Here is a 48,208-nt window from a genome sequence, read left to right on the forward strand (position 1 = left end):
AAAAGCAGCCTTGAATCTGATTTGCTCCTAAAAGGGAATCCTTAGAGTCCACACGACCTACGGTCCCTCCGATTTTTTGCTTCGCCTCCGCCTACTCCGCGCCATCAATGATCACAAAATCACCATCCGAGTATTTCTGCCGGATCGCCTTCGCCGCCCGATAGTCCGGGCAGGTGTAGCATTCCATCGCGGTGGCGCGGTCCTTGAACTCGATGACGAAGATACGCTTGCGGGCTGCGCCTTCCACCACCTCGTAGGGGCCGTTGCGCACGATGAAATTGGCGCCGTATTTCTCGAACACCGGCATCGCGGCGGCGAGATATTCCGGGTAGCGCGCTTCGTCGTGGACCGTGACGCCCACGATCCAGTAGGCCTTTGGCATGATCTTCTCCTGCGAGAGCAATTTCGGTTCTGATTGAATCAGAACCGAAGCTCTCGATTCTTGTTTTGACGCGTTTTCTTCACGCGAACCGGTATCCACTCCGCTCGAAAACGCTCTGATGGCATTCGCAAGACGCCGCACATCATGCAACATGCGGCGCGGCATCGATAGATTTGCCGGCTTCGCGTTCAAGTCACAATCTCGCGCACTTGCCTCACGTGCTTGTCAGTCGCCCGCGAGCCTGGCCTTGCCGGAGGTTGCCGCGACGACGTCGCGGATGAGATCGAACACGCCGTCACCCTCCGGCGGCATGTTCGGTGAGCGGCCGAGACGGACGATGACGAGACGCTCCGACGGCACGATAATCGCATATTGCCCGATCGAGCCCTTGGCGAAGAACGCATCGCGCGGCCAGCCGTGTTCGACGCGATAATTGGCGCCAAAGCTGTCGCCGTGATTGGTCCAGAAGCCTGCGCCATAGCCGACCCAGGCATTCGGCGTAGCCGCCGCCGAATACGCCGCCCAGCCCTCGGGCAATATCCGCTTGCCACCGGCCATGCCGTCGTTGAGATAGAGCTGACCGAAACGCGCCCAGTCGCGTGCGCTTGCAAGCATCTGGCTCGATCCCTCCGGCGTTCCCGCGGTATCGAACTCCACGACGACGTTGCGCATGCCGAGCGGATCGAACAGCTCCGTGCGCGCGAAGCGCATGACATCGGCGGCGCGGCCGCCGGCTGCGTTGCGGATCAGGTGCGAGAGGATGATGGTGTTTCCGTCGTGGTAGTTCCAGACACGGCCCGGCATGGTCTCCAGCGCAATGCTTTCCGCGTAGGCCGCCATGTCCGATTCCATGAACTTCATCCGGTTGACCGGCTCGAGCGCGGAGGCAAGCGAGGCCTGCAACGAGCTGCCGAGCGCCAGCCCTGCGGTGTGGCGCAGCAAGTGATCGACCGTGATCGCGTGGCGCGGATCGTCCGGCCGCTGCCAGGCGGCGACCGGCACCGGCTGATCGAGCGCGAGCACACCTTTGCGCACGAGAATGCCTGTCAGCGCCGAGATCACCGACTTGGTCATGGAGAAGCCGAGCAGCGGCGTGTCGAGGCCGATGCCGTCGGCGTAGCGCTCCGCGACGATACGGCCGTCCTTCATCACGACGACCGCGTGGGTGTGGCGGAACGGCGACTCCGCGGGCTCCGCAAACGCGTGATCGAGCGCTGCGGCAAGCTGTGGGTTCAGCGGTGCGACCACCGCCGCGCCGGCGGTGTCGGGCAGCAGCATCGCTTGCGGCCTTGCAGCCGGCACCGCCGTGTCGACCGGCGCGGTGCCATGATCGAGATAGCAGCCGAGCCCTTCGCGATAGACGGCGTGGCTGCGGCCGAGACCGAACAATGTGACCGTGACATCCTTGCGCGCGCGGTCGACCTGGTAGTCCATCGCCCAGGTGATCAGGCTGGTGCCCGGCATCGCATCCATCGTCTCGGCGAAGATCTTCGCCGGCGCGAACCCGGAGACGAAGGTTTCCGAGCACAGGGTGTTGGCGACAAAGCCGGTCGCGACCTTCGGCACGTCGCGGGCACGGGCTACCGAGAACGCCAGCGCACTGAGCGCGGTGGTGGCGGCAAGGATGAGAATGAGCTTTCGACGGGTCATGGGGGTCCTCCGGCAAGGCGCGAATGGCGCGTGCCGGGGATCAAGCCGCGGCGGCGGCCTCACTGCTCGCCGGATTTGGAAATCGGGTGACCGGAAGTTGGAGGGACCTTGCCGATTCTGAAATTATATAGTGATTACAATGGCTAGAGCCGTAGGCGCGCTTTCCTTCTCCCCTTGTGGGAGAAGGTGGCGCGGACGAAGTCCGCGACGGATGAGGGGTCTCTATCCGCGAAAGCAGACTTTCCAATCTGGCAGTTCGACCCGCCGAGAGATACCCCTCACCCGGTTCAATCGCGCTTCGCCCGATTGAACCACCCTCTCCCACAAGGGGAGAGGGTGCAGCGGTGCTCGCCGCGAAGGATCACGCCGCGCTGGCCTTGAGGCGGCGGTACTCTGTCGGAGTCACGCCTGTCGTCGCCTTGAAGGCGCGGTTGAAGGGGCCGAGGGACTGGAAGCCCGCGTCCATCGCGATGGTGATGACGGGGACTTCGGCCTGGGCGGGATCGGCGAGTGCCGCCTTGGCTTCCTCGATGCGATGGTTATTGAGGAAGACGTTGAAGTTGCGGTAGCCGAGCCGCTGGTTGATCAGCCGCCGCAGGCGGTATTCGGGGATCTTCAGCCGGCTCGCCAAGGTGCCGATGGTGATGTTGTCCTGGCGATAGATGCGCTCGTCCGCCATCAGGCGCATCAGCGCGTCGACCAGCTTCTGGTCGGCCGTGTCCTCGGCGATGGTGGCCTGCGCGGTTTGACCAACCACGATGTCGGGCCGGGCCGGGAACAACTCGGAGCCATCGACCCGCATCATGGCAAAGGCGATCGCCGCGACGACGGCGGCGAGCACGACGGCGTTGATCGTGTTGGCGATGTCGGCCGTGCCGCTGTCGGCAATGGCGATTTGCAGCACGGCATTCAACCCGCCATAGAGCGCCGCAGCACAGACGATGAAGACGCGGACGCGGCGGCGCCGCTCGACCAGATCAGCCGACCACGAGGTGATGGTCTGCGCGACCGCCAGGATGATGAAGGCCAGCGCCAGCAGATTGACGGCGACGATCGCGACGCGCGCACTCACGGCCGGCGCGATCCATACGCAATTGACGAAGCTGAAGGCCGTGACCGCCGCCCAGACCAGACCGTGCCACCAGCGCAGCTTGAAGTCTTCGTCAAACAGCGCGCGCGTGAACAGCCAGAACACGACGACCGTACCGGTCGAGAGCGCAATCAAGGGGACGTGCCAGATCGATGCCAGCCTGACCGCACCGATTGAAAAGCTCGCGGCATGGGCCGCCGCGCCAAGTGCGAAAGCTGCCGCGAGCCGCCCGGCGATGACCGCCCTGAAATCGGCCAGCAAGGTCGCCGCCAGCACCAACAGCAGCGCAATCGCGGCCGCGCGCAGACAGAGTTCGAGGACGGCGAGAGTCATCGGCGGGTGCGGTCTCCAGGCTCAGCCGAACATCGTCCGTCAGACAGTGCTTTTCAAGGCGCATCGCGCCGCCAGCGGCTGCGCAGCGTGACCCAGATATCGACGGTGTCCTCGCCGAGCTTGCCTTCGCCCTCGTTCTCGGCGCCGAGCCGCCGCGCCACGCCCTGGGAGGCCGCGTTGGCCGGATCGATGCAATGGATGATGCGGTCGAGGGTGAAATTGGCGAACACAAAGTCGATCGCGGCGCGCGCCGCCTCGACCGCATAGCCCTGGCCCCGGCACTCCCTGGCGATGCCCCAGCCGACTTCAAATCCCGGCCAGCCTGGCGGATACCAGGGGCCGACGCGGCCGACATAGCGGCCGGAGGACTTCTCCTCGACCGCGAACATGCCGAAGCCGTAGAGCGCCCAGTGGCCGGAGATCACCGCCGCGTTGCGCCAGCCGTTGATGTCAGACGTCACCGGCTTGCGATCCGGCGTGATGAACCGCGCGGTCTCGGGATCGGACAGCATCCGTGTGTTGTCAGGGATATCGGACGCACGCCACGGCCGCAGGATGAGGCGCGCGGTTTCGATGACGGGACCATCGACCCGGAGCAGCTTCGCGCCCGGCTTGACCAAAGAAACCATCGCTCGCTCCAGTTTCCAAGATTGCTCTCGCGGATATCGCACGGCAGCCGCAAACATACCATCGCACCCCTGCCCCCGATCGGCACGACGCGGCGATCAAATCCTGTTACGATCGCCGCAGCAAAGAAGGAGTTTCCGATGAGCTGGTTTCCCGACAACGATCCCGTGCTCGGCGATCCCAAGACCTGCGACGCGCTGGACCTCGTCATCGTGCCGCGCACCCGCGATCTCGGCGACGGCTTTGCGGTGCGCCGCGCGCTGCCGCACGGCAAGCGGCAGATGGTCGGCCCCTTCATCTTCTTCGACCATTTCGGCCCGGTGCAATACCTCGCCGGCAAGGGCATGGACGTGCGGCCGCATCCGCATATCGGGCTCGCCACCGTCACCTATCTGTTCGACGGCAGCATCATGCACCGCGACAGCGAGGGCAACGTCCAGGAGATCCAGCCCGGCGCGATGAACCTGATGACCGCCGGCCGCGGCATCGCGCATTCCGAGCGCACCCCGGCCGTGCAGCGCCGCGACGGCCAGAAGATGCTCGGCCTGCAAAGCTGGATCGCGCTGCCGGCGGGTAAGGAAGAGATCGCGCCGTCGTTCCAGCATTATGCGGCGGGGGACCTGCCCATGATCTCGGAACGCGACTTCACCGCGCGCGTGATCGCCGGCTCGTCGTTCGGCATCGCCTCGCCGGTCAGCATGGTCTCGCCCTGGTTCTACACCGAGGTGACGGCGAAGGCCGGGACCAGCGTGCCGCTCGACCCCGACCATGAGGAGCGCGCGATCTATCTCGTCGACGGCGAGGTCGAGATCGCCAATGAGCGCTACGAGGGGCCGCGGCTCCTGATCTTCCGCCCCGGCGACCGCATCACCGTGAAGACGGTGCAGCCGACGCGGATGATGTTTTTGGGCGGCGACGCGCTGGAGGGGCCGCGGCACATCTGGTGGAATTTCGTCTCCTCCTCGCAGGAGCGGATCGAGCAGGCCAAACAGGACTGGAAAACCGGCCGGTTCACGCCGGTTCCGCAGGAACACGAGTTCATTCCGCTGCCGGAGTGAGTTATCTCCTGAGATAGTCCCTTGCCGCCCGCGCGACGCGCGCGGGCGCGCCGCTTTTCGATGACCACGCCGAGAGAGACCACGCCCATGACCGCGATGCTATCCAGCGATTTGCCCCTGCCCCGGATCGGCCGCGGCAAGGTGCGCGATATCTATGCCGTCGGCGACGACCGGGTGCTGCTGCTGACCACCGACCGTATCTCGGCGTTCGACGTCGTGATGGCCGAGACCATCCCGATGAAGGGAGCGGTGCTGACCCAGATCAGCGCCTGGTGGTTCCGCCAGCTCGAAAGCACCGTGCCGCACCACATGATCAGCGCCGATGCCGACGAGATCATCCGCGCGGTGCCCGCGCTGAAGGACCACCGCGCCGATATCCTGGGCCGCGCGATGCTGTGCAGGCGCACCACCGTCTTCCCGGTCGAATGCGTGATCCGCGGCTATATCTCCGGCTCGGCCTGGAAGGAATATGCCGCATCCGGCACGCTGGCCGGCGAAAAGCTGAAGCCGGGGCTGGTCGAGAGCGAGAAGCTCGAGCCCGCGATCTTCAGCCCGGCGACCAAGGCCGAGACCGGCCATGACGAAAACATCACCGTGGCGCGCGTGCGCGAGATCGTGGGCAACGACGTCGCCGCGACGCTGGAAAAGATGGCGCGCGACGTCTACGGCTATGGCGAGACGACGAGCCGCGCCCGCGGCATCATCATCGCGGATACCAAATTCGAGTTCGGCCGCGACAAGGATGGCCGCATCATCCTGATCGACGAGGTGATGACGCCGGACAGTTCACGCTTCTGGGCGGTCGACGCCTACAAACCGGGCCAGCCGCAGCCGAGCTTCGACAAGCAACCGCTGCGCGACTATCTCGACGCCGAGCGTCGCGCCGGCCGCTGGAACGGCGATGCGCCGGCCCCGCCGCTGCCGGCGAGCGTCGTGGATGCGACCAGCAAGCGCTACCTCGAGGCTTACAGGCGCGTGACGGGGAGCGAGCTGAAGATTTAGCTCGGTCGTCGTTGCGAAGCTGTAGGGTGGGCAAAGCGACAGCGTGCCCACCATTCAGAGCCGATCGTGGATGGTGGGCACGTCGCTGCGCTCCTTTGCCTACCCTGCGGCGCTACTCCGCCGTCATTGCGAGGAGCGGAGCGACGAAGCAATCCATCTCGCCGCGTGCGTGGATGGATGGATTGCTTCGCTTCGCTCGCAATGACGGCGGAGTGGGTTTCAGGTGAATCCGATTCACCACAGTTGAAGACATACCTTTTGTCGCCGCATCCCGCCCCCTGCACTCTCCGCGCAAACGGAGGTGCTTACGATGCGTCAATTGACCTATGTCGGCGACCGCAAGGTCGAATGGTGGGACGTGCCGGCGCCGCGGCTCGCAGACGATCGCGACGCGCTGGTGCAGCCGCTCGCGGTGACGCGGTGCGATCTCGACCTTGCCATCGTCCACGGCAAGTCCGGCCTGCCGGGTCCGTTTGCACTGGGACATGAGACCGCGGGCCGCGTGGTCGACGTCGGCGATGGCGTGACAAATTTTGCGCCGGGCGATCTCGTCATCGTGCCGTTCCAGATCAGTTGCGGCATATGCGATCGCTGCCGGCGCGGCCACACCAATGCCTGTACGGCGGTGCCGTTTCGCTCCTCCTACGGGCTCAAGCCGGTGTGCGGCGTGGAGTATGGCGGCGGGCTGTCCGACCTGATCCGCGTGCCGTTCGCCGATCACATGCTAGTGCGCCAGCCGGATGGTCACGCGCTGTCGCAGACGGCCGGGCTCGCCGACGGCGCGACCGACGGCTTCAGCGCGGTGGCGCGCTGGCTCAAGCAATGGCCGGGCGCGGACGTGCTCGTGATCGGCGGCTTCGCGCAATCGCTCGGCATGTTCGCGGTCCAGGCCGCGGTGGCGCGTGGCGCCGGCCGCGTCGTCTATCTCGACGACCACGCGCCGCGACTGGCAAAAGCGAAGTCGCTCGGCGCCGATGTCATCGAAGCCCCCGCGGGCCTGGCGATGGAGCCGCCCGGTCTGTTCCCGATCGTGATCGATGCGGCCGCGACCGATGCCAGCATGCTGTTGGCGATGCGCGCGACGGAGCCCAACGGGATCTGCCAGCGCATGTATGGTGACTTCGCCGAGACCTCGCCGGTGCCGCTGCGGCACATGTATGGCGTCGGCGTCACGCTGAAGGTCTCGCGCGTCAATGTCCGCGCCGATTTGCCCGACTGCGTTGCCCATGTCGCGGCCGGGCACTACCACCCTGAGCACGCGATCACCCGCCGCGTGCGTTTCGAGGACGCGCATGAGGCGATCGGCGATCCGACCGTGCGCGTCGCCTTTGTGCGCGATGGCGTTGCGTGATGCGGTATATCGTAGGGTGGGCAAAGGAGCGAAAGCGACGTGCCCACCATCGAGAGCAGTGCAAGGAATGGTGGGCACGCTTCCGCCCTCGCTCGTTGAGATACCGCGGACGGGGTCGCTTTGCCCACCCTACGGAATTCGAAATCGTCATTGCGAGGAGCGCAGCGACGACACCGTGATTGCCTAAGCCTCGCTCCTGATGTCACTCTCCGGGGCAGAAGAAGAACATCAGGGAGCGCCCCATGACCGAAGCCAACGCCGTCCTCGTCGAGCGCGATGGTCCCGTGACCATCGTCTCCATCAACCGTCCGCATTGCCGCAACGCCGTCGATGGCGCCACCGCGCGCAAGCTGTATGACGCATTCCTGGCGTTCGACGCGGACGAGAGTGCCTCGGTCGCGGTCTTCACCGGCAGCGGCGGTTATTTCTGCGCCGGCGCGGATTTGAAAGCGGTGGCGGCGGGCGATCCCAACAAGAAGCGCGAGATCGGCGGACATGATTCCATCGCGCCGATGGGGCCGAGCCGGCTCAGGCTGTCAAAGCCGGTGATCGCGGCGGTCGAGGGCTTTGCGGTCGCCGGCGGCATGGAGCTCGCGCTGTGGGCCGACATGCGCGTCGTCGCCGAGGACGCGACCTTCGGCATCTTCTGCCGCCGCTTCGGCGTGCCGCTGATCGATCTCGGCACCATCCGCCTGCCGCGGCTGATCGGACATTCGCAGGCGATCGATTTGATCCTGACCGGACGCCCGGTCGGCGGGCCGGAGGCCCACCGCATGGGGCTTGCGAACCGGCTGGTACAGAAGGGCGAGGCCCGCGCGCACGCGATCGCGCTCGCCAAGGACATCGCGCGCTTCCCGCAGAACTGCATGCGCGCCGACCGCCTGTCGGCGCTGCGACAATGGGACCTCGAGGAGGAAGAGGCGATCAAGAATGAGATGCGCGGCGGGCTCGAGGTGATCGCCTCGGGCGAGACGCTATCCGGCGCGACGCGGTTTGCGTCCGGCGTCGGCCGCCACGGCGCATTCGGCGGCGAGGGCGGAAACGGCTGACGATCGCCTCCGCGTTGGCTACAGCAGGCCGCGGCTGGCGGTCGCTTCGAGCTGGTCCATCAACGCCTTGTCGTGATAGCGCGCGAGCGACAGGCTGCGCGCGAACGACGGGACGGGCGCGCCGACGACGGCGCGCGCGCAGAGATCACCGGCGGCGCAGGCGCCCATGGTGCCGTATCCCGAGAGGGCGGCCGCCAGGAAGACGCCTGGCGTTGCCGCGGCGCCGATCAGCGGCCAGTTCTCCCGCGTCATCGGATAGTAGCCGCCGTAATGCACGCGATCGCGCGGCAATGCGCCCAGATATTGCGCGAGCGCGGGCTGCAGCCGGCTCGCCGCGCGCAGCACGACTTCGGGGAAATAGGGATTGAGCTCAGGCTCGCGCACCGGATCGCTCGGCGTGGCGTTGAAGGCCCAGCCGAGCTTGATCCACTCGCCGTGATCGCCGCCATCCGGCCGGCAATGGATGCTGCCGGGCATCGGTGCCAACAAAGCGGAGAATTCGGGAGCGGCCGCGAGTGCATCACGTTCGTCCGCCGACCAGGCCAGCGTCTGGCCGTCGAGATCGATCGCGAACGGCATCCGCCGATCGACGGCGCGGTGGCGATCGGCAAAGGCGATCTTCTGCTGCAGCACGTTGAAGATCGGCAGCTGTTCGCCGTGCATCGCCGCCACATGCGCCGCGAAGGGTCCCGCCGCATTGACGATGATGTCGGCCTTGATGGTCTGGCGCGCGACGTCCGCCAGCACATCGACGACAAAGCGGTCGGCTTTCGCGATGCCGAGCACCCTGGCCTGTTGGAACTGCGCGCCTGACAGCCGCATGGTCTCCAGCATGTACTGGCCGAGCTGCTGGCCTGAGATGTCGCCCGCCCTGCGGATATGCAGGCCGGTGGCGACCTCGCGATCGAACGTCGGATAGTATTTCTGGATGAGATCGCGCCCCTGCAGCACGTCGACGCCATCGGGCGCGATTTGCCAATCCGCTGACAGCGGCGGCACGTAGCCATTGCCGGCGCCTTCATGGATGCGGATCAGTCTCGACGCGGATTCGCCATAGCCCTCGAACAATTGCTGCAACAACGCGTCCGGCCTCTCCTCGCGCGTCGCGAGGAAGTAGCCGCGCCGCGTCATGTGGATGCGATTGTCGGTCGCCCGCGCGATCGCTTCCATCAGATCGGTAGAGTGGTTGGTGAAATCGGCCATCGTCGGGTGCGGCCACCAGTTACGGTAATTCTCGCCTGACTGCGCCGAGGTCAGCGCCATCGGCTGGCCCTCGTCGACAATCAGAAGGCGCGCGCGCTTGTGTTCGACGGCGAGATAATACGCCGTGGCGATGCCGACGATGCCGGCACCGATCACCAGGATTTCAACGTCATTGGCCTTCACGCGCACTCTCCTGCGGCCCGCTGCGGGGCCTGCGATGGTTCAATTCTCGAATCGACGATCAGACGGAGCCTTGCGGGTTCGCATCCCGCAACGCCTGACGCCGCGCCGATCGCAGCGTCTTCTGCGTCTCTTCGATGTGCTCGCGCAGCAGGCGGACGGCCTTCTTGACCTCGCCCTCGCGGCACAGTTCGAGCAGCCGGTAATGCTCGCGTTGCGGCCGCTCCTTGCCGGTCGCTTGCGACACCAGCGCCCGCGTGAAACGGCTCACATGGCCATAATTCGCTTCGATCATCGCAAGCAGTCGCGGGCGATTGCACGGCGCGTAGAGCGTGGCGTGGAATTTCCAGTTGAACGCGCCCCATTTCGCCGGATCGGGCTCCGCGTCGTAGGCACGGAGGATTTTCGTCGCCTCGTCGAGATCGACCTCGCCCATGGCGGGGATCGCCAGCCGCAACGCATGACATTCGAGCGCGATGCGGATCTCGAGCAGCTCGATCACCTCGTCGATCGAGAGGTCCGAGACCACGGCGCCGCGGTTGGGCAGGATGGTGACGAAGCCTTCAGCCTCGAGCTGCCGCAGCGCCTCCCGCACGGGAATGCGGCTAGTCCCGAACCGCTCGGCGAGCTCGTCCTGCCGCAGCTGCAGTCCGGGCACGAGCTCGCCCGCGCTGATCGCGCGCCGCAGCGCCTCGCGCACGGCGTCCGGGGCAGAGCCGTGCGTACCTGAGCCTCGATTGCTTGCGGCGGATCCTGGTCCCATCCGGCTTCCCTCTCGCTGCGTGACGCGGGTCGCGACATCGGATCGCGCAGGAGATTGTATAAAATCGGTTTGTCCATTATGCAATAGTATGTATAAAATCTAACTCAATCGTATCCAATTCCTACCAGCGTTCGGGAGTGCGCGATGATTCAAGCCGCCAAGCAACTGATTTGCCTGGCCTTTCTTGCAGCCATGGTGTCCGCGGCGGTACAGGCGCAGTCGCCCGGCGGCACGCTCGCCAAGATCAAGGACACCGGCGAGATCCGGCTCGGGCACCGCGACGTCTCGGTGCCGTTCTCCTATCTCGATGACCAGCAGAAGCCGGTGGGGTTCGCGATGGACCTCTGCGCGCGGATCGTCGAGGCGGTGAAGCGCGAGCTCAAACTGCCGTCGCTCGAGACGAGGCTGCAGCCGATCCAGCTCTCTACGCAGATCCCGCTGATCGAGAACGGGACCATCGACATCGTCTGCGGCCCCGCCACCAACACGCTGGAGCGGCAGAAGGTCGTGGCGTTCAGCAACACGATCTTCGTCTCGAGCATTCGCGCGGTGGTGAAGAAGGACGCGCCGATCAAGAGCTTCGAGGATTTGAACGACCGGCCGGTCTCGCTGACCTCTGGCTCAACCTCGATTGCGCTGCTCGCAGCGCGGGCCAAGGAAAGGAATTTCCAGACCAGGAACATCCTGACGCCGGATCACGCCGCATCGTTCCTCGCGATGACGACGGGCCGCAGCGACGCGTTCGTCATGGATGACATCCTGCTCGCCGGACTGATCGCCAACAGCGCCGATCCGGCCAACTGGCGCATCATCGACGACAGTCTCCGCACCGAGCCCTACGGGTTGATCATCCGCAAGGGCGATCCGGAGTTCAAGGCGCTGATCGACCGGACGCTCGACGGCCTGATGAAGGGCAGCCAGTTCGCGGAACTCTACGCGAAATGGTTCATGAACCCGATTCCGCCGCGGAACGTGAACCTGAATTTCCCGATGACGGCACCGCTGAAGGACGCGGTTGCCAACCCGAACGACAAGGGCGTCTGAGAGGCCGGGCGGACGCGACGATCCGCGACAGGCTGCTCGATGAGCTGAGGAAGCAGCCATGGGCCCATGCCCATAAGCTGAACGTCACCGGCGCCTGGAATCGCGATTTTCCCAACGAGAACAACGGCGCGCTTATTGGGTAAATCCGGATTGGGTACCACTTAATTGAGACCGCCAGCACAACGCTGATCTTGCTAGGATCGTGGCAGGTAGCAAGCACAACCAATAATACATATCGCCTCATCACTGCAGCGTCCAGCTGCTCCCGACAAGCAGGCAGACTGATCCAGCGCAGACTGGAAGCTGTTTCCGCGGTGCAGCCAACGATCGGGCATCGTCGAACAGAATCAAGATACCGCAGGTGTCCTCGCGCGCGATGATTTCGAGAACCGGAAAGCGAACATCTGCAATGAAGCAAGCCTGCGTCAAAGCTCTCGGAATAAACGTATCGCGCATCGGCTTTGGCTGCGCCTCGCTCGGATCCCGTGTTGGTCCTCGGAAAGGGCTGGCGGCGCTCGGGCGTGCATATGATGCTGGAGTCACCTGGTATGACGTCGCGCCTTCGTATGGCGACGGCATGGCCGAATCGATCTGGGGCGAATTTGCCTCCGGCAAGCGCGACCGCGTCTTCGTCTGCACAAAGGTCGGCATGCGTCCCGCACCCCCACTCATCGTCATGCGGATGCTGAAGCCGCTATCGCAGAGCGTGATCGCGACTGTTCCGGTCCTGCGGAAACACGCCTCGAAAGTTCGGCAAGCCCCGTCCAAAGTGCCGCTGTCGGCGGAATTGATCACGACGAGCGTCGAGGAGAGTCTGCAACGCCTTCGCACGGACTATATCGATGTTCTTGCACTGCATCGGCCTGCCGTCGAGGAAGCGGTTCGCGAAGATATCATCCTGGCGCTGGAGCGCCTGGTCCGGGATGGAAAGGCCCGCGCGGTGTCGATTGCAGGCGATCTCGAGGCTGGAATGCGAGGTCTCGATGAATCGTTGCCCTATCGGCTTGTCCAGGTCGCCAATACCCCGTTCGAGCCGAACGTGGACTCTCTAAGAGAACGCGCCACCCCTTCCAGAACGTTCGTAACTCACGGGACGTTTTCGTGCCTCGATCAGCTCGTCGCGCACTTGAATGCGCAGCAACAGATTGCAAGCGCCCTGCATGATTATGGGTACCGTGGCAATCTTACCGAGATTGCCACGGCTTTTCTTGCGGACTACGCATTCGCAACCAATCCCGCCGGAATTACGCTGTTTTCGATGTTCCAGAGGGAACACCTCGATTTCAATCTGCGCCGGCTCGGGAATCATCCAACGCGCAAGCAGCTCGATCCCATCGTTGCCGCGCTCGTGGAAGGCATGCGTCGGGCCGATCCGGTGCCCTCCTCGCCGCTTTCGCGGAACTAGGACGAAGTCTGTGACGCCGGCGACAACAGGGCTGGCCCGGCCATGTGCCAAGTAACCCGGCAATCGCCAGGCTGCCCGACAGAGCAATTGAGGACCGCCGTGCCCATTCGCCGGGTCGTGAGTCCGACCTCTCCCGCGAGGAAGAGGTCGGTGCAAGTAGCGCGGCGGCGCCTGCGCTAAACGCCCGCCATCATCACGTATTTGATCTCGACATATTCTTCCATGCCGTAGTGCGAGCCTTCGCGCCCCAAGCCGCTCTCCTTGACGCCGCCGAACGGCGCCACCTCGGTCGTGATCAGGCCGGTGTTGACGCCGACCATGCCGGATTCCAGCGCTTCAGCAACGCGCCAGACGCGGCCGAGATCGCGGGAGAAGAAGTAGGAGGCGAGTCCGAACGGCGAGTTGTTGCACATCGCGATCACGTCGGCTTCGTCCTTGAAGCGGATCACCGGAGCCAGCGGTCCGAAGGTCTCCTCCTGCGACACCAGCGCGTCCGGCCGCACATCCGACAGCACGGTCGGCTCGAAGAAGGTGCGGCCGAGCGACGAGCGCTTGCCGCCAGTGACGACCTTGGCGCCGCCCTTCACCGCATCGGCAATGTGCCGCTCGATCTTCTCGACCGATTCCATGTTGATCAGCGGCCCCTGCACCACGCCGGCTTCTGTGCCGTCACCGATCTTCATCGCCGCGACCTTCTTGGAAAGCTTCTGCACGAACTCGTCGTAGATCTTGTCCTGGGCGTAGAGGCGGTTGGCGCAGACGCAGGTCTGGCCCATGTTGCGGTACTTCGAGACGATCGCGCCCTCGACGGCGGCGTCGATATCGGCATCGTCGAACACCACGAAGGGCGCGTTGCCGCCGAGTTCCAGGCCCAGCTTCTTCACGCCGACCGCCGACTGGCGGTAGAGGATCTTGCCGACCTCGGTCGAGCCGGTGAAGCCGACGAAGCGCACCGCCGGATGCTCGCACAAGACCTTGCCGATCGGCGGCGCATCACCGGTAATGATGTTGAACACGCCCTTCGGCACGCCGGCCTTCTCAGCGAGCGCGGCGAGCGCGAGCGCGGACAGCGGCGTCTCGTTGGCGGGCTTCAGCACGACCGTGCAGCCGGCCGCCAGCGCCGGCGACACCTTGCGCGTGATCATCGAGTTCGGGAAGTTCCACGGCGTGATGGCGCCGCAAACGCCGACCGGCTGCTTGATCGCCAGCAAACGGGCATCCGGCCGCTGGGTCGGAATGGTCTCGCCATAGACGCGGCGCGCCTCTTCGGCGAAGAACTCGACATAGGCCGCGCCTATGTCGACCTCGCCAAGGGCTTCCGCGAGCGGCTTGCCTTGCTCCGAGGTCAGGATCAGCGCGAGGTCCTCGCGATTGGCCACGATCAGGTCGAACCATTTGCGCAAGATGTTGGAGCGCTGCTTGGCGGTCAGCTTGGCCCAGGCCGGGAACGCGCGCTCGGCGGCTTCGACGGCTTTGGTCGCGTCCGCAGCGTTCAGCTGCGGGATCTTGATCAGCTCCACGCCGGTGGCCGGATTGTTGACGGCGAATTCCGGCGTGCCGACCCAGGCGCCGTCGATAAAGCAGCGGTCGCGCAGCAGCGACGGGTCCTTCAGGCGGTCGTGGAGGGATGCTGAGGGTTGCGAAGCGCGTGCGGCAACGGGCGGGGTCATGGCGTTACTCCTCGGAATTTTGCGGTATTCGCCGGCCTATATAGTCCGAAACGCGAAGCAATGCATTGTCTGCGAACGCGGTGCTGCTTGCCCGCAAACGCGGCCCTGCTCCGGTTATTTTGCCCGTCAGGCCGCGCCGCTCATATAGGTCTCGCGGCGGCCGAACCAGGATTTCGAGCTGGTCTGCACCAACGCCAGCGCCTGCGCGACATTGTCGACAGCCTCGAAGGAGTGCAGCGCGCCGGTACCGGCGTAGCGGACTTCATACAGGCCTGGACTGATCGCGCGGATACCGCTTCCACTCACTCCAGGTCGAAATCATCGGCTTAAGTCCCCGCCAGGTCACTACATCAAAGAGGCCACTGCATCAAAAGTGACAGCATGTTTCATCAAATCGTCCAGTCCAGCAGCGCCATTCATGCTGGAATCTGAACGCCTTACTGCAGAGCCGGTCACCGAGGATTGGACCCCGCCCACCGCAAAATCTGCACGTGTGTCATAGATCGGTTGCATGTGCCGCGCGCGCAAGGCCGTTCACGGCGCTGTCATCACGGGATCGCGACATCAGCGCCGGCGCGCTGTCCTTGCGGGACACAGCGGGCGGGAGGATGATCGGTGCACTCCAGAACAATAATCCAACGGAGGCGACCCCCATGCAAAGCAAGGCTCAGATCGATCAGCTTCTGCGTCAGAAGAGCGAGGCAAAGGAAGTTCCCGGCGTTGTCGCCGTGGCGGCGACCGGCAAGGACGTGATCTATCAGGGCGCGTTCGGCAAGCGCGACCTGTCGAAGGACGATGCCATGACCGCTGACAGCGTGTTCTGGATCGCCTCGATGACCAAGGCGGTGACATCCGCCGGCGCGATGCAGCTCGTCGAACAGGGCAAGCTGTCGCTCGATGAGCCGATCGGAAAGGTGCTGCCGGACCTCGCCACGCCGAAGGTGCTGGAAGGCTTCGACGCCAAGGGCGAGCCGAAGCTGCGGCCGGCGAAGAAGCCGATCACGCTGCGCCAGCTCATGACCCACACCGCCGGCTTCTGCTACGACCTGTGGAACGGCGATATGGCGGCCTATCTGCAGAAGACCGGCCTGCCCAGCATCACCACCTGCCAGAACGCCGCGCTGAAGACGCCGATCGCGAGCGATCCCGGCACGCGCTGGGAATACGGCACCAATATCGACTTCGTCGGCAAGGCGGTGGAAGGGGTGAGCGGCAAGAAGCTCGACGCCTATCTGCGCGACCACATCTTCGCGCCGCTCGGCATGAGCGACACCGCCTTCAAGATCTCGGACAACATGCGCAAGCGCCTGGTCGGCATGCACATGCGCGGCGAGGACGGCACGCTTTCATCGATCCCGTTCGAGCTCGAGCAGAATCCTGAATTCCACATGGGCGGCGGCGGGCTCTATTCCACCGCCGGCGACTACATCAAGTTCTGCCAGATGATCCTCAACAAGGGCAAAGGCAACGGCAACCAGGTGCTGAAGGCCGAGACGGTTACGATGATGGGGCAGAACCATATCGGCGATCTCACCGTCGGCAAGATGACATCGGCGGCGCCGATCTACACCAACGACGTCGACCTCTATCCCGACATGGTGAAGAAGTGGGGCCTGAGCTTCCTCATCAACACCGCCAAGACGCCGGAGGGCCGCAGCGCCGGCAGCCTCGCCTGGGCGGGCCTTGCCAACACCTATTTCTGGATCGATCCGTCGCGCGACGTCTGCGGCGTGATCCTGATGCAGGTGCTGCCGTTCGCGGACAGACTCTGCCTGGAAACTTTTGCAGGCTTCGAACGCGGCGTCTATGCCGGGCTCGATGCCGGCAGCGGACAGAGGGCTGCTTAAGTTCCACGTCCACAAACTCGTCATGCCCGGGCAAAAGCGCGAAGCGCGTCTTCGCGCAGATGTCCCGGGCATCCACGTCTGTGGTTTCCATGTGAAGAAAGACATGGATGGCCGGGACAAGCCCGGCCATGACGATGTGAACCGTCGGCTCCAGAGCCGCTGGCCCTCCCCTCGCGGGGAGGGATTTTCCCGAAGGACCCGCCATAGGTGGGGCCTGTTCTGCCGACGCCGAACGGCTAAGATCGCGCAAAAACAAAAGCACGATCGAGAGGGAGGACAGTCTTGGCACACAGGGCGGAGAGTTATGTCTGCGGCACATCCGATACGCCGCTGCTTGGTGAAACCATCGGCCGCAGCCTCGACCGCGCGCGCGAGCGCTGGGGCGACCGCGAGGCGCTGGTCTCGCCGAGCCACAATGTGCGCTGGACCTGGAACGAATTCGCCGAGCGCGCCGAGGCGCTGGCGGCCGGCTTCCTCGCGCTTGGGCTCGAGCGTGGCGAGCGGATCGGCATCTGGTCGCTGAACCGCCCCGAATGGACGCTGACGCAGTTCGCCGCCGCGAAAGCGGGGCTCATCCTGGTCACCATCAATCCGGCCTATCGCTTGAGCGAGCTCGAATTCGCGCTCGGCAAGGTCGGCTGCGCCGCGATCGTGACCGCGACCGCGTTCAAGACCTCGGCCTATATGGAGATGCTGAACACGCTGCTGCCGGAGCTCGCGAGCGCTGAGCCCGGCCGCTTGCAATCGGCACGACTGCCGCAATTGCGCGCGGTGATCCAGATCGGCGGGCCGGCCGCGCCCGGCACCATTGCCTTCGACGATGTCGCGGGCATGGCGACCGCGCGGCATCGCGAGCAGCTTGCTGCGCTCAGCGCGAGCTTGCAGTTCGACGATCCCGTCAACATCCAGTTCACCAGCGGCACCACCGGCTCGCCCAAGGGCGTGACGCTGACCCATCACAACATCCTCAACAACGGCTACTTCGTCGGCCGCGCGATGCGGCTGACCGAGCAGGACCGCATCTGCATCCCGGTGCCGCTCTATCACTGCTTCGGCATGGTGATGGGCAACCTCGCTTCCGTCACGCTCGGCGCCACCATGGTCTATCCCGGCGAAGGCTTTGATCCGCTGGCGACGCTGACGACGGCCGCGCAGGAGAAATGCACGACGCTGTACGGCGTGCCCACCATGTTCATCGCCGAGCTCGATCGTCCGGAGTTTTCGCGCTTCGACCTGACGGCACTGCGCACCGGCATCATGGCAGGCGCGCCCTGCCCGATCGAGGTGATGAAGCGCGTCAACACCGAGATGAACATGCGCGAGGTCACGATCGCCTACGGCATGACCGAGACGAGCCCGGTGAGCTTCCAGAGCGCGACCGACGATCCCTTGGAGCGGCGCGTCTCCACCGTCGGGCGCATCCATCCGCATGTCGAGGTCAAGGTCGTCGACCTCGACGGCAAGGTGGTGCCACGCGGCGAACGCGGCGAGCTCTGCACCCGCGGCTACAGCATCATGCTCGGCTATTGGGACGAAAAGGAGAAGACATCGGACGTGCTCGATGCCAATGGCTGGATGCACACCGGCGACCTCGCCGTGATCGACGACGAGGGCTATTGCAACATCGTCGGCCGCATCAAGGACATGGTCATCAGAGGCGGCGAGAATCTTTATCCCAGGGAGATCGAGGAATTCCTCTACCGCCACCCGAAAATCCAGGACGTGCAGATCTTCGGCGTGGCGGATGATCGCTATGGCGAGGAGTTGTGCGCCTGGATCAGGATTCGCCAGGGTGAGACGTTGACGGTGGACGAGGTCCGCGCGTTCTGCCAGGGCCAGATCGCGCACAACAAGATCCCTCGCTATGTCGAATTCGTCGAGGAATTCCCGATGACCGTGACCGGCAAGATCCAGAAATTCGTGATGCGCGACGCGGTCGAGGCCCGACTCGGGCTGAAGGCGGCGAAGACGGCGTGAGGTCGGCCCCGCTGTCTCGGCATCGTCATGCCCGGGCTTGTCCCGGACATCCACGTCTTCGGTCCATCCGCGTGCAAGACGTGGATGGCCGGGTCAAGCCCGGCCATGACGGACGAAGAGCTCCTGCGTTAAACCGGCAACCCGTTCTGCTGCGCCAGCTCCTTCAACGACACTTGTGGCCGGGCGCCGATGTGCTGGATCACTTCGGCTGCGGCGAGCGCGCCGAGACGGCCGGCGGCATCATAGCCGGCGTTGCGCACCAGGCCGAACAGGAAGCCGGCCGCGAACAGATCGCCGGCGCCGGTGGTGTCGACGAGCCTGTCGATCGGGAACGCCGGCACGGCGGTGACACCATCCTTCGACACCACGACGCAGCCCTTCTCGCTGCGGGTCACGACACCGAGCCTGGTGTCGTTCTGATACTGCTTCAGCGCGGTGTCAAAATCCGCGGTCTGGTAGAGCGAATGCAGCTCGGCCTCGTTGGCGAACACCAGGTCGACGGTGCCCTTGCGCATCAGATCAAGGAACTCGTCGCGGTAGCGATCGACGCAGAACGCATCCGACAGCGTCAGCGCGACCTGGCGGCCCGCGCCATGCGCGATGGTCGCCGCCTTGACGAAGGCATCCTTGGCGTTCTTCGGATCCCACAGATAGCCCTCGAGATAGATGATGCCGGCGGCTGCGATCTGAGCGGGATCGATATCGTCGGGGGTCAGATCCTGCGCGGCGCCGAGATAGGTGTTCATGGTGCGCTCGCCGTCCGGCGTCACCAGGATGTAGGAGCAGCCGGTGGCGGGGCCATCGGCGGCCGGTTTGGTGTCGAACGTCACGCCGGCGGCGCGGATGTCGTGGGTGTAGAGCCGGCCGATCTGGTCGTCCTTGACCTTGCCGACATAGGCGGCGCGTGCGCCGAGATTGCCGATGCCGACTATGGTGTTCGCGGCCGAGCCGCCCGACATCTCGGTCGCCGGCCCCATGTCGCGATAGATCGCGGTGGCGCGGGCTTCGTCGATCAGCGACATGCTGCCCTTGGCCATGCCGTGACGGCCGAGAAAGGCCTCATCGGTCTGGACCAGCACGTCGAAGATCGCATTGCCGATCCCGAGAACGTCATATTTTGCGTCAGCCATTGACCTGCCCTGTTACGGCTATCCACGAAAGGCTGCGGCCTATCACGATCCACCTCGTGGCAGCAAGCGGCGGTGTTCGTTCCAAAATTCGTCAAGACTGCGATCTGCCAACCCCGTCATCCCGGAGCGCGTAGCGCGTCGCGAAGGATGCACGGCCCGGCTGGTGGCCGTGCATCCTTCGAGGCTCGCTCCGCTCGCACCTGAGGGATGACGGGTCTAGGAGAGTACAGCTGGCAGCAGGGCGCGTGGCTGCTATAGAGGCGCGATGATCCGCTCCTTCCTCACGGTCTCCTCGGGAACGCTGGCCTCCCGGCTGCTCGGCTTCGTCCGCGATTCCGTGATCGCGGCGCTGCTTGGCGCGGGCCCGGTGGCGGATGCCTTCCTGGCGGCGTTCCAACTTGTCAACGTGGTGCGGCGCCTGCTCGCGGAAGGCGGGCTGAACGCCGCCCTGGTGCCGGCGTGGCTCAAGGTGCGCGACACCGACGGCGCGGCGGCGGCCCGCGCGTTTGCCGGCCGCGTGCTCTGCACAGTCGGCGCCGCGGTCGTCGCGGCGGCGCTGCTGCTCGGCATCCTGATGCCGCTCGTCATCACGGCGATCGCGCCGGGCTTCGTCGGCCGCGACGCGCTGCAATTCGCCGTCGACGATGCACGGCTGATGCTGCCCTATCTCGCCTTCGCCGGCCCGGTCACGGTGCTGATGGCGCTACTGAACGCGCAGGGCCGTTTCGCGCTGACGGCGTTCTCGCCGCTTTTGTTCAACATCGCGCTGATCGCGATCATGGCCGTGTTGCTGGTGCGGCGGCAGGATCCCCTCGAGGCCGCGCTGGTCATGGCCGCAACGATTGGCGTCGCCGGCTTCCTGCAGCTTTCGATGCTGGGCTTGAGCAGCGGCAAGGCGGCCGCGCCGCTCCGCGTGTCCTTCGACGGCGAGATGCGCCGCTTTTTCGGTCGCGCGATCCCCGGCATGGTCGCGAGCAGCGCGCCGCAATGGCTTGTTGTTGCGGGCGCGGTGATCGCGTCACACTCCCCGTCGGCGGTGTCTTGGCTTTATTTCGCCAACCGCCTGCTCGAGCTGCCTCTCGGCATCGTCGGCGTCGCGATGGGCACCGTGCTGATCCCCGAGATGACGCGCGCGGTGCGCGCGGGCGACCACACAGCGATCGCGCATGCGGAATCGCGCGGGCTCGAGCTCGCGGTCGGGCTGGCGCTGCCGGCGACATTCGGCCTGATCGTGCTGAGCGAACCGATCGCGCGCCTCTTGTTCGAGCATGGCGCATTCACCGCGACCGATACCGCAGCGACCGCGCAGGCGCTGACCTGGCTGACGCTCGCTTTGCCGGCGCAGGTGCTGGTGAAGGCGCTGTCGCCGGCGTTCTTCGCGCGCGAGGATACGGTCACGCCGCTGCTCGCAACGCTCAAGGCCATCGCGGTCACGATCGTGACCGCGATCCTGCTCGGCCATTTATTCGGCGCCAACGGGATCGCCGCCGCGATTGCACTCGGCGCCTGGAGCAACGCGCTGTCGTTGATCCGCAAGGGCGCGGCGACCTTCGGCTTTGCGATCGATGCCGCAGCCCGCCGCCGGCTGCCGCGCATCCTCGCCGCGGCGCTGGCGATGGGCGCGGCGCTGTGGCTTGCTGAAACCACCCAGCCGACGGCCGGCGCACACGGTTTCGTGCAGGCGGCCTCGCTCCTGCTACTGATTGCGGCCGGCATCGCGAGCTACGGGCTGTTTTTGCAGCTTTTCGGGGTGACCGGCTGGCGCGAGGCGGTTAATGCCGTCAGGCAAAAGCGTCTCGGCTGACTTGCGTACACGGGCCTTAAATGGCAAACGACGCCGCAAAAGCGGCCATTTTCCGGGAATCCAACACCATGGCGTTCGTTGAACGGGTTTTCTCAGGCGTCCAGCCGACGGGCAATCTGCACCTCGGCAACTATCTCGGCGCCATCGTCAACTTCGTGAAGATGCAGCAGACCCACAACTGCATCTATTGCGTCGTCGACATGCACGCGATCACACAAGGCGTCGACGTCTGGGGCGGGCCGGCCGAGCTCGCCCGCAACACCCGCGAGGTCACCGCGGCCTTCATCGCCTCGGGCATCGATCCGAACAAGCACATCGTCTTCAACCAGAGCCAGGTCGCGGGCCACGCCGAGCTGACCTGGATCTTCAACTGCGTCGCGCGCGTCGGCTGGCTCAGCCGCATGACCCAGTTCAAGGAGAAGGCCGGCAAGGACCGCGAGAATGCCTCGGTCGGTCTTTACGACTACCCGGTGCTGATGGCGGCCGACATCCTGTTGTATCGTGCTACCCACGTGCCGGTCGGCGAGGACCAGAAGCAGCATCTGGAGCTGTCCCGCGATATCGCGCAGAAGTTTAACAACGATTTTGGCGATTCCATCCAGGCCCAGGGCTTTGCCGACGGCCTGTACTTCCCGCAGCCGGAGCCGCTGATCACCGGACCGGCGACCCGGGTGATGAGCCTGCGCGACGGCACCAAGAAGATGTCGAAGTCGGATGCGTCGGACAATTCGCGCATCAACCTGACCGACGACGCCGACACCATCGCGCAGAAGATCCGCAAGGCGAAGACCGATCCCGAGCCGCTGCCGTCGGAGGAGAAGGGGCTGGAGCCGCGCCCCGAGGCCGACAACCTCGTCGGCATCTACGCGGCGCTCGCCGGCATCAGCAAGCAGGACGTGCTGAGGGATTTCGGTGGCGGCCAGTTCTCCAGCTTCAAGAACGCTCTGGTCGAGCTCTGCGTGACAAAATTGGCGCCGATCGCCTCCGAGATGAAGCGGCTGGTCGCCGATCCCGGCCATGTCGACCGGATCCTGGCCGACGGCGCCAATCGCGCGCGCGTGATCGCCGATGAAACCATGCGCACCACCAAGGATATCGTCGGCTTCATCCGCCAGCGCTGACATGGTTGGAAACAGGAACCTTGGACCGGGATGACGCTGCTTCGTCATCCCGGTCCAACCTTTTTGAGCATGATCTCGTCGGAAAACCGCTCCACACTTTTCCGGATCATGCTCTAGCTCCCTCTCCCAAACGAAGAGGGACTGTGGCAGCATGCTGCCTGTTTGAGCATGATGTGTTCGGAAAACCGCCAGCCCTTTGCGCCGGCGCGGCCCTCCGGGGCTGGATCATGCTCGTAGGTTCAGCACCGGGACATGCATGACCGCCCAGCGACGCAGCTACGAGACGGGTCACCAGCCGAAATGCCTTGTCATCGTTGACGACACCGCGGAATGGGACCGCGCGGTCTATTACGCGAGCCGCTGGGCCATTCGGGTCGGCGGCGGCGTGGTGATGCTGCGGGTGATCGAGACCGAGGACCAGAATCAGCAATGGCTCGGTGTCGCCGACATCATGCGCGCCGAGGCCGAGGAAGCCGCCAATGAGGCGCTCGACCGCGCCGCCGGGCGCGCCAACGGCATCGCCGCGATTACGCCGGAACGGGTGATTCGCGAGGGCGACCCGACCGAGCAGATCCTCGACGTGATTGAAAAGGACGTCGACATTGCCATGCTGGTGCTGGCGGCCAATCCGGGCCCCGAGGGGCCGGGGCCGATTATCACCACCATGGCCAAGACCATGGGCGCGTTCCCGATTCCGGTCACAATCGTGCCGGGCAGCCTGAAGGACGCGGAAATCGACGCCCTGTCCTAACGCATCGATGCGGTCCTGGAACCGCAGCCTAGCGGCTTGATCCGCGGCGCTTTTATCGCCATTTGACTCCTTGAGTTGACGCGTTTTCCCGGCGGGAACCGGGTATCCCCGCCGCTCGAAAACGCTATAAAGGACCCAACGCGCCGGCCTTGAACCGGCGACGCCGGAGACAGTAAGATGTTCATTCAGACCGAAGCCACGCCCAACCCCGCCACCCTGAAATTCATTCCGGGCCGCGTCGTGCTCGACAGCGGCACCATGGAATTCTCGAGTGCGGAGTCCGCCGCACGCTCGCCGCTCGCCGAACGGCTGTTCGCCGTGCCGGGCATCACCGGCGTGTTCTATGGCTCCGACTTCGTCACCGTGACCAAAGCTGACGGCGACTGGCAGCACCTCAAGCCCGCGATCCTCGGCGCCATCATGGAGCACTACATGTCCGGTGCGCCGCTGCTCGCCGACGGCACCGCCGGCAGCGATGACGCGCGCGATGAGGAAGGCGAGTTCTTCCGCGAGGAAGACGCCGAAACTGTCGCGCAGATCAAGGATTTGATCGAGACACGCGTGCGTCCTGCGGTCGCCAATGACGGCGGCGACATCACTTTCCGCGGCTTCAAGGACGGCATCGTCTATCTCAACATGAGGGGCGCCTGCTCGGGCTGCCCGTCATCGACCGCCACGCTGCAGCATGGCATTCAGAACCTGCTGCGGCACTTTGTGCCCGATGTGCAGGAAGTCCGGCCGATGTGATGGAGCGGCGAATGGCGAGTGGCGATTGGCGAATAGCGTTCTCCTCTAACTCCCTATTCGCCATTCTCTATTCGCCATTCGCCCTCGCATGATCATCCTCGCCATCGATACCGCGCTCGACGCCTGCTCCGCGGCCGTGCTCGACACCGCTGCAGGCAAGACCGTGGCCATCGAGACACAAGCGATGCAGCGCGGCCACGCCGAGGCGCTGATGCCGCTGATCGCGCGCGTGATGCAGGCGAGCGGCATCGCCTTCACTGCGCTCGATCGCATCGCGGTCACCACCGGCCCCGGCAGTTTCACTGGCCTGCGGGTCGGCCTCTCCGCGGCGCGCGGCATCGCGCTGGCGGCGGAAAAGCCTGTGGTCGGACTGACGACGCTCGCCGCCTACGCCGCGCCCGTCGTCGCCGAGAACGCCGACCACCCGATCCTGTCCGCGATCGATGCGCGGCACGACCACGTCTACTTCCAGGTGGTGAGCGGCGACGGCAGCCCGCTGATCAAACCGAAGGTGGCGCCGATCGCGGAAGCGCTCGAGGCCGCGCAATACGGCGCGCTACACCTGGTCGGCAACGCCGCCAACATCCTCGCCGAACGCTGGCCGGCCGATGCGACGCCGCCGTTCAAGGTCAATCCCCAGGCCGCGCCCGATATTGCCTGGGTCGCCTGGGTCGGCGCAGCGGTTGATCCGGGGAGCGCGCCGCCGCGGCCGTTCTATCTGCGCGCGCCCGACGCCAAGCCGCCGAAGGACCAGCTTCCGCTCAGCGCGCAGCCATCGACATGACCACCTGCCCATGATCGCCTGGATGTCACGATGGTGGGGCGGCGGCACGCCCGCGGTCGAACCCGCAAGCCTGCGCGATGCGGCGCGGCTTGCGCAATTGCATGGCGCGTCTTTCCACCGCGGCTGGGGCGAAGGCGAGTTCGAGGCGATGCTGACCGAACGCAACACGCTGGTGCATCGCCTGCGGCAGGGCCGCAAGGTCATCGGCTTCGCGGTCTCGCGCATGGCGGCGGACGAAGCCGAAATCTTGTCGATCGCAATCGACGCCGGCCAGCGCGGCCGCGGCCTGTCGCGCGAGCTGCTGATGACCCATCTCGGCCACCTTGCCGGCCGCGGCATCCGCACCATCTTCCTAGAGGTGGAAGAGAACAACCAGCCGGCGCGGCGGTTGTACGAATGGGCCGGATTCGGCGTCGTCGGCCGCCGCGAGCGCTATTACAAGCAGCCCGGCGGGGAACATTTGAACGCGCTTCTGATGCGGCGCGACTTGTCGTAACATCGGCGCGATGGCAGAACAGCCCCGCTCTGCCGCCCAAGGCCCAAAGACCCATGACCACGGTGAAAATCCCGCCTGCGCAGAAGAATACCGGCATCGAGGCGCGCTGCGCCGCGACCGGCATGCGCATGACCGAACAGCGCCGCGTGATCGCGCGTGTGCTGGCCGAAGCCATGGACCATCCCGATGTCGAGGAGCTGTACCGGCGCTGCGTCGCGGTCGACGACAAGATCTCGATCTCGACGGTGTACCGCACCGTGAAGCTGTTCGAGGACGCCGGCATCATCGAGCGCCACGATTTCCGCGAGGGCCGCGCGCGCTACGAGCAGATGCCCGACAGCCATCACGACCACCTGATCAATCTGCGCGACGGCAAGGTGATCGAGTTCACCTCGGAAGAGATCGAGAAGCTGCAGGCCGAGATCGCCCGCAAGCTCGGCTACAAGCTGGTCGATCACCGCCTCGAGCTCTATTGTGTGCCGCTCGACGAAGATAGCAAGTCATAGTCGAGTGGGATTCGATCTCGTCATCTTCGATTGCGACGGCGTGCTTGTCGACAGCGAGGTGATCTCCTGTCGTGCACACGCTGAAACGCTGACGCGCCACGGCTATCCGATCACGCCGGACGGCGTGCTGAAGCGCTTCCTCGGCGTATCCGACCGCGAGGCGCGGCAGATCGTCGAGACCGAGCTCGGCCGCAAATTGCCCGATGATTTCGAGGCGGAGGTCAAGCACGCGACGCTGAGCTTCTATGCCGACGACCTCAACGCGATCGCCCATGTCGGCGACGCGATAGCGGCGCTGGACTTGCCGAAATGCGTGGCCTCGAGCGGCACGCCGGAAAAGATCCGCCACGGCCTCACCTGCGCCGGGCTCTACGATCAGCTCGCGCCGCATATTTTCTCCGCCGTGCAGGTCAAGCGCGGCAAGCCGGCCCCCGACATCTTCCTGTTCGCGGCCGCGCAGATGGGGGCGGATCCTGCGCGCTGCATCGTGATCGAGGACAGCGTGCCCGGCGTCACCGGCGCCCGCGCCGCCGGCATGACCGTGCTGGGTTTTTATGGCGGCAGCCACTGCACGGCGGACCATGCCGCCGGTCTGTCCGCCGCGGGGGCGGCGGTGACCTTCGCCGATATGCGCCGATTGTCCGGGTTGATCGCCCAGGTTCAAGCCAAGGCCTTCGTGACCTGAATGCTGATCGCCACTATCGCGTACCGGGGATTCTCGAGATTCCGGGATCGTTCTCTCCGGTTGCGCCCGGAAATGACGGCCCAAAACGCTGGATTTTCGGCCCTTTAGGCTATATTTGAGCCCGGCGCCCTGATGGCGCCGTTGCAATTCCGCAAATCCAGGTTCCATGACGACGCCGCGCAAGCTGCACATCAAGTCCTATGGCTGCCAGATGAACGTCTACGATGCGCAGCGCATGGTGGACACGCTGGCCGGCGAAGGCTTTGTCGAGACCGCGAATGCGGAGGACGCCGATCTGGTGATCCTCAACACCTGCCACATCCGCGAGAAGGCGTCGGAGAAGGTCTATTCCGAACTCGGGCGGCTCAGGGTCGCCAAGGACGAGGCTGCGCGCCAGGGCCGCGAGATGAAGATCGCCGTGGCCGGCTGCGTCGCGCAGGCCGAGGGCGCGGAGATCATCCATCGCGCGCCGACCGTCGATATCGTGGTGGGGCCGCAGAGCTATCATCATCTGCCGCAGCTCCTGAAGCGCGCCAAGGAAAACGGCCGCGCGCTGGAAACCGAATTCCCGGTCGAGGACAAGTTCGGCTTCCTGCCGCAGCCGAAGCCGGACGCGATCCGCTCGCGCGGCATCTCGGCTTTCGTCACGGTACAGGAAGGCTGCGACAAGTTCTGCACCTTCTGCGTGGTGCCGTATACGCGCGGCGCCGAAGTCTCGCGTCCGGTCACAAAGATCATCGACGACGTCACGAAGCTCACCGAGAACGGCGTGCGCGAGATCACGTTGATCGGGCAGAACGTCAACGCCTATCACGGCGACGGTCCCGATGGCCGCGTCTGGCCGCTCGGAAAGCTGCTACAGCGGCTCGCCGAGATTCCCGGCGTGGCGCGGCTGCGCTACTCGACGAGCCATCCCCGCGACGTCGACGACAGCCTGATCGCGGCCCACCGCGATTTGCCCGAACTGATGCCGTTCGTGCATCTGCCGGTGCAGTCCGGCGCCGACCGGGTTCTCGCAGCCATGAACCGCAAACATACCGCCGATGATTACCGCCGGGTCATCGACCGCTTCCGGGCTGCGCGGCAAGATATTGCTTTTTCATCAGATTTCATTGTCGGCTTCCCCGGCGAAACCGAGGAAGAATTTCGCGCCACTCTCGCGCTTGTCACGCAAATCGGGTACGCTGCCGCGTATTCGTTCAAATATTCGCCCCGGCCAGGCACGCCGGCGGCGGAGATGCGGGAGACGGTGTCAGCGGCAGAGATGGACGAGCGCTTGGGGCGGCTTCAGGAACTGATCGACAGCCAGCAATCGGCCTTCAATCGGGTTGCGATCGGCACAACGGTTGACGTGCTGTTTGAGCGCACCGCGCGCAAGGAAGGCCAGATCGTCGGCCGCACCGCCTACCTGCAGCCCGCCCATGTGATGGCGTCGCCTGACATCATCGGCCAGGTCCTCCCGGTCAGGATCGACAGCCTCGAGCGCTACAGCCTGATCGGCGAACTCGCGGCGTCCGCGCCGTCCAGCAATTTGCAGATGATCATTGGAGCCTGAAATCCTTGCCCAAAAGCGCATCGGATTCGCCTTCGCTCGCTCCCAGCCGCAAACCTGACCGCGACATGCAAGTTCCACCCGAGACCCAGGTCGTCATCGACTTCGACGATAATCGCGCCGCTTCGGCCCTCGTCGGCCCCTATGGACAGAATCTCGCGCTGGTCGAGCGACGGCTCGGCGTCGTCGTCGATTCCCGCGGCAACCACGTCACCATCGCAGGCTCGCGCGACGGCTGCGACGCGGCACGGCGGGTGCTCGAGACACTCTATGAGCAGGCGGTCGAGGGCCATGACCTCGACCAGGGCGAAGTCGAAGGCGCGATCCGCGCGGTGATCGCGCAGGGCTCGCTGTTCGAGTTCGACAACAAGACCGCCAAGTCGACCTTCGAGACGATCAACCTGCGCAAGCGGCCGGTGCGCGCGCGCACCGCCGCGCAGGACTCCTATATCCGCGCGCTGAAGCGGCACGAGCTGGTGTTCGGCGTCGGCCCGGCCGGCACCGGCAAGACCTGGCTTGCGGTCGCCTATGCCGCGCAGCTGTTCGAGCGCAAGGAAGTCGATCGTATCATCCTGTCGCGTCCCGCGGTCGAGGCCGGCGAGCGGCTCGGCTTCCTGCCGGGAGATCTGCGCGAGAAGGTCGATCCCTATCTGCGCCCGATCTATGACGCGCTCTACGACCTGATGGACTCGCGCGTCGTCGAGCGCGCGCTGCAGGGCGGCGAGATAGAGATCGCGCCGCTCGCCTTCATGCGCGGCCGCACGCTGACCAACGCCGTCATCATCCTGGACGAAGCGCAAAACACGACATCGATGCAGATGAAGATGTTCCTGACGCGCCTTGGCGAGAACAGCCGGATGATCGTCACCGGCGATCCCTCGCAGGTCGACCTGCCGCACGGCCAGGCCTCCGGGCTTGCCGAGGCGACGAAGCTGCTCAACGGCGTCGAGGGCATCGCCCAGGTGCAGTTCACCGCCGAGGACGTCATTCGCCACGAATTGGTGGCGCGCATCGTCGCCGCCTATGAGGGATTGCCGCAGCGGCCGGCAACCGCCAAACCTTGAAACCATCAGCTTCGGCCGCGCGCCCGCGGACAGCGGGTTCCGGCCATAACGCAGATTTTGGAACGACCGTGTCCGTGTTTCCCGCAACCGAGGTTCTCGTCACTGCCGATTGCTGGCAGGGCGAGCCCGATGCCGAGGCGGTGATCTATCGCGCCATCGAGGCGGCGGCCGAGATCGCCGATGCCGATGTCGGCGACGCGGAACTCGCGGTCATGCTGACGGACGATGCCGGCATCCGCACGCTGAACAGCAATTGGCGCGGCATCGACAAGCCGACCAACGTGCTGTCGTTCCCGGCGCTGCAGCCCACCGGCAATCTGGGCCCCGACGACGCCCCGCGGATGCTCGGCGACATCGCGATCGCCTATGAGACGACGCGGCGGGAGGCCGACGACGAACAGAAACCGTTCAACCATCATTTGAGCCATCTTGCGGTGCATGGCTTCCTGCACCTGATCGGCTACGACCACGAGAACGACGACGATGCCGAGGACATGGAGAGTCTCGAGCGCGAGATTCTCAGCCACCTCGGCATTCCCGACCCCTACGCGGATCGGGAGCGGACGGACTGACATGCCGGATTCCGAACCGACCCACGACAATCCGCGCAACGTGCGCAACTTGCCGGCCGTGGTGCACGAGGGCGAGGTGCAGCGGCCGACCGCCGACGGCTGGCTGATGCGGGCGATCCGCACGCTGTTCGGCTGGAAGCCGGGCTCAGTGCGCGACGATTTGCAGGTGGTGCTCGACGCCTCGACACCCGACGATGTCGGCTTCTCGGCGATCGAGCGCACCATGCTGCGCAACATCCTGTCGCTGAACGAGCGGCGGATCGCCGACGTGATGGTGCACCGCGCCGACATCGTCGCGGTCAAGCGCGACATCCCGCTCGGCGAGTTGATGAGCCTGTTCGAGAGCGCCGCGCATTCGCGCCTCGTCGTCTACAACGAGACCCTCGACGACCCCGAGGGCATGGTGCATATCCGCGACCTGCTCGCCTTCATGACCGCAAGAGCGCGCGTCACCGACACCACCAAGACGCGGCGCAAGAAACCGTTCCCGGCCGGCCTCGACCTGCGCGCGGTCGATCTCGCGCTGCCGCTGTCGGAGGCGCATATTATCCGCAAGCTGCTCTACATTCCGCCATCGATGCGCGCGATCGACCTCTTGGCGCAGATGCAGGCCTCGCGCATCCATCTGGCGCTGGTGGTCGACGAATATGGCGGCACCGACGGGCTGGTGTCGATCGAGGACATCGTCGAGGAGATCGTCGGCGAGATCGACGACGAGCACGATTCCGACGAGCCGCCGTCGATCGTCCGCCAGGCCGACAACTCCTTCATCGCCGATGCCCGCGCGAGCCTCGACGATGTCCGCACCGTGATCGGCGAAGACTTCGTCACCGGTGAGGCCGGCGAGGAGGTCGAGACGCTGGGCGGCTATCTCGTGTCGTTCGTCGGCCGCCTGCCGGTGCGCGGCGAGGTGATCTCGGGGCCGGGCCATTTCGAGGTCGAGGTGCTCGACGCCGATCCGCGGCGCGTCAAGCGCGTGCGGATCTCGACGCGCAAGGAGCGCCCCGCCCCGCGCAAGGAACGGGAGCGCCGCCGCGAGCAGGCCCAAGAGCATGCCCAGGAGCAGCCTCACGAGCAGGCGCCCGACCCGGGCACGCCGCAGGCCAATGACAACACCCCGCCTCCATCGAGCGATGGAGCCGGCTCGCAGTGAGGCTGTCAGACAAACTCCGCGCGGCCGGGCTTGCGATCATCCTGACCTGGGGATGGAAGCGTGCGGTGATCGCGCTCCTCGCCGGCGCGCTGTCGGCGCTGGCGATGGCGCCGTTCAACGCCTGGCCGGTGCTGTTTCTGACCTTTCCGGTCGCGGTCTGGCTGATCGACGGCGCTGCGGCGGGGCGCTGGCACGGCGTGCCGGCTGCCGCGCTGTCCGGCTTCTGGTTCGGGCTCGGCTATTTCGTGCCCGGGCTTTACTGGATCGGCTATGCCTTCTTCGTCGATGCGCAGACATTTGCCTGGCTGACGCCATTCGCGGTGCTCGGCCTGCCGGCCTATCTTGCGCTGTTCACCGCCTTCGGCTTCGCGCTGGCGCGGCTGATCTGGCCGCGTGACGCGTCACGCGTGCTCGCACTCGCGGTCGGTCTCACGATCGCGGAGTGGCTGCGCGGCCACGTCCTGACCGGGTTCCCGTGGAATGCGTTCGGCTATGCGCTGAGCGAGCCGCTCGCTTTGGCGCAGACCGCGTCGCTGATCGGGCTGTGGGGCATGACCTTCCTCGCGGTCGCAATCTTCGCAAGCCCCGCGGTGCTGATCGATGGCGCGTCGCGCGGACGCAAGCCGTGGCGGACGCCGGCAATTGCCCTCGTCGTGCTGGCGACCATGCTGGTGTTCGGCGCGGTGCGGCTGTCGCTGCAGCCGACCACGATGGTCGCCAACGTCAAGCTGCGCATCATGCAGCCCGACCTGCAGCAGGACGCCAAGTTCAACTACTCCGCCAAGGCGGCGGTGATGCAGAAGTATCTCACCCTGTCGGATCGGGCCTCCGGCCCGCAATCGACCGGCGTGCGCGATGCCAACATCCTGATCTGGCCGGAATCGGCGTTTCCGTTCTTCCTGACCCGGGAAGCCGATGCGATGGCGCAGATCGCCGACCTCTTGCCGAGGGGCACCGTTCTGATCACCGGCTCGGTGCGTGCGCCCGACCTGCCGCCCGGCGCCCGCATCACCCGCGCCTACAATTCGATCTATGTGGTCGACCACGACGGCAGCGTGCTGTCGGTCTACGACAAGCTGCATCTGGTGCCGTTCGGCGAGTATCTGCCGTTCCAGGAGTGGATGGAGAAGCTCGGCTTCGTGCAGCTCACCAAGGTGCAGGGCGGCTTCATTCCCGGCACGATCCGTCGGACGCTCGACATCCCCAACGCGCCGCGGGCGCTGCCTTTGATTTGCTACGAGGCGATCTTTCCCGGCAATCTCGTCAGCCGCGACGACCGTCCCGGCTGGATCATCAACGTCACCAATGACGGCTGGTTCGGAATGTCGACCGGCCCCTACCAGCACCTGCAGCAGGCCCGGCTGCGCTCGATCGAGGAAGGGCTGCCGACGGTTCGCGCCGCGAACACCGGCATCTCGGCGGTGATCGATCCGATGGGTCGGTTTGTCGCGCGGCTCGGGCTCGGCATCGAAGGTGTGCTGGACGCCAACCTGCCGGCGGCGATCGCGCCGACGATCTTTGCGCGCATTGGGAACATCCCCGCCGCTGCGATTGTGATCGTTGCCCTGGCAATCGTCCTGCGGCGTCGCTTCGTCAGGCGAAAGGCCTGATATCTGCATATTGCCGGTTGTCGTCCGGCCCTAAAAAAGGGCGAAATTTCCGTCTGCGCGATTCCACCAGTTGACAGATTGACCGTGTGCTTCGCATTGTACGCGCCCAATCGAAATCAAAAGTCCCGTCAGTCCGTTGCGCAAATTATCCGCATTTTGTCCCGATCCTCCTTGCAGGATTTGACGGCACCGGCGCCTGAGGCATACTCCCCACCCATCTTGCCTCATCCCCCGGGCGCGCAATCCCTAGGAGAGTTGGAGATGTCCACGAAAGCGCCCAACCCTGTTGACAAATATGTCGGCAGTCGCGTCCGGATGCGACGCATCATGCTCGGCATGAGCCAGGAAAAGCTGGGCGAGGCGCTCGGGCTGACCTTTCAGCAGGTGCAGAAATACGAGAAGGGCACCAACCGCGTCGGTGCCAGCCGGCTGCAGCAGATTTCCGAGATCCTGCAAGTGCCGGTCTCCTTCCTGTTCGACGGCGGCCCGAGCGGGGTGCGGACCGCCGACGGCTTCAGCGAAGGCTCGTCGCCGACCTATGTCGCCGATTTCCTCGCGACCGCCGAGGGCCTTGCGCTGACGCGCGCCTTCACGCGCATCGCCGATGCCAAGCTCCGCCGCAGCATCGTGGAACTGGTCGAGCAGATCGCGGCGCGCGAGGCGGCCGACCAGGCCTGATTCCGGCCGTATCGGTTTGAGAGACCGCGAAATCTGGAATATGTCATTCCAGCGCGCGCGAGCGGCTGCGCGCCATGAACATTGAACCCGATAGGCTCCACCATAGCCATGTCCAATAACCCGTTTGAAGCAGCCACGATCCTCGACGGCATCCGCCGCTGGGTCGAAATTGAATCGCCGACGGAGCGGCCCGACCAGGTCAACAGGCTCGCCGACCTCGTCGCGTCGGGCTATCGCGACCTGCCCGTCACCGTGGAACGGGTCGCCGGACGTAACGGCTTCGGCGATCATCTCGTCGCGCGCTCGTCCTGGGGACAGGATGAGCCGGGCATCCTGGTGCTGAGCCATCTCGATACGGTGCATCCGATGGGCTTCATCGAGCGGCTGCCGTTCAAGGTCGAGGGCGACAGCGCGTTCGGCCCCGGCATCTACGACATGAAGGGCGGCGCCTATCTCGCCTATCATGCGTTCCGGCAGATCTGCAGCAACGGCGCGCGATCGCCGCTCGGCGTCACCCAGCTCTACGTATCGGATGAGGAAATCGGCAGCCCGACCTCGCGGGCGTTGATCGAGGCCGAGGGGCAGAAGGCCAAATATGTGCTGGTGACCGAGCCCGCGCGCGACGGCGGCAAGATCGTCACCGGACGCAAGGGCGTCGCGCGCTTCGAGGTGTTCATCAAGGGCGTGCCGTCGCATGCGGGCACGCGCCCCGAGGACGGCCGCAGCGCGATCCGAGAACTCGGCAACGTGATCCAGGCCCTAGAGGCGATGAACGATCACAGGCGCGGCGTGTCGGTCAATGTCGGCGTCGTCAGGGGCGGCACCAAGCCGAACGTGATCGCGGAAGAGGCTTACGCGGAAGTCGATTTGCGCGTGCCGACGCTGGCCGACGCCGAAGACCTCGTGCCGCGCATCCTCGGCCTGACGTCGCGCACCGAGGGCGTCAGCGTGAAAGTGGTCGGCGAACTGAACCGCCCGCCCTATGAAAAGACCAATGCTGGCGCTGCGCTCTACGAGCACGCCAGGGGGCTTGCCGCCGAGCTCGGCTTCGATCTCCTCGACGTCTTCACCGGCGGCGGCTCGGACGGCAATTTCACCGCGCCGCATACTGCGACGCTGGACGGCCTCGGCGTCGACGGCAAGGGCGCCCATACGCATTATGAGCAGCTCTACATCTCGTCGCTCGAGCCGCGCGCGCGGCTCCTGCATCGCCTTTACCAGACGCTGCGATGATCTCGGCTCCGCCCGACAGCGAAGACCACGACGCCTTGCCCGACGACGGCACGGTCGCACATTCGCGCGGCTCGTTCTTCGGCCGGCGCAAGGGCCACAAACTGCGCTCGCACCAGGCCGACCTGATCGACCATCTGCTGCCGCATCTGGCGCTCGACATCGGCACCGCTGCGCCGGACAAATTGGCCGACCTGTTCGTTGACGGCATTGATGATGTCAGGCTCGAGATCGGCTTCGGCGGCGGCGAGCATCTGATCGCGGAGGCCCGCGCCTATCCGCACACCGGCTTCATCGGCTGTGAGCCCTATGTCAACGGCATGGCGAAGATCCTGACGCAGATCGAGGCGCACAACATCCGCAATGTCAGGCTGTTCGCCGGCGATGCCGCCGAGCTCCTGGCCTGGGCGCCGGCGCGTTCGCTCGCGCGCATCGACCTGATCCATCCCGATCCCTGGCCGAAGCGGCGGCACTGGAAGCGACGCTTCGTGCAGGACGCGACGGTCACGGCGATGGCCCGCATCCTGAAGCCTGGCGGCGAGTTCCGCTTCGTCAGCGACATCGACGACTATTGCGCCTGGACCTTGGCGCATCTGATGCGCGCGCCGGAGTTCGCCTGGCTCGCCGAGCGGGCGACCGACTGGCAATCGCCGTGGCCGGACTACACCATGACGCGCTATGGCGCGAAGGCCGAGCGCGAAGGGCGCAAGGCGGCGTATCTGCGATTCAGGCGCCTCTAAATATCGAGCGCATTTCGCCGATCCCGTCATGCCCGGGCTTGTCCCGGGCATCTACGTCTTTGATGTCGCGCGGAGGGAAAGACCTGGATGGCCGGGTCAAGCCCGGCCATGACGACGACGGTTACTGCCCAGCCATCCGCGCCTTCTTCACGTCGGTTGCTTCCCACACCATGCGTTTTCCGCGCTCGCGGCCGAGCAGCTCGATCGGATCGTGGTTGTCGATGTGGCCGAACTGTCCCTTGTAGACGCTGTAGCCGCACAGCTCCTGCAGGCGGCGCGGAAAGCGCGCGGCGGTTTCGCGGGGAATGCCGAGCTGCAGATTTTCCTGCTGGCGCATCCAGCCCCAGCAATAGGCGCAAGAGAAGGCAAAGCGCCTCGCGTCGCTAACATTGGCGCCGCCGCCATGCCACAGCGCGCTGTCGAACAGCATCACGCTGCCTTCAGGCATGGTCGCGGTGACGGCGTCATAATCCTTGCCGTATTCCGGCGAAGACGGGAGTTTGTGGCTGCCCGGGATGATCCGCGTCGCGCCGTTGTCGTCGCGGAAATCGGTCAGCGCCCAGATCGCGTTGATCGTGATCGGAATGTGCGGCCGCGGCAGCGGGATCAGCTGAGTGTCCTCGTGAATTGGCTGCGCCTCCTGGCCGGGACCAAGCACCAGCGAGCAGAACGACGACAGCAGGCATTCCCGGTCCAGCACGCGTTCGACCACCGGCAGCACGTTCTCGTGCAGCGGCACCTCCCAGAACAGATCGTCATAGGTCAGGAGGTTGTTGATGCGCAGCGTCTTGAAGCCTTCGAACGAGGTCTTCGCGAGGCCGAGACTGTGCTCGCGCTCGATGCGCAGCACGGCCTCCTTCAATCCCTCCACCAGTTCAGGCGATGCGGCCCGCTCGATCACGGTGTATCCGTCGTCGCGAATCCGATCGGCGTGCGCTTGAATGTCTGCTTCTGTCAGCATGTCGATTTCCCTAGTGGCGCTGTGTCGCGCCTTGCGGGAAGCATAGCTGCGTCGATCGCCGATGGGGAAGTGCCTGCGCGTCGCAGGCGCATGCGGACGGACGACAGGACTTTCCCCGCAGCGGAATTTTCGAGAGGGCCGTCGCGGCGCGTACGATTCGCGCCTACCGCGACTTCCAGAAGTCCACGACGCGCTGCGCGGTCGACGGCATCAGGCGAGCAAAATTCACCCGCGCGCCCTCGATATCCGCCGGCGCCACGACGCGGTTGGGGCCGAGCCGCATCAGGATCAGCGCGCGCACGGTCACCCATTCGAGGCCGATGGTCTTGCTCGCGATCAGGATCGGATCGTAACGGTCGCCGGTAATGAGGCGGTCGAGCGTCGCGATCTTGACGCCGGTCATTGCGGCAAGCGCCGCGACACACTCTTCGTATTTGAAGGCCTTGGCGAACTCGAGCAGCGCGGCCTCGTTGAGCCCGCCGGCGCGATGCAGCGCCAGGATCGTGCGCTGCGCCGGCGCAAAGTCGCGGCCGCCCGGGACATGCTCGGTGATCCCGTCGATTTCGTTCAGCGCCCTCTTGATCTCCGCCTGCCGCTCCGGCTTGACCACGTCATGCAGGCGCCGCCGGATCACATCGATCGAACCGGCGAGCAGGCTCTTCAGATGCTCGGGCGGAAGATCGTCACGCCGGCCGATCTTCAGCGTCAGCACGCCGTCCATGTTGGCGCGACTGATCAGTGTCGAGAACGAATCGTCCGAGAAGGCGGCGCCGGCATTGCCGGCCGCACAACGGATCACGTCGCGGTCGCCGCGGCGGACGAGGACATCGGTCAGTCCGATGGAAAGCTTCGGCCGCTCGGCCATGGCGAGCAGATGGCCCTGGCCCTTTTCGTTGGCGATTTCGATCAGCGCCCGCTCGTCGATCACCGGCGAGCGGCGGAGCAGCGGACCGGCAATGGCGATCTCATCCTCATGCGCAAGCTGGCCGACGAGGTGCCGCGGCGCATTGGCCAGCAGCGAGAGCCGCTCAGCGAGGTCGATACGTGCCGCCAGCTCGGCATGCGGGACCAGCGAGGTCAGCACGCCGTCGAACAGGTCGACGTGATCGGCGCGGAAATTCGCCGCGCCCTGCAGGAATAGCTCGCTGATCCGTCGTGCGGCATCGGCACGGCGCTTCGGGTCGCCGCGTCGGACGATATCATCGAGTTCCGGGATCAGCGCCGGGGCTGTCGTCATACGCCTGTCCATACCGGCCATTCCTGCCGGTTTTTGGGGCAATCTAGGTCCCGTTCGTGAACGAAGGGTTAGACCGCCCGCCCCCGGGAACGGCCCGCAAAATCATGCATCCGCGGCCCACAGGCCTTGCCGGGTCATGGCAAAAGCGCTATATCGGCAGCAACTTATGGTTCTCATACGATCGCGTATTGAGAGTGGGCCCTTCGGGACCCGCTCTTTTTTATTACCTGAAGGGACCCAAGCCGACCGGGTCCCGTTTGGGTAGCGTTACCGGTCCCTTAAGGCCGGCCGACCAACACGACAGAGAAGACCCCAATTCGCCCGTGACACTGCCTATGACCGCTCCAACCGCCTCGTCCGTGGACGCCGAACTGCTCGCCGAGCCGCGGCTCGTCGTCGAGCCGGGCGTGGCGGCGCGCGTCGCGGCTGTGGCCGCGCCGGTGCTGCAGGGCATGGGCTATCGGCTGGTGCGGATCAAGGTCTCGGGCGAGGCCGGCTGCACGGTGCAGATCATGGCGGAACGGCCTGACGGCTCGATGCAGATCGAGGATTGCGAGGCGATCTCGCGCGCGCTGTCGCCGGTGCTCGATGTCGCCGATCCGATCGACCGCGCCTACCGACTCGAGATATCATCGCCGGGAATCGACCGGCCGCTGGTGCGCCGCTCCGACTTCGAGCGCTTTGCCGGCCACCTCGTGAAGATCGAGATGGCAGTGGCGCATCAGGGCCGCAAGCGGTTCCGCGGCACGCTCGCCGGTGTCGAAGGCGACGCCGTTCGGATTAAGCGCGACGACCCGCGCACCGACGAAGACGCCGAGGTCCTGCTGGTGATGGAGGACATTTCCGATGCGCGGCTGGTGCTAACCGACGAATTGATCGCGGAATCGATGCGCCGCGGCAAGGCCGCCGAGCGCGAATTGCGCCGCGAGCTCGGGCTTGCGCCGCCGCAGCCGGCGCACGCGAAGAACAGCGATCCGGCCAAAAGCCAGAAGCCGAAGGCCAAGCCCGGCAAGAAACCGGCCCCGACCAACACCAAGAAACACCGCCTGGCCGCCGAGCGCGCGCGCCGAGGCGAGATCGATCCTACCGAAGGAGACTAAGCCATGGCAGTCAGCGCCAACAAACTCGAACTGCTGCAGATCGCAGACGCAGTTGCGCGCGAAAAGTCGATCGACCGCTCCATCGTGATCGCGGCGATGGAAGACGCCATCGCCAAGGCCGCTCGCGCCCGCTACGGCAGCGAGACCGACGTCCACGCCGAGATCGACGCCAAGAAGGGCGAGCTTCGCCTGTCGCGCCACATGCTGGTGGTCGATGTCGTCGAGAACGCCTCGAACCAGATTTCGCTGGCGGACGCGCAGCGCGCCAATCCGGGGGCCCAGGTCGGCGACACCATCGCCGACACCCTGCCGCCGCTGGAATACGGCCGCATCGCCGCGCAATCCGCCAAGCAGGTGATCGTGCAGAAGGTGCGCGAGGCCGAGCGCGACCGGCAGTACCAGGAATTCAAGGACCGCATCGGCGACATCGTCAACGGCGTCGTCAAGCGCGTCGAATATGGCAGCGTGATTGTCGACCTCGGCCGCGGCGAGGCCATTGTGCGCCGCGACGAGATGCTGCCGCGCGAGGTGTTCCGCAACGGCGACCGCGTCCGCGCCTACATCTTCGACGTCCGCCGCGAGACCCGCGGCCCGCAGATCTTCCTCTCCCGCACCCATCCGCAGTTCATGGCGAAGCTGTTCGCGCAGGAAGTGCCGGAAATCTACGACGGCATCGTCGAGATCAAGGCGGTCGCCCGCGATCCGGGCTCGCGCGCCAAGATCGGCGTGATCTCGCGCGACTCCTCGGTTGATCCGGTCGGCGCCTGCGTCGGCATGCGCGGCTCGCGCGTGCAGGCCGTGGTCAACGAGCTGCAGGGCGAGAAGATCGACATCATCCCGTGGTCGCCCGATATCGCGACCTTCGTCGTCAACGCGCTCGCGCCGGCCGAAGTCGCCAAGGTCGTGATCGACGAGGACCGCGAGCGCATCGAGGTCGTGGTTCCCGACACCAACAACCAGCTCTCGTTGGCGATCGGCCGCCGCGGCCAGAACGTGCGCCTCGCCTCGCAGCTCACCGGCTGGGATATCGACATCCTGACCGAGCAGGAGGAGTCGGAGCGCCGTCAGGCCGACTTCGAGAATTCGACCCGCGTGTTCATGGAAGCGCTGAATGTCGACGAGGTGGTCGGCCAGCTGCTCGCCTCCGAAGGCTTCACCTCGGTCGAGGAACTCGCGCTGGTCGACGTCAAGGAACTCGCCGGCATCGAGGGCTTCGACGAGGAGACCGCCAACGAGTTGCAGACCCGCGCCCGCGAATATCTGGAGCGGCTCGAGGCCGAGCTGGAGGCCAAGCGCAAGGAACTCGGCGTCGACGACGCCATGACGACGGTTCCCGGCATGACCTCGAAGATGCTGGTGAAGCTCGGCGAGAACGACGTGAAGACCGTCGAAGACCTCGCCGGCTGCGCCACCGACGATCTGGTCGGCTGGACCGAGCGCAAGGACGGCGGCGAGCCGACCAAGCATGCCGGCTTCCTCGACGGCATCGAGATCTCGCGCGACGACGCCGAGGCCATGATCATGCAGGCCCGCCTCAAGGCCGGCTGGATCACCGAGGCCGACCTCGCCAAGCCGGCGGCCGAGGCTGAGGCCGCCGAAGAACAGACGGCGTAAGGAGATGGCCACCGGATGCTCGCTCAGGCTGACCCCGACCTCGACGATGGGCCGCGGAAATCCGCGACCTCGCGGATGTGCGCGGTCAGCCGCGAGGTGCGTCCGATCGACGAGCTGATCCGGTTCGTCGTCGCGCCTTCGGGCGAGGTGATTCCCGACATCAAGCGTAAGCTGCCCGGCCGCGGAATGTGGGTTTCCGCGTCGCGCCGAAGCGTTGCGGAAGCCGTCCGCCGTCACCAATTTAGCAAGGGATTCAAGCGCGATGTCCGTGTCGCGCCGACCCTCCCCTCCGATACCGAGGCTTTGCTGGTGCGCAGCGCGATCGAGGCGCTGGCGATGGCTGCCAAGGCCGGCCAGGTCGTCTCAGGCTTCGGCAAGGTCGAGGACGCGCTCAAGGGGGGCGAATTCACGGCCCTGATCCACGCCACCGACGGTGCGGCGGACGGAATCCGCAAATTGGACGCGATCCTGCGCCAAAGGGACCAAAAACGTGGTGAATCCCCGGTAATCGCCGTCGTCAATGTTTTGACGTCGGCAGAATTGGATTTGGCACTTGGGCGGTCAAATGTGATACATGCTGCGCTGCTCGCGGGCCCGGCGAGCAAGACGTTCCTGTCGCGCTGCCAGATGCTGGTCCGATACCGGATGGCCGACGCCGACAAGACCGCCGAAGCGGCCAGAAATTCCAGAGCATGACCCGGGAAGGCGGATACCGCCTTTCCGACAGGATCACGCTCAACAAAAGACGACGTTGAAGGATTTGTGCGGGGACGCACAGCGAAACGAGATTAGGACTGCTGAATGGTTGATACCAAAACCCCTGGCGACAAGACTCTGAGTGTTCCGACCAAGACCTTGACGCTCAAGCCGCGCGTCGAGACGGGCACCGTGCGCCAGAGCTTCAGCCATGGCCGGACCAAGCAGGTCGTGGTCGAGAAGCGCGGCAAGCGCCGCATCGGCGGCGACGGCCCCACCGAGACCCATGCGCCGGAACCGGCGGCCGCCAAGCCGGCCGCACCCGCCCCCAAGCCGCCGCTCGGCCGCCCCGGTGGCCCGGCAGGCCAGCCCCAGCGCAACGCCGGATCGGGCGTCGTGCTGCGCAGCCTGACCGAGGACGAACGCTCTGCGCGCGCCAGCGCGCTTGCCGACGCCCGGCAGCGCGACATCGAGGAGCGCCGCCAGGCCGAAGAGGAAGCCAAGCGCCGCGCCAGCCGCGAGGCGATCGAGAAGGCGGAACGCGAGGCCGCGGAAGCCCGCCGCAAGGCCGAGGAAGAGCGCCATCGCCACGAAGAGGAGGCCAAGCGCAAGGCCGAGGTCGAGGCCAAGCGCCGCTTTGGCGAAGCCGAGGCGAAGCCGGGAGCACCGGCGGCCCCTGCGGCAAAACCTGCAACCACGTCTGCACCGGCCCGGACCACGACAGCAACGCCCGCGCGCACCCCGGCCTCCGCGCCGAGGCCGCCGGCGGTTGCCGCCGAGGCGGACGAAGATGAAGGTCCGCGTCTGGTGCGTCGTCCCGGCGGCGCCGTGCGTCCCGCGGCCGCGCCGAAGACCACCCACAAGCCCGGCCCGCAGAAGCAGCGCGGACGCCTCACCGTCGTCACCGCGCTCAACGCCGACGACGTGCGCGAGCGTTCGATCGCCTCGTTCCGCCGCCGCACCCAGCGCCTGAAGGGTCATTCGGCAAACGAACAGAAGGAAAAGCTGATTCGCGAAGTCACGATCCCGGAAGCGATCACGATCCAGGAACTCGCCAACCGCATGTCGGAACGCGCGGTCGACGTCATCCGCATGCTGATGAAGCAGGGCGCGATGCACAAGATCACCGACGTGATCGACGCCGATACCGCGCAACTGATCGCCGAAGAGCTCGGCCACACCGTCAAGCGTGTCGCCGCCTCCGACGTTGAAGAGGGCCTGTTCGACGTTGTCGACGATTCCACCGACACCGAGCCGCGCTCGCCAGTGGTCACCGTCATGGGCCACGTCGACCACGGCAAGACCTCGCTGCTCGACGCGCTGCGCCACGCCAACGTGGTGTCAGGCGAAGCCGGTGGCATCACCCAGCATATCGGCGCCTACCAGGTGCTCTCGCCGGAAACCGGCACCAAGATCACCTTCATCGATACGCCCGGCCACGCCGCCTTCACGGCGATGCGTGCGCGCGGCGCCAAGGTCACCGACATCGTGGTGCTGGTGGTCGCGGCCGACGACGGCGTGATGCCGCAGACGGTCGAGGCGATCAATCACGCCAAGGCGGCCAAGGTGCCGATGATCGTGGCGATCAACAAGATCGACAAGCCCGATGCGAGGCCGGAGCGCGTGCGCACCGAACTGCTGCAGCATGAGGTGCAGGTCGAGTCGCTCGGCGGCGACGTTGTCGACGTCGAGGTCTCGGCCAAGAACAAGACCAATCTCGACAAGCTGCTCGAGATGATCGCGCTGCAGGCCGAAATCCTCGACCTGAAGACCAATTCGCAGCGTCCGGCGGAAGGCACCGTGATCGAGGCCAAGCTCGATCGCGGCCGTGGTCCGGTCGCGACCGTGCTGGTCCAGCGCGGCACGCTGCGCGTCGGCGACATCATCGTGGCCGGCGCCGAGATGGGCCGCGTCCGCGCGCTGATCTCCGATCAGGGCGAGAACCTGGACGAGGCCGGCCCGTCCGTGCCGGTCGAAGTGCTCGGCTTCAACGGCCCGCCGGAAGCCGGCGACCGCCTCGCCGTGGTCGAGAACGAAGCCCGCGCCCGCCAGGTCACGAGCTACCGTGCGCACCAGAAGCGCGAGAACGCTGCCGCCTCGATCTCGGGCATGCGTGGCTCGCTCGAGCAGATGATGTCGCAGCTCAAGACTGCGGGCCGCAAGGAATTCCCGCTGATCGTGAAGGCCGACGTGCAGGGCTCGCTGGAAGCGATCCTGGGCTCGCTGGAGAAGCTCGGCACCGACGAAGTCGCCGCGCGCATCTTGCATGCAGGCGTCGGCGGCATCTCCGAATCCGACGTCACGCTCGCGGAAGGCTTCAATGCCGCGATCATCGGCTTCTCCGTCCGCGCCAACAAGGAAGCGGCGGCCGCAGCCAAGCGCAACGGCATCGAGATCCGCTACTACAACATCATCTACGATCTCGTGGATGACATCAAAAAGGCGATGTCCGGCCTGCTCGCGCCCACGCTGCGCGAAACCATGCTGGGCAACGCGCAGATCCTGGAAGTGTTCAACATTTCCAAGGTCGGCAAGGTCGCGGGCTGCCGCGTCACCGACGGGACCGTGGAGCGCGGCGCCAATGTTCGCCTGATCCGCGACAACGTCGTGGTGCACGAGGGCAAGCTCTCGACGCTGAAGCGCTTCAAGGATGAAGTGAAGGAAGTGGTCGCCGGCCAGGAGTGCGGCATGGCGTTCGAGAACTACGGCGACATGCGTGTCGGCGACGTGATCGAGTGCTATCGCATCGAGACGATCCAGCGCTCTCTGTAAGTCCAAGTCTTACGAGCGCCTGGGTTCTTTTGACTGAAAATGCCACGGCGTAGCCGGACCTGGTCCGGCCGCCCGCGCATTGTCTGAATTGAAAAGCTAGGACATTGATGCCCGTGGCTTGGTCCGCGGGCGCGACGGTTTTGGAAGAAGAACATGCCCCGTCAGAAGAAGAGTTCCACACCAGGTGGCTCGCAACGTCAGCTGCGCGTCGGCGAAACGGTTCGCCATGCGGTTGCCGATATTCTGTCGCACGGTGACGTGCACGATCCCGATCTCGAAGGCCACATCATCACCGTTCCCGAGGTGCGTATGTCGCCGGACCTGAAGCTCGCCACGATCTACGTGATGCCGCTCGGTGGACGCGACACCGACGTCGTGATCGCAGCGCTCGAGCGCAACAAGAAATTCCTGCGCGGCGAGATCGCGCACCGCGTTAACCTGAAATTTGCACCTGACATTCGCTTCCGCGTCGATGAGCGATTCGACGAAGCGGAACGTATCGAGAAATTACTGCGAACACCTGCGGTGCAAAGAGACCTCACACCCGAATCGGACGACGAGTGATGATTGTGACGACGACGAACGGCGTGATCGACGCGCAGAATGCCGACGCGCGCGACGCTGACGCGAATATTTTTTCAGAGAAGCGCAGCGACGAGGCGCGGCGCGTCAACAACGATCCGCGCCAGAAGCAGGGAAAGCAGAATCAGCAGCCGCGCCGCGACAAGCGCGACGTGCACGGCTGGGTCGTGCTCGACAAGCCGATCGGCATGACTTCGACGCACGCGGTCGCCGTGCTCAAGCGCCTGTTCCAGGCCAAGCGGGCCGGCCATGCGGGCACGCTCGATCCGCTCGCCTCCGGGGGCTTGCCGATCGCGCTCGGCGAGGCCACCAAGACCGTCCCGTTCGTGATGGACGGCCGCAAACGCTACCGCTTCACGGTCTCATGGGGCGAGGAGCGCGACACCGACGACACCGAGGGGCGGGTGGTGAAAACCAGCGAAGCCAGGCCAACGGCCGATTCGATCCGCGAACTCCTGCCCCGCTTCACGGGAACAATCGAGCAGGTCCCGCCGCAATATTCGGCGATCAAGGTCCAGGGCGAGCGCGCCTATGATCTGGCGCGTGACGGCGAGACCGTGGAGCTGAAGCCCCGCCCGGTCGAGATTCACGAATTAATCCTTGTAGAACATGGAGATAACGGCCAGTCCGTGTTCGAGGCCGAGTGCGGCAAGGGAACCTATGTGCGGGCGCTGGCCCGCGATATGGGCCGGATTTTGGGCTGTTTCGGCCATATCAGCGCGCTCAGGCGGACCATTGTCGGTCCGTTTACCGAGCGGGACATGATTCCGCTGGAACAGTTGGAGGCTTTATGCAATAGAGCCGCGTCTGGCGAGGGCAGCCTCGCCGACGCGCTTTTGCCCGTTGAGACCGCGCTGGACGACATCCCGGCACTGGCCGTCACACGGGCTGATGCGGCAAGGCTCCATCGGGGCCAAGCCGTTTTGTTGCGCGGACGGGATGCGCCCAATAGTAGCGGCACAGTCTATGTCACGGTGGCAGGCCGACTTCTCGCGCTTGCCGAAATTGGCAATGGCGAACTCATCCCCAAGCGCGTTTTCAACCTGAGCGGACTGACTGCCAGTCCGACTCGCAACAATGGAAGCAATTGACGATGTCGATTACCGCGCAACGCAAAGCGGAAGTCATCAAGACGAATGCCACCAAAGCCGGCGACACCGGCTCGCCCGAGGTCCAGGTCGCGATCCTGTCGGAACGCATCAACAACCTCACCGAGCACTTCAAGTCCCACGTGAAGGACAATCATTCACGCCGCGGCCTCCTGAAGCTCGTGTCGACGCGCCGTTCCCTTCTCGACTACATCAAGAGGAAGGACGAGGCGCGTTACAAGGCACTGCTCGAGAAGCACAACATCCGTCGTTGATATCGGAAGTACGCGCGCGGTTCGCGCGCGTTTTCGCATGATCTTCCGGGATCGATCCGGACTTTCGAATTGTCGAAAGACGATCATGCGCACTGCATGGCGAACAGGCCATGCGCAAGAGCGTCCAGCAGCAATCCGGCCGCTGGACGGGGCAAGATGCCCAGATGACCGAAAGGATGGACGCCATCCGAAATTCAAAGACCATGGCAGGATCGCCGGATACTGACCGCCCGATTGCGTCAGTGGCCAGCCGTCTTGCGCATGGTCTTTGCCTTTTGCGGCGCCGTGCTTTCGCGAAACCATGAAAGAAGACCGAAATGTTCAATACTCATTCCGTCGAGATCGACTGGGGTGGACGTCCCCTCAAGCTTGAAACCGGCAAGATCGCGCGCCAGGCCGACGGCGCCGTGCTGGCAACCTATGGCGAGACAGTGGTGCTCGCCACCGTCGTTGCGGCGAAGGCGCCGCGCGAAGGCGTCGACTTCCTGCCGCTCACCGTCGACTACCAGGAGAAGGCCTATGCCGCGGGCCGCATCCCCGGCGGCTATTTCAAGCGCGAAGGACGCCCGACCGAAAAGGAGACGCTGGTCTCCCGCCTGATCGACCGCCCGATCCGTCCGCTGTTCGTCGACGGCTGGCGCAACGAGACCCAGGTGATCATCACCACCCTGTCGCACGACATGGAGAACGATCCGGACATTCTGGCGATGGTTGCGGCCTCCGCCGCGCTGACGCTGTCCGGCGTGCCGTTCAAGGGCCCGATCGGCGCTGCCCGCGTCGGGTTCGCCAATGACGAATACGTGCTCAACCCGACGCTGGACGAGATGACCGAGACCCAGCTCGACCTCGTCGTCGCCGGCACCGCCGACGCCGTGCTGATGGTGGAATCGGAAGCGAAAGAGCTCAACGAAGACGTGATGCTCGGCGCGGTCATGTTCGGCCACCGCCACTTCCAGCCGGTCATCAACGCGATCATCGAGCTCGCCGAGAAGGCCGCGAAGGAGCCGCGCGAAGTCACGCCGATCGACAATTCGGAGATCGAGAAGGAAATGCTCGCGCTCGCCGAGCAGGACCTGCGCAAGGCCTATGCGATCCCGGTCAAGCAGGAACGCTACGCCGCCGTCGGCGCCGTCAAGGAGAAGGTGCTGGCGCACTTCTTCCCGGAAGGGCAGGAGCCGAAATTCGACAAGCTGCGCGTCGCCGACGTGTTCAAGGAGCTCGAGGCCAAGATCGTCCGCTGGAACATCCTCGACACCGGCAAGCGCATCGACGGCCGCGACGTCAAGACCGTACGCAACATCGTCGCGGAAGCCGGCGTGCTGCCGCGCGCCCACGGCTCGGCGCTGTTCACCCGCGGTGAGACCCAGGCGATGGTCGTGACCACGCTCGGCACCGGCGAGGACGAGCAGTATGTCGACGCGCTGTCGGGGACGTACAAGGAGACGTTCCTGCTGCACTACAACTTCCCGCCCTACTCGGTCGGTGAAACCGGTCGCCTCGGCGGCACCAAGCGCCGCGAGATCGGCCACGGCAAGCTCGCCTGGCGCGCGATCCATCCGGTGCTGCCGCCGCACCACGAGTTCCCGTACACGATCCGCGTGGTCTCCGAGATCACCGAATCGAACGGCTCGTCGTCGATGGCCTCGGTCTGCGGCGCCTCGCTGGCGCTGATGGACGCCGGCGTGCCGCTGAAGCGGCCGACCGCGGGTATTGCGATGGGCCTGATCCTCGAGGACAAGCGCTTCGCGGTGCTGTCGGACATCCTCGGCGACGAGGATCATCTCGGCGACATGGACTTCAAGGTCGCCGGCACCGACCAGGGCATCACCTCGCTGCAGATGGACATCAAGATCGAGGGCATCACCGAGGAGATCATGAAGGTTGCGCTTGGCCAGGCCAAGGAAGGGCGCATCCACATTCTCGGCGAGATGGCCAAGGCCCTGACCGCGGCGCGCGCCGAGCTCGGCGAATACGCGCCGCGCATCGAGACCTTCAAGATCGCCACCGACAAGATCCGCGAAGTGATCGGCACCGGCGGCAAGGTGATCCGCGAGATCGTCGAGAAGACCGGCGCCAAGGTCAACATCGAGGACGACGGCACCGTGAAGGTCGCCTCCAACGACGGCGAGGCAATGAAGGCCGCGATCAAGTGGATCAAGTCGATCGCTTCCGATCCGGAAGTCGGCCAGATCTACGACGGCACGGTCGTCAAGGTGATGGAGTTCGGCGCCTTCGTGAACTTCTTCGGCGCCAAGGACGGTCTCGTCCACATCAGCCAGCTCGCCGCCAGCCGCGTGCAGAAGACCTCCGACGTCGTCAAGGAAGGCGACAAGGTCAAGGTCAAGCTGCTCGGCTTCGACGACCGCGGCAAGACCCGCCTGTCGATGAAGGCGGTCGATCAGCAGACCGGCGAGGACCTCGAAGCCAAGCAGAAGCCCGACGCGCCGGCCCCACGCGAGGCCGCCGGCGAGTAAGGCGCGCTTGCGCAGCGAACAAGAGGGCGGCCTTTTCGGCCGCCTTTTTATTTCTGCCTGCCTGTTTCTTCGTTTCTTCCAGCGCTAGCTAATCTTCTAGCAGTCTGCTGAAAAACCCAGAAATTGAAGCATTGCTGTGTGTTTGGGCAGGTGGT

General features: G+C 65.3%; 43 protein-coding genes. 32 read left to right on the forward strand and 11 right to left on the reverse strand.

Annotation, left to right across the window (positions count from 1 at the left end; all coding sequences use genetic code 11):
* Positions 1-91: 91 nt before the first annotated feature.
* The 4 genes from ACFFWD_RS01120 to ACFFWD_RS01135 form a co-directional block, all read right to left on the reverse strand.
* On the reverse strand, positions 92-574 hold the full coding sequence (locus tag ACFFWD_RS01120) for a DUF1330 domain-containing protein (RefSeq protein WP_376960570.1): 483 nt from the start codon (positions 572-574) through the stop codon (positions 92-94).
* Between the two features lie 33 nt (positions 575-607).
* Positions 608-2,032: a serine hydrolase domain-containing protein gene (locus ACFFWD_RS01125; protein ID WP_376960572.1), complete on the reverse strand. Its 1,425-nt coding sequence runs from the start codon at positions 2,030-2,032 to the stop codon at positions 608-610.
* 361 nt (positions 2,033-2,393) lie between these two features.
* Positions 2,394-3,455, reverse strand: coding sequence for a helix-turn-helix domain-containing protein (locus tag ACFFWD_RS01130; protein ID WP_376960574.1), 1,062 nt, complete (start codon positions 3,453-3,455; stop codon positions 2,394-2,396).
* Between the two features lie 53 nt (positions 3,456-3,508).
* Positions 3,509-4,084, reverse strand: coding sequence for a GNAT family N-acetyltransferase (locus tag ACFFWD_RS01135; protein WP_376960576.1), 576 nt, complete (start codon positions 4,082-4,084; stop codon positions 3,509-3,511).
* 138 nt (positions 4,085-4,222) lie between these two features.
* Here ACFFWD_RS01135 and ACFFWD_RS01140 point away from each other — a divergent pair, with 138 nt between their 5' ends.
* The 4 genes from ACFFWD_RS01140 (at position 4,223) to ACFFWD_RS01155 (ending at position 8,542) form a co-directional block, all read left to right on the forward strand.
* Positions 4,223-5,140 (forward strand): pirin family protein, encoded by a 918-nt coding sequence (locus ACFFWD_RS01140; RefSeq protein WP_376960578.1) that lies wholly within the window; start codon positions 4,223-4,225, stop codon positions 5,138-5,140.
* 87 nt (positions 5,141-5,227) lie between these two features.
* The gene (locus tag ACFFWD_RS01145) at positions 5,228-6,142 is read left to right on the forward strand and encodes a phosphoribosylaminoimidazolesuccinocarboxamide synthase (RefSeq protein ID WP_376960580.1); all 915 of its coding nucleotides are present in this window, start codon (positions 5,228-5,230) and stop codon (positions 6,140-6,142) included.
* Between the two features lie 310 nt (positions 6,143-6,452).
* Positions 6,453-7,493, forward strand: a complete 1,041-nt coding sequence (locus tag ACFFWD_RS01150) for a zinc-dependent alcohol dehydrogenase (protein ID WP_376960582.1) — start codon at positions 6,453-6,455, stop codon at positions 7,491-7,493.
* Between the two features lie 242 nt (positions 7,494-7,735).
* Positions 7,736-8,542 (forward strand): crotonase/enoyl-CoA hydratase family protein, encoded by an 807-nt coding sequence (locus ACFFWD_RS01155; RefSeq protein ID WP_376960584.1) that lies wholly within the window; start codon positions 7,736-7,738, stop codon positions 8,540-8,542.
* An 18-nt stretch (positions 8,543-8,560) separates the two neighbouring features.
* On the opposite strand, the gene ACFFWD_RS01160 is transcribed toward ACFFWD_RS01155, so the two are convergent.
* Together ACFFWD_RS01160 and ACFFWD_RS01165 are read right to left on the reverse strand one after the other, a co-directional pair.
* Positions 8,561-9,928 (reverse strand): NAD(P)/FAD-dependent oxidoreductase, encoded by a 1,368-nt coding sequence (locus ACFFWD_RS01160; protein WP_376960586.1) that lies wholly within the window; start codon positions 9,926-9,928, stop codon positions 8,561-8,563.
* 58 nt (positions 9,929-9,986) lie between these two features.
* A complete protein-coding gene (locus ACFFWD_RS01165; RefSeq protein WP_376960588.1) occupies positions 9,987-10,688 on the reverse strand; it encodes a GntR family transcriptional regulator in 702 nt (233 codons plus the stop codon).
* Between the two features lie 144 nt (positions 10,689-10,832).
* On the opposite strand from ACFFWD_RS01165, the gene ACFFWD_RS01170 reads away from it, so the two are divergent.
* Positions 10,833-11,732 (forward strand): transporter substrate-binding domain-containing protein, encoded by a 900-nt coding sequence (locus ACFFWD_RS01170; RefSeq protein ID WP_376960590.1) that lies wholly within the window; start codon positions 10,833-10,835, stop codon positions 11,730-11,732.
* A gap of 409 nt (positions 11,733-12,141) precedes the next feature.
* The gene (locus ACFFWD_RS01175; protein WP_376960592.1) at positions 12,142-13,137 is read left to right on the forward strand and encodes an aldo/keto reductase; all 996 of its coding nucleotides are present in this window, start codon (positions 12,142-12,144) and stop codon (positions 13,135-13,137) included.
* Positions 13,138-13,313: 176 nt separating this feature from the next.
* Here the strand turns inward: ACFFWD_RS01175 and ACFFWD_RS01180 are convergent, their stop codons facing one another.
* Together ACFFWD_RS01180 and ACFFWD_RS01185 are read right to left on the reverse strand one after the other, a co-directional pair.
* Positions 13,314-14,807 (reverse strand): NAD-dependent succinate-semialdehyde dehydrogenase, encoded by a 1,494-nt coding sequence (locus ACFFWD_RS01180; RefSeq protein WP_376960594.1) that lies wholly within the window; start codon positions 14,805-14,807, stop codon positions 13,314-13,316.
* Between the two features lie 126 nt (positions 14,808-14,933).
* Positions 14,934-15,113, reverse strand: a complete 180-nt coding sequence (locus tag ACFFWD_RS01185; protein WP_376960652.1) for a hypothetical protein — start codon at positions 15,111-15,113, stop codon at positions 14,934-14,936.
* 347 nt (positions 15,114-15,460) lie between these two features.
* Between ACFFWD_RS01185 and ACFFWD_RS01190 the strand changes: the two genes are divergently transcribed.
* The gene (locus tag ACFFWD_RS01190) at positions 15,461-16,654 is read left to right on the forward strand and encodes a serine hydrolase domain-containing protein (RefSeq protein WP_376960596.1); all 1,194 of its coding nucleotides are present in this window, start codon (positions 15,461-15,463) and stop codon (positions 16,652-16,654) included.
* A gap of 282 nt (positions 16,655-16,936) precedes the next feature.
* Positions 16,937-18,631 carry an AMP-binding protein gene (locus ACFFWD_RS01195; RefSeq protein ID WP_376960598.1) on the forward strand — a complete coding sequence of 565 codons (1,695 nt, stop codon included), beginning with the start codon at positions 16,937-16,939 and terminating at the stop codon, positions 18,629-18,631.
* A gap of 128 nt (positions 18,632-18,759) precedes the next feature.
* Here the strand turns inward: ACFFWD_RS01195 and ACFFWD_RS01200 are convergent, their stop codons facing one another.
* Entirely contained in the window at positions 18,760-19,761 is a 1,002-nt protein-coding gene (locus ACFFWD_RS01200) for an adenosine kinase (RefSeq protein ID WP_376960600.1), read from the reverse strand.
* Between the two features lie 265 nt (positions 19,762-20,026).
* On the opposite strand from ACFFWD_RS01200, the gene murJ reads away from it, so the two are divergent.
* The 16 genes from murJ to trmB all read left to right on the forward strand — a co-directional run bounded on the left by murJ (position 20,027) and on the right by trmB (position 35,254).
* A complete protein-coding gene (gene murJ / locus ACFFWD_RS01205) occupies positions 20,027-21,565 on the forward strand; it encodes a murein biosynthesis integral membrane protein MurJ (protein WP_376960602.1) in 1,539 nt (512 codons plus the stop codon).
* Positions 21,566-21,633: 68 nt separating this feature from the next.
* A complete protein-coding gene (gene trpS / locus ACFFWD_RS01210; RefSeq protein ID WP_376960604.1) occupies positions 21,634-22,686 on the forward strand; it encodes a tryptophan--tRNA ligase in 1,053 nt (350 codons plus the stop codon).
* A gap of 256 nt (positions 22,687-22,942) precedes the next feature.
* On the forward strand, positions 22,943-23,437 hold the full coding sequence (locus ACFFWD_RS01215; protein ID WP_376960606.1) for a universal stress protein: 495 nt from the start codon (positions 22,943-22,945) through the stop codon (positions 23,435-23,437).
* Between the two features lie 177 nt (positions 23,438-23,614).
* Positions 23,615-24,184, forward strand: a complete 570-nt coding sequence (locus ACFFWD_RS01220) for a NifU family protein (RefSeq protein WP_376960608.1) — start codon at positions 23,615-23,617, stop codon at positions 24,182-24,184.
* Between the two features lie 88 nt (positions 24,185-24,272).
* Complete coding sequence (gene tsaB, locus ACFFWD_RS01225) at positions 24,273-24,968, forward strand: tRNA (adenosine(37)-N6)-threonylcarbamoyltransferase complex dimerization subunit type 1 TsaB (RefSeq protein ID WP_376960610.1); 696 nt, start codon at positions 24,273-24,275, stop codon at positions 24,966-24,968.
* 10 nt (positions 24,969-24,978) lie between these two features.
* Positions 24,979-25,464: a ribosomal protein S18-alanine N-acetyltransferase gene (gene rimI, locus ACFFWD_RS01230; protein WP_376960612.1), complete on the forward strand. Its 486-nt coding sequence runs from the start codon at positions 24,979-24,981 to the stop codon at positions 25,462-25,464.
* Positions 25,465-25,517: 53 nt separating this feature from the next.
* Positions 25,518-25,970, forward strand: coding sequence for a Fur family transcriptional regulator (locus ACFFWD_RS01235; protein WP_376960614.1), 453 nt, complete (start codon positions 25,518-25,520; stop codon positions 25,968-25,970).
* Between the two features lie 4 nt (positions 25,971-25,974).
* A complete protein-coding gene (locus ACFFWD_RS01240; protein ID WP_376960616.1) occupies positions 25,975-26,655 on the forward strand; it encodes an HAD family hydrolase in 681 nt (226 codons plus the stop codon).
* 166 nt (positions 26,656-26,821) lie between these two features.
* Positions 26,822-28,210: a tRNA (N6-isopentenyl adenosine(37)-C2)-methylthiotransferase MiaB gene (miaB, locus tag ACFFWD_RS01245; protein ID WP_376960618.1), complete on the forward strand. Its 1,389-nt coding sequence runs from the start codon at positions 26,822-26,824 to the stop codon at positions 28,208-28,210.
* 5 nt (positions 28,211-28,215) lie between these two features.
* Positions 28,216-29,271, forward strand: coding sequence for a PhoH family protein (locus ACFFWD_RS01250; protein WP_376960620.1), 1,056 nt, complete (start codon positions 28,216-28,218; stop codon positions 29,269-29,271).
* Between the two features lie 68 nt (positions 29,272-29,339).
* Positions 29,340-29,843, forward strand: coding sequence for an rRNA maturation RNase YbeY (gene ybeY, locus ACFFWD_RS01255; protein WP_376960622.1), 504 nt, complete (start codon positions 29,340-29,342; stop codon positions 29,841-29,843).
* A 1-nt stretch (position 29,844) separates the two neighbouring features.
* Positions 29,845-30,996, forward strand: coding sequence for a hemolysin family protein (locus ACFFWD_RS01260; RefSeq protein WP_376960624.1), 1,152 nt, complete (start codon positions 29,845-29,847; stop codon positions 30,994-30,996).
* A complete protein-coding gene (gene lnt / locus ACFFWD_RS01265; RefSeq protein WP_376960626.1) occupies positions 30,993-32,606 on the forward strand; it encodes an apolipoprotein N-acyltransferase in 1,614 nt (537 codons plus the stop codon). The genes ACFFWD_RS01260 and lnt overlap by 4 nt, the downstream gene beginning before the upstream one ends.
* A 261-nt stretch (positions 32,607-32,867) precedes the next feature.
* A complete protein-coding gene (locus ACFFWD_RS01270) occupies positions 32,868-33,284 on the forward strand; it encodes a helix-turn-helix domain-containing protein (protein WP_376960628.1) in 417 nt (138 codons plus the stop codon).
* A 108-nt stretch (positions 33,285-33,392) separates the two neighbouring features.
* The gene (locus ACFFWD_RS01275; RefSeq protein WP_376960630.1) at positions 33,393-34,517 is read left to right on the forward strand and encodes a M20 family metallopeptidase; all 1,125 of its coding nucleotides are present in this window, start codon (positions 33,393-33,395) and stop codon (positions 34,515-34,517) included.
* Positions 34,514-35,254 carry a tRNA (guanosine(46)-N7)-methyltransferase TrmB gene (gene trmB / locus ACFFWD_RS01280; RefSeq protein ID WP_376960632.1) on the forward strand — a complete coding sequence of 247 codons (741 nt, stop codon included), beginning with the start codon at positions 34,514-34,516 and terminating at the stop codon, positions 35,252-35,254. The genes ACFFWD_RS01275 and trmB overlap by 4 nt, the downstream gene beginning before the upstream one ends.
* 121 nt (positions 35,255-35,375) lie before the next feature.
* Here the strand turns inward: trmB and ACFFWD_RS01285 are convergent, their stop codons facing one another.
* Both ACFFWD_RS01285 and ACFFWD_RS01290 read right to left on the reverse strand, forming a co-directional pair.
* The gene (locus ACFFWD_RS01285; RefSeq protein WP_376960634.1) at positions 35,376-36,215 is read right to left on the reverse strand and encodes a phytanoyl-CoA dioxygenase family protein; all 840 of its coding nucleotides are present in this window, start codon (positions 36,213-36,215) and stop codon (positions 35,376-35,378) included.
* A 163-nt stretch (positions 36,216-36,378) separates the two neighbouring features.
* Positions 36,379-37,452 (reverse strand): DUF2336 domain-containing protein, encoded by a 1,074-nt coding sequence (locus ACFFWD_RS01290; protein ID WP_376960636.1) that lies wholly within the window; start codon positions 37,450-37,452, stop codon positions 36,379-36,381.
* Positions 37,453-37,787: 335 nt separating this feature from the next.
* Here ACFFWD_RS01290 and rimP point away from each other — a divergent pair, with 335 nt between their 5' ends.
* The 8 genes from rimP (at position 37,788) to pnp (ending at position 48,053) form a co-directional block, all read left to right on the forward strand.
* Positions 37,788-38,552 carry a ribosome maturation factor RimP gene (gene rimP, locus ACFFWD_RS01295; protein ID WP_376960638.1) on the forward strand — a complete coding sequence of 255 codons (765 nt, stop codon included), beginning with the start codon at positions 37,788-37,790 and terminating at the stop codon, positions 38,550-38,552.
* Between the two features lie 3 nt (positions 38,553-38,555).
* A complete protein-coding gene (gene nusA / locus ACFFWD_RS01300; protein WP_376960640.1) occupies positions 38,556-40,166 on the forward strand; it encodes a transcription termination factor NusA in 1,611 nt (536 codons plus the stop codon).
* Positions 40,167-40,181: 15 nt separating this feature from the next.
* Complete coding sequence (locus ACFFWD_RS01305) at positions 40,182-40,862, forward strand: RNA-binding protein (RefSeq protein WP_376960642.1); 681 nt, start codon at positions 40,182-40,184, stop codon at positions 40,860-40,862.
* A 105-nt stretch (positions 40,863-40,967) separates the two neighbouring features.
* Positions 40,968-43,634, forward strand: coding sequence for a translation initiation factor IF-2 (infB, locus tag ACFFWD_RS01310; RefSeq protein WP_376960644.1), 2,667 nt, complete (start codon positions 40,968-40,970; stop codon positions 43,632-43,634).
* Between the two features lie 153 nt (positions 43,635-43,787).
* On the forward strand, positions 43,788-44,198 hold the full coding sequence (rbfA, locus tag ACFFWD_RS01315) for a 30S ribosome-binding factor RbfA (protein ID WP_376960646.1): 411 nt from the start codon (positions 43,788-43,790) through the stop codon (positions 44,196-44,198).
* The gene (truB, locus tag ACFFWD_RS01320) at positions 44,198-45,307 is read left to right on the forward strand and encodes a tRNA pseudouridine(55) synthase TruB (protein ID WP_376960647.1); all 1,110 of its coding nucleotides are present in this window, start codon (positions 44,198-44,200) and stop codon (positions 45,305-45,307) included. Before rbfA ends, truB begins: the two co-directional genes overlap by 1 nt.
* A gap of 2 nt (positions 45,308-45,309) precedes the next feature.
* Positions 45,310-45,579, forward strand: a complete 270-nt coding sequence (rpsO, locus tag ACFFWD_RS01325; protein ID WP_066504937.1) for a 30S ribosomal protein S15 — start codon at positions 45,310-45,312, stop codon at positions 45,577-45,579.
* Positions 45,580-45,896: 317 nt separating this feature from the next.
* Positions 45,897-48,053, forward strand: a complete 2,157-nt coding sequence (pnp, locus tag ACFFWD_RS01330) for a polyribonucleotide nucleotidyltransferase (RefSeq protein ID WP_376960650.1) — start codon at positions 45,897-45,899, stop codon at positions 48,051-48,053.
* Positions 48,054-48,208: the final 155 nt, after the last annotated feature.

It is taken from the genome of Bradyrhizobium erythrophlei (genome assembly GCF_042430365.1).
Taxonomy (GTDB): domain Bacteria; phylum Pseudomonadota; class Alphaproteobacteria; order Rhizobiales; family Xanthobacteraceae; genus Bradyrhizobium; species Bradyrhizobium erythrophlei.

Excerpts from the sequence above, each read along its gene's own strand:
- ACFFWD_RS01125 (WP_376960572.1), bottom strand. The coding sequence starts at position 2,032 with ATGACCCGTCGAAAGCTCATTCTCATCCTTGCCGCCACCACCGCGCTC.
- ACFFWD_RS01130 (WP_376960574.1), bottom strand. The coding sequence starts at position 3,455 with ATGACTCTCGCCGTCCTCGAACTCTGTCTGCGCGCGGCCGCGATTGCG.
- ACFFWD_RS01135 (WP_376960576.1), bottom strand. The coding sequence starts at position 4,084 with ATGGTTTCTTTGGTCAAGCCGGGCGCGAAGCTGCTCCGGGTCGATGGT.
- ACFFWD_RS01140 (WP_376960578.1), top strand. The coding sequence starts at position 4,223 with ATGAGCTGGTTTCCCGACAACGATCCCGTGCTCGGCGATCCCAAGACC.
- ACFFWD_RS01145 (WP_376960580.1), top strand. The coding sequence starts at position 5,228 with ATGACCGCGATGCTATCCAGCGATTTGCCCCTGCCCCGGATCGGCCGC.
- ACFFWD_RS01150 (WP_376960582.1), top strand. The coding sequence starts at position 6,453 with ATGCGTCAATTGACCTATGTCGGCGACCGCAAGGTCGAATGGTGGGAC.
- ACFFWD_RS01155 (WP_376960584.1), top strand. The coding sequence starts at position 7,736 with ATGACCGAAGCCAACGCCGTCCTCGTCGAGCGCGATGGTCCCGTGACC.
- ACFFWD_RS01165 (WP_376960588.1), bottom strand. The coding sequence starts at position 10,688 with ATGGGACCAGGATCCGCCGCAAGCAATCGAGGCTCAGGTACGCACGGC.
- ACFFWD_RS01170 (WP_376960590.1), top strand. The coding sequence starts at position 10,833 with ATGATTCAAGCCGCCAAGCAACTGATTTGCCTGGCCTTTCTTGCAGCC.
- ACFFWD_RS01175 (WP_376960592.1), top strand. The coding sequence starts at position 12,142 with ATGAAGCAAGCCTGCGTCAAAGCTCTCGGAATAAACGTATCGCGCATC.
- ACFFWD_RS01180 (WP_376960594.1), bottom strand. The coding sequence starts at position 14,807 with ATGACCCCGCCCGTTGCCGCACGCGCTTCGCAACCCTCAGCATCCCTC.
- ACFFWD_RS01190 (WP_376960596.1), top strand. The coding sequence starts at position 15,461 with ATGCAAAGCAAGGCTCAGATCGATCAGCTTCTGCGTCAGAAGAGCGAG.
- ACFFWD_RS01200 (WP_376960600.1), bottom strand. The coding sequence starts at position 19,761 with ATGGCTGACGCAAAATATGACGTTCTCGGGATCGGCAATGCGATCTTC.
- murJ (WP_376960602.1), top strand. The coding sequence starts at position 20,027 with ATGATCCGCTCCTTCCTCACGGTCTCCTCGGGAACGCTGGCCTCCCGG.
- trpS (WP_376960604.1), top strand. The coding sequence starts at position 21,634 with ATGGCGTTCGTTGAACGGGTTTTCTCAGGCGTCCAGCCGACGGGCAAT.
- ACFFWD_RS01215 (WP_376960606.1), top strand. The coding sequence starts at position 22,943 with ATGACCGCCCAGCGACGCAGCTACGAGACGGGTCACCAGCCGAAATGC.
- ACFFWD_RS01220 (WP_376960608.1), top strand. The coding sequence starts at position 23,615 with ATGTTCATTCAGACCGAAGCCACGCCCAACCCCGCCACCCTGAAATTC.
- tsaB (WP_376960610.1), top strand. The coding sequence starts at position 24,273 with ATGATCATCCTCGCCATCGATACCGCGCTCGACGCCTGCTCCGCGGCC.
- rimI (WP_376960612.1), top strand. The coding sequence starts at position 24,979 with ATGATCGCCTGGATGTCACGATGGTGGGGCGGCGGCACGCCCGCGGTC.
- ACFFWD_RS01235 (WP_376960614.1), top strand. The coding sequence starts at position 25,518 with ATGACCACGGTGAAAATCCCGCCTGCGCAGAAGAATACCGGCATCGAG.
- miaB (WP_376960618.1), top strand. The coding sequence starts at position 26,822 with ATGACGACGCCGCGCAAGCTGCACATCAAGTCCTATGGCTGCCAGATG.
- ACFFWD_RS01260 (WP_376960624.1), top strand. The coding sequence starts at position 29,845 with ATGCCGGATTCCGAACCGACCCACGACAATCCGCGCAACGTGCGCAAC.
- ACFFWD_RS01270 (WP_376960628.1), top strand. The coding sequence starts at position 32,868 with ATGTCCACGAAAGCGCCCAACCCTGTTGACAAATATGTCGGCAGTCGC.
- ACFFWD_RS01275 (WP_376960630.1), top strand. The coding sequence starts at position 33,393 with ATGTCCAATAACCCGTTTGAAGCAGCCACGATCCTCGACGGCATCCGC.
- trmB (WP_376960632.1), top strand. The coding sequence starts at position 34,514 with ATGATCTCGGCTCCGCCCGACAGCGAAGACCACGACGCCTTGCCCGAC.
- ACFFWD_RS01285 (WP_376960634.1), bottom strand. The coding sequence starts at position 36,215 with ATGCTGACAGAAGCAGACATTCAAGCGCACGCCGATCGGATTCGCGAC.
- ACFFWD_RS01290 (WP_376960636.1), bottom strand. The coding sequence starts at position 37,452 with ATGACGACAGCCCCGGCGCTGATCCCGGAACTCGATGATATCGTCCGA.
- rimP (WP_376960638.1), top strand. The coding sequence starts at position 37,788 with ATGACCGCTCCAACCGCCTCGTCCGTGGACGCCGAACTGCTCGCCGAG.
- nusA (WP_376960640.1), top strand. The coding sequence starts at position 38,556 with ATGGCAGTCAGCGCCAACAAACTCGAACTGCTGCAGATCGCAGACGCA.
- ACFFWD_RS01305 (WP_376960642.1), top strand. The coding sequence starts at position 40,182 with ATGCTCGCTCAGGCTGACCCCGACCTCGACGATGGGCCGCGGAAATCC.
- infB (WP_376960644.1), top strand. The coding sequence starts at position 40,968 with ATGGTTGATACCAAAACCCCTGGCGACAAGACTCTGAGTGTTCCGACC.
- rbfA (WP_376960646.1), top strand. The coding sequence starts at position 43,788 with ATGCCCCGTCAGAAGAAGAGTTCCACACCAGGTGGCTCGCAACGTCAG.
- truB (WP_376960647.1), top strand. The coding sequence starts at position 44,198 with ATGATTGTGACGACGACGAACGGCGTGATCGACGCGCAGAATGCCGAC.
- rpsO (WP_066504937.1), top strand. The coding sequence starts at position 45,310 with ATGTCGATTACCGCGCAACGCAAAGCGGAAGTCATCAAGACGAATGCC.
- pnp (WP_376960650.1), top strand. The coding sequence starts at position 45,897 with ATGTTCAATACTCATTCCGTCGAGATCGACTGGGGTGGACGTCCCCTC.